Below are 57,671 nucleotides of genomic sequence, written 5' to 3'. Positions count from 1 at the left end.
GGTGAAGAGAAACCGAGTGAATTTCAGCTGAAACGATTAAAAAATGGTCATTACTCTGCTGAAAACCTCTTGTTAAATGAAAAAGGTACTTGGAAAATTGAAATCCATGCGTTAACTGGTTCTTTTGAAAATATCGATACCACATTTATTAGAAGAAACTAAAAGGAGTTCATACCATATGAAAAAATACGTTAAAGCTTTATTACCAATGCTTCTCGCTTCATTTTTATTGGCGATTCCTGTGAGTGCTCACGTCACAGTCAAACCTGATACGTCTGCGACAAATGCGTGGGAAACCTATACGTTAAAAGTTCCTTCTGAGAGTGACAGTCCAACGACTAAGGTTGTCGTGACAATACCTAAAGGCGTAGAATTCCAACAATACGAGCCTGTCCCTGGATGGAAAACATCAACTGAAGAAAAAGATGGCAAGGTGACAAGAGTGACTTGGGAAGCAACCGGTAAAGGCGTGCTTGCCGGACAGTTCCAGCAATTCGTTTTTGTAGCGAAAAACCCTGAAAAAGCAGGGGAAGCTGCATGGGATGCGTATCAATATTATAAGGATGGAACGGTCGTTGAATGGACTGGCGATAAAGATGCTGATAAGCCGCATTCGATCACAAACATTGTGGCATCTAATACGGTAACGGATTCCCATGGTCAAGAAAAACCAAAGGAAGAAAAGGCATCTGAAACAGCCTCCAATTCTCCTTCACCACTTGTGCTAGGGTTGTCCATTGCTGCTCTAGTCGTAGCACTGATTGCGCTTGTGCTTGTTTTTAGAAAGAAATAATTGATTCGTAAGCGATCGTTTTCACGGGAACGATCGCTTTCATTTCTTTCCACCTTATTTGAACACGAGATGCAAGGCTTTGCCTGCAAGCTAGGAAGATCACCCCCCATTTTCCCAACCTATTATTACCAATATAGGATTGAATAGGATGATGACGCATGCCATAATGAGACACATGACCACCTAGGAGGCTATAAGATGAACCATCTAATTATATTTGCTCATCCCCAGCAAAGCTTAAACCAAACCTTATTAGATCTTGTTGTCAGCACTCTTTTGAACAATGGTCATAAAGTGACTGTTCGTGATGTTTATGCTCTTGGTTTTTCGCCAGAACTAAGCATCTTGGAAAAGGCTGCGATCAAACGGGGTGATCTCCCAATTGCCATTCAAACTGAGCAGAAGCTGATTCAGCAAGCAGATGTCCTAACGTTTATTTTCCCCATTTGGTGGACAGGCTTACCCGCTATGCTAAAGGGCTATGTAGAACGCGTTTTTTCTGAGGGCTTCGCTTATCAAATCAATGAGTATGGGGCTATTGAAAACCTGCTTCGGCACAAAAAAGGTGTCATTATCAACACGCACGATGCTCCAAGGACCTTTCTTGACTCTAACCGGATCGTTTCCGCTTCCCACCGAATGACAGCAGATACAGAAGTCTTCAATTTTATTGGGGTTGAGCCTGTTGAACGGCTTTTGTTCAGCAGCATGGAGCAGGCATCAGCAGATTACATCCACGAAATTCTGAAAGAAACAAAAGAAACGGTGGAGCAGCTTTTCCCGCCGGCTGTTTAACATAAAAAAGACTGCCGAGATTCCTTATTCGGACAGTCTTTTTCACGTTTATTCGTCTAAACCAATGGATACATATTTGGTTTCTAAATAGGGTTCGATCCCTTCGATGCCGCCTTCACGGCCAATTCCGCTCTCTTTCATTCCTCCAAATGGTGCTTGAACAGCCGATGGTCCGCCATCATTCCAGCCAATAATTCCGTAATCAAGATTCTCTGAGATGTAGAGGCCGTTTCGATAATTCTCTGTAAAGAAATAAGCTGCAAGACCAAAAGGTGTATCGTTGGCTAATTCAATCGCTTCATCTAGCGTTTTAAATGTCGTAATCGGTGCCACTGGTCCAAAGGTTTCTTCATGCATGATGTTCATGGAAGGGTCCACATGTGTGAGAACCGTTGGCTGGACAAAATAATACGACTTTTCATCATCGAAATGCGTATCGCCGCCGACAAGAATTTTCGCCCCTTTATCGACTGCATCTTGAATTTGGCTGACAATTTTATCAAAGCCGCGCTTGTTGATAATTGGGCCGATGGATGTGCCTTCTTCAAAGCCATTTCCCACTTTCAGCTTTTCTACCTCTTTGCTAAAGCCATGAGCAAATGCTTCATGAATGTCTTCATGCACAATTAAGCGGTTGGCACAGACACAGGTTTGTCCTGCATTACGGAACTTAGATGCCAATGCTTGTTTGACAGCTAGTTCAAGATTGGCATCTTTGTCTACGATGAGCGGGGCATGACCGCCAAGCTCCATGGATACGTGCTTGACTGTGCTGGCACTGTTTTTGATCAGATGCTTTCCGACTGGCGTTGAGCCTGTAAACGTGATTTTGCGAATCAATGGACTATCTGTGAAAATTTCACCGACTTCTTTTCCATCTCCAACCACCCATTGCAGGGCATCCTCAGGTATTCCGGCTTCGTGGCCTAATTTTACAAGTTCAATAGCCGTCAGCGGCGTGTCTTCAGCAGGCTTCACAATAAAGGTACAGCCCGCCGCAAGTGCTGGTGCTGCCTTTCTCGTGATCATGGCTGCTGGGAAATTCCACGGTGTAATGGCCGCAACAGGACCAACTGGCTGCTTTGTGACGAAAAGGCGTTTGTTCGTCGTATGTGACGGAATGGTTCTGCCGTAGATTCGTTTAGCTTCCTCTGCGTACCATTCAATATATCCAGCCGCATAAACGATTTCGCCTAATGCTTCTTGATACGGCTTCCCGTTTTCTTCCGTGATGATTTTTGCGAGCCTTTCTTTCTGTTCAATCATGAGATCAAACCACTTGCGAATGATATTGGCACGTTCATGCGCTGACGTTTTTGCCCATACTTTGAATGCTTTATGTGAGCGCGAAATGGCGTCTTCGATCTGTTCTTTTGTATGCTGAGCAACTGAAGCAATTGCTTCTCCTGTTGCAGGATTATACACTTTGAGTTCGTTTGTCATGCTCTACCGTCTCCTTCGTTCTTGGATTCATTACATATAGTATATACCCAATGAGTGCCCAACCTAAAAGCAATATCCATTCAGCTGGCCATGATAAGGAAGCCGGCATCCCTGGAAAATAAAATGAAAGAAAAAGGAGACTTAGCCCGATGGCTAAAACGCCTGTCGTCCGCCAATATTTAATGCGGTATGGACGCTCAAGCTCTGGTTCCACTTTGCGAAGTCTCATAAAGGCAATGGACACAATTAAGTACCCGACGATGATCCCGACACCACCTGCATTGACAATCCATACGAGGGCAGGGCGCCCTAATAATGGAGCGAAAAAAGCCAAAGCACCAAGAAATAAAATGGCATTTGTCGGCGTTTTATACTTTGGATGAATATACGCAAACCATTTGGAAATCATGCCTCTTTCCGCCATCGCGTATAGAATACGGCTGGCACCGATAATAAAAGCATTCCAGCTCGTCACAATCCCTGCTACACCGCCAATGACAAGCACTGTCCCAAATGCTTGATGACCGAGAAGCTGCACCATGGCATCTGCTGTCGCCAATGAAGAGGTTTCAAGCTGTCCTTTTGATAGCCCCGCAGCTACCCCAAAGACAATAAGCAGATAAAATACGACCGCACTCACGATGGAAATAATTAAAATTCTCCCAATGATTTTCTTTGGCGCATTAATCTCTGCTGCTACTTGCGGAATCACATCAAACCCAACGAATAAAAAAGGAATCATGACTAATACGGCCATAAGACCGCCAACCCCGCCTTGAAACATTGGCTCAAGGTTTGCAAAATCCCCATTAAATGTCGCGCCGCCTAAAAGGAGAAAACCTGTCAGAATAATCGCTACTGTGAACACAGACTGAAAAATGGCCGCAGGCTTTGCCCCAATGTAATTCAGTGCTGTTAAAAACAATGCACCGCCCGATCCAATCAATACCCATGTGAAATAAACGTCCCATCCCCCTATATTCCATAGGAAGCCAACATGCTGTGTTGGAATCACATAATCAATAACTGTTGGCAAGGCAACAGCCTCAAACGTAATGACGGACACATAACCAAACAATACGCCCCATGCTGAGATGAACGCTGATTTCATCCCAAATGCCCGCTGGACAAAGACGAGCCCTCCGCCTGTCTCTGGAATCGCAGACGAAAGCTCAGCATACGTCAGTCCAATAAAGATGACGAGAATACCTCCTATAACGAAGGCAATCACGCTGCCTAAAAATCCAGCTGTTAAAATCCAATCTCCCGAAAGTACAACCCAGCCCCATCCAAGCATTGCACCAATGGATAAAAACAGTACGTCAGACTGCGACATGGTTTTTGCCATTTGTTGTTTTTGCATACAACCATCCCCCTTTGTTGTTTAGCGTGCTTTGAAGGCGTCCTCGATGATCCCTAGTCCTTCGTGAAGCAGCTCATCTGTGATGACAAGTGGTGTTAAGAAGCGAATAATATTCCCATTAATCCCCGCCGTTAATAAGAGCAGCCCATGCTCATTTGCATATGCTGCAATCGCTGCGGCTGTTTTCTTATCTGGTGTACGCGTAGTTTGATCTTCCACAATTTCAATTGCCGCCATTGCCCCTAACCGGCGGACTTCCCCAATGAATGGATACGTAGTTCTCCAATCATTTGCTTTCTCCTCAATGACTTGTCCGATGTGCTCAGATCGTTGATTCAGTTGTTCTGTTTCAATAATATCAAGAACCGCTAGTGCTGCCACACAGCCTAATGGACTTCCTGCATACGTTCCCCCTAATTCCCCTGGATCTGCCGCATCAAGCAGTTCTTTTCTGCCGACGACACCGCTTAGCGGCAACCCAGCAGCAAGAGATTTTGACACCGTGATTAAGTCAGGCACCACATCAAAGTGCTCAATCGCAAAATATTTTCCTGTTCTTGCAAAACCTGTTTGGATTTCATCTGCTACAAAGACAATCCCGTGCTGCTGACAGAATGAAGCGACATGCTGAACAAAACGTTTCGATGGTACAATGAACCCGCCCTCCCCTTGGACTGGCTCCATGACCACACACGCAACGGTTTCTGGTGCAACGGTAGCGACGAAGAATTGGTTGAATTGATCAATGATGTACTCATCGTAGGCTGCATCGCTTAATCCTTCTGGCTTCTGATAGTAATACGGGTATGGCGCTTGATACACCTCTGACGCAAATGGTCCGAACCCAAATTTATATGGCTTGACCTTGCTCGTCATGCTCATCGTCATATTCGTTCTGCCGTGGAAGCCTCTTGTAAACGAGACAACGGCCTGTCTTTTCGTATATTTACGTGCAATTTTCACCGCATTTTCAACAGCTTCTGCACCTGAATTAAGGAAAATGGCTTTCTTGTCATGGTCGCCTGGTGTGAGGCGGCATAGCTTCTCTGCCAATTCGATATACGATTCGTACATCATCACGTTGAATCCTGGGTGGATCAGACTGTCTGCCTGTGCTTTGACGGCTTCCACAACCTTTGGATGTGAATGCCCTACATTTAACGTACCAATTGCGCCAGCAAAATCGATAAAACGTTTCCCATCGATATCGAACAGCTCGGCCCCCTTCCCCTTTGCTGCAATATGACGGTTGCCATTACTCACGCCTCTTGCGACGTATTGATCTCTTTTCCCCTGCCATTCCTCTGTTGAAAAACGGTTTGTTGTCGTTTGACTCATTGTCATCCATCCCCTTTATGTCTTTTTTATTATTCTGAATATTTTTTGGTATGATAGAAAGTACCAATATCATTTTTTTCATGGTACCAGAGAGGAAGGAATGACGAGATGCTGACAATTCAACTAGATCAAACAGGGGCAAACGGATATATTTATCATCAAATTTATACGAAAATTAAAGGTGAAATTTTAAATCGAAACCTTCAGCCGCACGATCAATTACCATCCAAACGAGAATTAGCCGATGCATTAAACGTCAGCGTGAATTCAGTGAATGGCGCGTATCAGCAGCTGTTTGCCGAGGGATATTTATATTCGGTTGAACGGAAAGGATTTTTTGTGGAGTCACTAGAAACGTTTCATGAATCAGGTCAGCTGAAACCCTCTTCCCTTCCAGCAGATTTAAAGGAAGAGCCGATTGCACGAGACGATTGGTATTCCTTTTCACATATCTCAGTCGATACCACTCATTTTCCCTTTAAAAGCTGGTTGAAAAGTGAACAAAAGGCGATCAGCCTCCACCAAGAAGCGTTTGGCGAGCTTCCGCATCCACAAGGTGTGTACGAGCTTCGGGAAACGATTGCCCGGTTAATCGGGCTGGCAAGAGGCGTCAAATGCTATCCAGAACAGCTCATTTTAAGTGCAGGCACGCAGTCACTTATCCATTCGTTATCAAGCATTCTTCCAGCCGATCAAGTATACGGGTTAGAAAACCCTGGCTATCGCCGGCTCTATCAAATGCTAAAAAACAATCATCACCGAATTGAAACGATTGGCATTGATCAAAAAGGAGTGCGGATGAGTGACATTCAGAAGAAAGAGCCGAATGTGTTGATCATTACCCCTTCACATCAATTCCCAACAGGGGTGATTATGCCAATTTCCCGGCGAATTCAGCTCTTAAACTGGGCAGCCGATGAGCATGACCGTTATATCATTGAGGATGATTATGACAGTGAATTCAAGTATGGGACTGACAGCATTCCAGCGCTGCAAAGTTTGGATCGATATGACAAAGTCATTTATATGGGGACCTTTTCAAAATCATTGCTGCCAGGCTTAAGGCTAAGCTACATGGTGCTCCCGCAGCATTTATTGAGACGCTATAAGGAAGAACAGCACTTCTTCATTCAAACGGCCAACCTTTTTACACAATACACCCTTCTTCATTTTATAAAGGATGGGGCGTATCAGCGGCATATTAAAAGAATGAATGGTTTATATGAGGAAAAGCGGAAGCAGCTCATTGAAGAGCTCGACACGGTTTTTGCTGACAATGTACGGATTATTGGGGAAAATGCTGGACTTCATTTTATCGCAGAGTTCCGCTCAAACCGCACGCAGCATGAGATTTTACAGCGTGCCAAAGAAAAAAAGCTGAAAATGTATGGGATGGACCGTTTTACCCTTGATGAGCAATTACCGGGGCATCAGGAAGGCTTTGTTCCGCTCGTCCTCGGCTTCTCTCATATGCGGCCAGAGGATATTGAGCCGACGGTAAAACGACTGTATGAGTCGATTTATGGAAAATAAAACAGCCAGCTGCTTTACTAGACAGCTGGCTTACCACCGCTCTTTATCTACGGCTAAAATGGATGACACGAGTCCAGGAAAAGCGGTTTCGATGTCTTCTGTTCTTAAAGAATAGTAGCGGTGTTTTCCGTCAATTCTCACTTTCACGATGCCTGCCTCCCTCAGCACTTTGAAGTGATGAGAAAGCGTGGATTTGGCAATATTCATTTCATACGTGCCACATGTCCTCTCGCCTGCTTCTGCTAAGCAGCGGACAATTTCTAACCGGATTGGATCGGCCAATGCGTGCATCACAGAAATCAGTCTCATGTCTTCTTGGGTTGGATGGATTGGATTATTCATACGATAAATGTATCGTATTTTGTGCCAACATACAATCTCCTTACTCGCCTCAAAAAGTAACGATACATCCTTCGGAAACGACTATGACCATATAATAGCTTTCTTGAAGGGAAGGACCTCATTTGACACGAAAGATCTGGACTTACTTATGTATGATGTTACTCGCCATTTGCTTATGTGGATGCCAATCCGTTCGGTATGCCGATTCTAAACCACCTAGTGCAGAAGAGTTATTAGCTCTCGATGAACAGGCAGATTTATTTCAATGGGAAGAAACTGTCTATGAAGCAAATGTAGATTGGACCTATCAACTAACCGTCACTAAAGATCAGCAATTAGGTGTGATTCAGAAAACAGCTGCCGAACATTTTAATCACGGCACAGCTTCCCAGCTGAAAAAAGGGACAGCGATTTACTCTGTAAAGGAGCGAAAAGACCTTTTGATCGCCGAACTTAACGGTCAAATCATCATATATGCCGCACATGCGGAAGGATAAAACACCTGTCATAAGATAGGTGTTTTTTAAGTTTCTTTTCTTGTCATAGGTCATTGGTTTTGTTATCATTGCAAAAGTGACCACTCGGTTTCCATTGTGACCATATGGTTTTGCCGAATCGGAAAGGACTTATGAAGATGAACGAAAAGCAAGAAGAGATTTTGCGAGTTTCAAAGAAATTATTCTCTCAAAAAGGCTATATGAGTGTCTCCATGCAGTCAATTGCCGATGCCTGTAAAATATCAAAAGCGTCTATTTATAAACTGTTTGATTCAAAGGAAGCTCTTCTATTAGAACTGATTAAATACAATCAGTGCAAAATGAGAGAGATTTCTCAAATCATTCATTCAGAAACAACGCTGTCCAAAAAGGAAAAATTCACAAAGAAGATCAAGCTTGAGCTTGAAGAGTTTAAAGAGAATCATAAATTTTTGAATATGCTGTCCTTTGAAGCTTTTTCACAGCATTCACCCATTGTGATTAAGCATTTACGTGAGACACGCTCCATTATCATGCAGCGGCACAGAGACATTATTTTAAGCACATATGGTGAATCTGTTGCGCCTTACGTCTGGGATCTTGTGATTGTTCTCAACGGATTAATGAGAGAATTCATCTTAATGCTGGCCATCGAGCGCAAGAACATCCAATTAGAAAATGCCGCAGAAATGATTATCGGCGTGATGGACCGTGTGTCGAAAAAGCCTTGCTCTATTGAGCCTGTGCTAACAGATCAGCTGATGGACTCTTATTTGCTTTCCACACAGGACGAATATGATGAAGAAAAGCTTGTCATCTCGTACTTAACAAAGATCAAACAAGAGCTTCACACACTGTCAAACGGGGAAGAAAAGGACGATCTCCTCTCTGCGTTTGAACTGCTAAGTGAAGAATTATCAAAGGACCAACCGAGAACCTTTTTAATCAGTTCACTACTCGATTATTTAGGCAAAAGCAGCGTTTTATCACAAAACGTGTCACAGCTGAAAAGCATCATCTTATAGATAAAGAAGGGATAACATGAACCAATCTACAACATCGTATAATCGATCTGTGATTGTGGGGATTTTCCTCGTTGGGGCATTCGTCGCGATTTTAAACCAAACGCTACTCATTCCAGCGATCCCACATATCATGGAGGAATTCAATATTGATGTCAGCAAAGGACAGTGGCTCACAACTGCCTTTATGCTGACAAACGGGATTCTCATCCCGATCACGGCTTTCTTAATTGAGAAATTTTCAAGCCGTTCTTTAGTTTTAACAGCGCTTAGTATCTTTACAGCCGGTACCATTCTTGCTTCATTCGCAACGAATTTCCCTGTATTACTTGCAGCGCGTATTGTGCAGGCAGCTGGCGCAGGGATTTTAATGCCGCTGATGCAAACGATCTTTTTAACCATTTTCCCGAAAGAAAAACGGGGTCAGGCAATGGGCATGGTCGGACTTGTCATATCTTTCGCACCAGCTCTTGGACCGACACTTGGCGGCTGGATTGTTGATTCCTTCAGCTGGAAGTTCTTGTTCTATATTGTTCTGCCAATCGGTATCATTGATCTTATTCTTGCTTTCTTCTTAATGAAAAATGTAACGCAACAAAGAGAGGCACGTATTGATGTTTTATCTGTCATCTTGTCGTCCTTCGGTTTCGGCGGGCTGCTTTACGGATTTTCTAGTGTTGGCACATATGGCTGGACGAGTGCCACCGTCCTCATATCACTGATTGTCGGCGCTGTGAGCTTGTTCTTCTTTATTCTACGCCAGTCGAATTTGACAAGACCGATGCTTGAATTTGGTGTCTTTAAGTTTGCGATCTTTAGCTTAACGACCTTCCTTGGGATGCTTGTCTTTGCTTTATTGATTGGGACAGAGACGATTCTGCCGCTCTATACGCAGAATGTTAGAGGATTGTCTGCTCTTGATACAGGGCTTATCTTACTGCCAGGTGCTCTCTTTATGGGACTCCTCTCACCAATTATTGGACGGATTTTTGATAAAGTCGGCGGAAAAGGGCTGGCATTAGGCGGGTTTACGATACTTACCGTGACAACCTTGCCATTTATGCTGCTCACCCTTGATTCATCCATCGCCCTCATTACGGTCGCTTACACACTGCGCTTAATTGGGGTTGGGATGATCATGATGCCGCTGACAACAGCAGGTATTAACTCTTTACCGCCTCATTTGATCCCGCATGGGACAGCGATGAATAACACGATGAGACAAGTGGGTGGTTCCATTGGGACGGCAGTGCTTGTCTCCATCATGAGCAGCTCTGCTGCAAATGCAGATTTGGCCAGTCCATTAAAATCAGCCGTTCACGGCATGAACACATCATTTATCGTGTCTGGTTTGATTGCGGTCCTTGGGCTTGTCCTCTCCTTTTTCTTAAAGGAAAAACGCGAGAATAAAGTGATGAAACAGGAGCTATCTTCCTCCTCATCTTCTTCATAAGAATAAGAGTCGGCATATGGCCGGCTCTTTTTTCATATACTCGCGCTATATCGTCCTCCCCTAAAATACATTTGTATTTCTAGTGAAGAAAAACCTTGATAATTTGAAGAAAAGAGTTGATAATAGGAACTATTCAATTTGTGAGAAAATTTTCACTATAGGAGATGTATGCTTTGAAGGTCGTTAAATTTGGTGGCAGTTCACTTGCATCTGGCAAGCAGCTGCAAAAGGTATTTGACATTGTAACAGCAGATCCAGCTCGAAAAGCAGTCGTTGTTTCCGCACCAGGAAAACGGCATTCAACGGATACGAAGGTCACCGATCTATTAATTAGCTGTGGTGAGCAATATTTACGTTTAGGCGAAGCACACGATTTACAGGAAGCCGTCATTGAACGGTATGCCTCTATTGCGGATGAACTTGGATTAAGTCATGACGTGATTGACACCATCCGGCAAGATCTAGATGCCCTCTTACAGGCTGATACGTCTCATCCTGAGCGATATCTTGATGCCATCAAGGCAAGCGGTGAAGACAATAACGCAAAGCTCATTGCCGCCTATTTCCGCTATCAAGGTGTCGAAGCCCACTATGTAAACCCAAAAGAAGCCGGTTTATTTGTGAGCGATGAGCCTGGTCAAGCGCAAGTCCTTCCGGAGTCATACGATCATTTGTATAAATTAAGAGAGCGCTCTGGCATCATCATCTTCCCTGGCTTTTTTGGCTTTAATCTATCGGGAGATATCGTCACCTTTTCTCGCAGCGGCTCCGATATTACCGGCTCGATTTTGGCAAATGGTTTGAAGGCAGATGTGTATGAAAACTTTACAGATGTGGATGCTGTCTATGCTGTCAATCCAACGATCGTTCATGAGCCGAAGGAGATTACAGAGCTAACGTACCGGGAAATGCGCGAGCTATCCTATGCTGGTTTTTCCGTGTTCCATGATGAAGCACTCATTCCGGCCTTCCGTGCAGGCATTCCAGTACAGATTAAGAACACCAATAATCCCTCGGCAAAAGGCACAAAAATTGTGAACCAGCGGGATCATACAAATGGACCCGTTGTCGGAATCGCTTCAGATAGCGGATTTTGCAGCATTTATATTAGCAAATATTTGATGAACCGAGAAGTCGGTTTTGGGCGTAAGGTGCTGCAAACGCTAGAGGAATATGGGCTTACGTATGAGCACGTCCCTTCTGGCATTGATGATATGAACATTATTTTAAGGCAGGATCAACTGGAGGAGCAGCATATTGAACAAGAGCTACTCGATCGCTTAAAGCTTGTGCTTGATGCAGATGAGGTCGTATTAGAGCCGAATCTCTCCCTCATTATGGTTGTAGGAGAAGCGATGCGTCACAATGTTGGCACCACAGCAAGAGCAGCAAAGGCGCTGTCAAAAGCGAAGGTCAATATTGAAATGATCAATCAAGGTTCTTCCGAGGTCAGCATGATGTTTGGCGTCAAAGCGGCTCAAGAAAAAGAAGCCGTTCAAGCGTTGTATGAGGAATTTTTCTCTATGTCTACTGTCCCTGTCTCTCTTTAATCAGCAGGCTGCCAGATCTCAGGATCGGCAGTCTTTTTTGTTCTCACCCGATTCACATATTAAAGTATATCTATTTCTCGTTTGATTTTGTATGATAGAGACAAACCAACTATTGTTCCGGCCTATGATCGGAGCTACAAGGAGTCCTAAAACAATGCCTCGTCAACAACTATTAAAACAGTTTCGCAATTTTCATGATGCTTCTACGAGTATTTTAAATATGATGAGTCAATTCACTGATGTAAATACACTGTTTATTGCTAAAAACGATCAAACCACCAATCAGATTGTCAAGGTGCTAAATCATAATGAGCAGCTTCTTGAAGAAGGAGAAGAAATTCCTTACGAGAAGACATTTTGCAAACTGGCGGTCGATCATCAGGATACGCTTGTGATTCCTGATATATCATTGGATGATCGTTCTAAATACTTAGAAGTCACGAAACGTCTTCAAGGCGGATCATTCATCGGAGTGCCGATTAATTTTACAGATGGCACAAACTACGGAACGATTTGCGGGCTTGATCTAAGACCACAGCAATTCACAGAAGAGCATGTGCATATGTTTGAAACGATGGCTTCTCTATTAAGCTACGTCCTGGAACTAGACCGTGCCAACCGGCAGATTCAGCAATTATCTGTACCGATCGTCCCAGTTGTTGACGGTGTTGCCGTGCTTCCTCTCCTAGGTGATATCGAAGAGACACGTGCTCAGCATATATTAGAAACCATTTTACAGGAAAGCTATAGGCTGTCGCTCTCTCATTTGGTCATTGATGTATCGGGAACAAAACGCCTGAATGAACAGAGCATTCAATATTTGGTCAGCTATGCACAAACGCTGAGACTTTTAGGGATTTCAGCTGTTCTAACAGGGATTAAGCAAGACCTTGCTTTAAGTGCGATTCAATCGAATATTTCATTTAAAGACATCACCATTCGGAAGGACTTGCCGCAGGCACTTGCTCATATTGGCTTGACGTTTACCAAAATGGAATAAGAAATGATACTCAAAAAGGGCTAAATAAATTTTAGCCCTTTTTCTTCTTTTTAAATCATGCCAACTGCTGCAAATAAGAAGAATCGTTTCCGTCTTCAATAACTTGTGAAACCTTCTGTGCATGTGATGCGTCTGTGACACTGTTTAATTTTTGCATGATGTCTTCTTTCGATAGTGCATGGCCTGGTGCTCCGCGCGGAATATCGACTCGTTTGCTGATGATGGTGCCATCAGATAAGGTAAGCTTCACAATCGTAAAGCGACCTTTCGGGACAGCGTCTGGATGGGGTTCTATCGTTTGATCATATTCTCTAATCACCCGCTTCATCCATGTGCGCATGTGTGATGGAATGGTTTTTTTCGTAAAGTGATCCAGCGTTAGCGTCTGTCCATACACGGCAAGTGCGATCACATATTCAACACTGAATCGTCCTTCTTCTCCAGTCGAAGGTGCCCGCTCAATAAGCGCTGCATCTCCGCCAGGCGGGAATAGGACATCTACTTGTTTCACCTGCTCCGGTAAGAAAGTACGCTCTTTCATTAATGCTAGGATCGCATCGGCTGCATGATGCGCAGCTGAACAGAACGGGTATACTTTGAACCATAGCCCTGGCGAGACAATACGCCACGTTGTACCATACCCCTCTAGTAAACGACTTTCCGCACGCTCCTGATCTCCATAGAGAGAAAAGAAACCGAGCGCACCATCAAGAACCGATTCATTCCCGCCAAAACCTGAACAAGCTAAGTCCATAGACCAGACGGCTGTTCTAGCCGCTAAGCCGGCTTGTAATGGTTTCATATCAGAGCCGAATTGCTTTCGCATTCCAGCAGATTGCGCTCCAGCAAAGCCGATTGCCTTCATCAGCTCTTCCTGCGAAACCTTTTTTAAATACCCAATGGCACATACTGCCGCAATGGCTCCGAGGGTTCCGGTATTATGCCAGCCCCGTTCATAATGCGCCTTGCCGATGGATTCGCCAAGCCTTGCCATCACTTCAACGCCTGTGATGTAGGCTGCTAAAAATCGATCGCCATACCCTTGACCGTCTGTCAGCTGTGAAAGCAATGCTGGGATGATCACCGCACTCGGATGCCCTCTCACATCTGAATGCACATCATCATAATCAAGGGCGTGGATCAGGTAGCCGTTCAGCATGGCTGCGGATTGACGGCTGACCTTCTTCCCTTGTCCAATGACAGGAATTTGAGCTGCTCCGCCTTCTTGTTCCACCAGTGCCATGAGCTTTTGAATTCCTTCATCCTCTTTCGCAGCAAGCGCTGCTGCCGCAGCATCTAACAGACCATTTCTAGCCATTTCTACCGCCCGCTGATCTTGAAGTGGATGAGCAGACAGTACAGCCTCTGCCAGTTGTTTTGTTAGTTCCATGATCGTGACTCCAATGCCCGAACAGCAAGCTCGGCAAAGAAGGCAGCGGCAACAGGGAGTGCGCCTTCATTTAACGTAAAGGCAGGGTGATGCCATTCCTCCGTACCGCTTGTCCCCATCCATACGAAAAAGCCTGGAATGTGTTCTTGATAAAGGGCAAAATCTTCTCCGCCCGGTGACTGCTCTGCCTGAACTACTGTGAGATCCAGCGCACCTGCCGCTTCTTCGACCACCTTTGTCAAACGATCGTCATTTAACACAGAAGGCAAATACGGATGCCATCTCACATCACCTTTCGCCCCAAATCCCTCGGCAATCCCACTCACGATTTGTTTCATGAGATCGGGAATCATCGCTCTCACTTCAGGCTCAAACGTCCGAACGGTTCCTTCCATCTCAACACGATCAGGAATCACATTCCATGATGTACCGCCTTGAATGCGTGTGATACTGACGACTGCATGATGCAATGAGCTGATGCGGCGGCTGACAATTTGCTGAAGAGCACTTGTGATCTGCCCGCTGATGGCAATCGGGTCCACCGTATGATTCGGAATACCTGCATGACCACCCGTTCCTTTAATATTGATTTCAAACCGGTCTACACTTGCCATCAACGCTTTTTCTCTAATGCCTATAGTGCCAACTGGCAGGTCAGGTTTGTTGTGCATACCAAAAATCGCATCCACTCCATCTAAAACGCCTGCCTCTATGACATGTTTCGCTCCTTGCGCGACTTCCTCAGCCGGCTGGAACAAAATGCGGACCGTTCCTTTGATCTCGTGTTTCCGTTCTTTTAATAAAAGAGCCGCTCCAAAGATAGAAGCTGTATGAAAATCATGACCGCAAGCATGCATTTTCCCCGGTACCTTTGAGGAAAATGGTTCGCCAGATGCTTCTTCAATCGGAAGTGCATCAATATCAGCCCTCAGGGCAATCGTTGGCCCCTCTTGTTCTCCTTTGATTTCACAGACAACACCTGTTTGAAGAGCTGGAAAATCGAGTACGGTAATTCCTTCTTCTTCTAACCAGCCGCGCAGTTTTTTAGTCGTTTCATGTTCTTCAAATGCCAGCTCTGGATGCTCATGAAGCGCTCGGCGAATGTTAATTAAACGTTTGTTTAAAGCATCATTTCCTAATGATTTCACTGATACTCACCCCTCTAAAGAGTAAAAAGCAGCTTATGCTTCTTCAGCCGCTGCTTCTTTTTGAATAAATCGTTTTGTCCGTTCATTCTTCGTTTCATCAAATAGCTCAGTTGGTGTGCCCTGTTCAATAATATGACCATCCGCCATGAAAATCACATGGTCTGCCACTTCTCTAGCAAACGTCATTTCGTGTGTGACGATGATCATCGTTGTTTCTTGAATCGCAATGGACTTAATGACTTGAAGCACACCTGAGACAAGCTCTGGATCAAGCGCTGACGTTGGTTCATCGAGTAAAATCGCATGTGGATCAACCGCTAATGCGCGGGCAATCCCGATTCGCTGCTGCTGTCCGCCAGATAACGTGACTGGATAGCTGTCAGCCTTTTGCTCTAATCCTACCTGCTTCAGCAGCTTCATTCCTATCTCATTTGCCTGCTGCTTCGTCATTTTTTTCGTCACAAGCAGTGATTCTGTGATATTTTGCAGTGCTGTCTTGTTTTTAAATAAATTATAGTTTTGAAACACCATGGCCGTTTGTTGACGCAGGTGATGGGCTTCTTTTCGTGTATATTTAGACGCATCGAGCTTCGCATCGCCAATTTCAATCGTGCCTTCATCTGGTATTTCTAATAAATTTAAGCAGCGCAGCAAGGTGGATTTACCGGAGCCAGAAGGTCCGATAATGGCCACAACCTGCCCTTTTTGCACATCGAGATTGATTCCGTCTAAGACGACAAGGTCGCCGAATGATTTCTTCAAATTGGTGAGCTTGATCATGTCCACACCTCCTTAATTCCGGTAAGGTTTGCTAATTTTTCGTTCAAATAGGTCTTGAAGGAAGCTATAAATGATGGTCATCACCCAATACACAATCCCTACAGCTAAATAGGTTTCAAAGTATTTATAGTTCGCCGACGCAATCATCTTCCCTTGTGCAAACATTTCTGCCACACCAATCGTAAAGGCAAGAGATGTTTCTTTTAAAAGACCGATAAAGGTATTTCCCGTTGCTGGAATGGCATTTCTAATTGCCTGCGGGAAAATAATTCTCACGTAAGACTGCCATCTTGTCATGCCGACAGATAGACAAGCTTCCAGTTGCCCTTCATCTACAGAATTAAGGGCCGCTCTGAAAATTTCTGCTAAGTATGCTGAGTTTTTAATACTTAATCCGATAATGACCGCTGTTAGGGCATCCATTGAGGTCATCGCAGGGAATAGCTGCGGAAGACCAAAATAAATGAGAAAGAGCTGAACCAAGGTTGGAACCGCTCTGAAAAAAGAAATATACAGCTTGGCAAATTGGTATAAAACAGGTATCCGGTTTTTCGTAATGAGAGCGAATACCACACCAATGATAATGGCAAATACCATGGAGACAATCGCCATGAAGATCGTTATCGGCAAGTATTGGATCAATGTCGGAAAAACCGTCACCATATACTGCCAATCAATTTTGTTCATGTCTGCTCTTCACCGCCGCTGTCGTTATTTTTTAATTGGCACTGTGACATCGTCTTTGAAATACTTCTCAGACAATTTCTTAAGTGTCCCGTCTTCTCTTAATTCTTTGATCGCTTTGTTAAATTCTTCTCTTAGCTTGTCATGCTTTTTATCTTTGGCAAATGGGTAGCCTACTTCTTCATACACAATTGGGTTGCCAACGATTTTGAGAGGCAGACCTGTTTTTTCAATTTGAGCAAGTAATACACTGCGTCCGTTGACATAAGCATCTACACGGCCATTTGCCACTTCATTTAAGACACCGTCTTGCGTTTCATATGTTTTAATATTGATTTTTTTGTCCGGATCTTTGCTCTCTAAGTTTTTGGCGTGGTTAGAGCCAAGAACCGCGGCCACTGTTTTTCCTTTTAAATCATCAAGACCTTTGATGTCGTTGTTGTCCTTTTTCACGATGATTTGTGTTCCTGCGTAAGCGTACGTATCAGTAAAGTTAAACGTTTGTTTACGCTCATCTGTGACTGCGACTTGGTTTGACACTGTATCCAGCTTACCAGATGTCAGCTGCCCCATGAGTCCGCTGAATTCACTCAGCTGCCAGTCTAGTTTGTAGCCTAGTTTTTTTGCGATGGCTTCAGTTACTTCGACATCGAAGCCAACAAGCTTGCCATTGTCTTTATAAGCAAACGGATAGCTTTGCCCTGTGGCACCTACTTTCAACACTTTTTCGTCTTTGCCTTCACTCTGATTGTTACCGCCGCAAGCTGCTAAAACTGCCAACATTGCTGCAAATAGAACGACTAGCCACTTTTTGTTTTTCATGATCGTATACCCTTCTTTCCTCTTATGGTTGTGTGATATCTGACCTTAGTTGTTTTTTAAAATAAACCGTGATGTGACCCTTGCCTAAATCCTTTTCTCCTGCTCTGACGTAGCCTTTGCGCTCATACATGTCTATGAGCCACGGATGCTTATCAGCTGTACCAAGAGATACGTATGGCACCTTCAAGGTATCTCTTAACACTTCGGTTTCCACCCATTCCAGCAAGACAGAGCCTGTCCCTTTTTTGGCGGATGGTTCTGAGGCAAACCACCAAATATGAGGGACGCCGAACGGGCCTGGCTGTTCTCCCCAAGGCATACGGAGCGTCAAGGTAGATAGAAGCTCTCCGTTTTCTTCCATCACATAGCAAAGATTCTTTTGTACATTTTTTTGAACGAGAGCGAAATCAGCATGTGCTGCTTGGAACTGGATGCCGAGCTCACGAATTGGCTCATAGGCTCTTGTTGTCAGTTCAAGCAGCGCCTCTATATCTGCCTCTGTTGCCAGACGAAACGTGTATCCCAACGTTAGTCACCTCACCCTTATGTCGTGTAGCGATTTTTTGGCTGTGTTAATCCTAGATTTTCTCGTAAGGTTTGTCCTGTGTATTCTGTTTTGAATAAGCCTCTTTCCTGAAGGATTGGGACGACGCGGTCTACGAACATGTCCAGCCCTTCTGGCAATAGCGGCGGCATGACGTTAAAGCCGTCTGCTGCTTCTTCATTGATCCATGTTTCCATCACATCTGCGAGCTGCTGAGGTGTACCAATGAAAATATTATGACCACGAGAGCCGGCAACCGATTGATAGAGCTGGCGAATGGTCAGGTGATCCTTTCTCGCCATATTCATCACGAGATCAAAACGGCTTTTCACCGCATTTGACGTGCTTGGATCAATCTCTGGAAGCGGTCCGTCTAAAGGATACTGAGACAGATCAATCCCACCTAAGTAGTTTTGCAGAATGCTCAGCCCAATCTCAGGAACAATCAGCTCCTGTAATTCTTCATATTTCGCTTTGGCTTCTTCCTCTGTATCAGCAATAATCGGGAAGATCCCCGGCATGATGCTGACGTCCTCTCTAGCACGACCAGCAGCCTCTACTTTCTCCTTTAAGCTTTGATAAAATTCCTTCGCTTTTTCGAGATCGTTTTGTGCAGTGAAAATGAGTTCAGCTGTTTTCGCTGCAAGCTTTTGACCATCTTCGGATGATCCTGCTTGAATGATCACTGGCTGCCCTTGAGGTGTGCGTGATACGTTGAGAGGACCCCTTACTGAGAAAAACTCCCCTTTATGCTGGAGCTCATGAAGCTTACTAGATTCAAAGAATTCTCCCGTTTCCTTGTTTCTGACAAGGGCGTCTTCCTCCCAAGAATCCCAAAGACCTTTGACGACTTCAACGAACTCTTCTGCTCGCTCGTATCGTTTATGGTGTGCTAAATGCTCTTCGCCGCTAAAGTTTTTCGCTGTTTCTTCAATAGAAGATGTGACCACATTCCATGCCGCTCTTCCGCCTGATAAATGATCAAGGGAGGCAAACTGTCTTGCAATATGGAAAGGTTCACTGTATGTAGTGGATGCTGTTGCTGCTAAACCAATTGATGAAGTAGACTCAGCAATGGATGAAAGCAGGGTGAGCGGTTCAAATCTCGTGAGTACATTCGGATGAGAGGTTTGGTTAATGGATAAGCTGTCAGCTAAAAAGAGTAAATCCAGCTTTCCTTCCTCTGCTTTTTTCGCTAATTGTTTAAAATAATCAAGGTTCATGGCTGCATCTGATACGGCGTTCGGATGTCTCCAAGAGGCAACATGATGTCCAGTTCCTGCGATGAATACGCCTAGCTTGAGCTTCCTTTTCGGCTGTGACACTTGTTCTTCATCCTTTCTATATCCTGCTGTATCAAACTGAAGTCCTCAGAAGATACATTTTTCTGATTGAATTAATCGGTTTTATCAATAAAAAAAGGGCAAATGTTGCGAAAAATGAAAAATAATTATTACTATATGCCCTTTTTACAGGATTGTCAACCGCCTTCTGAACCTCCAAAATCAGGAATTTAACTCGTTCATCACGGTGTATCGATTTCAATATTTCCGATGAGCCGGTCTGTGGTATGTGTCACCAATTGACTGCGTTCCAGCATGTTATGGGCGATCACGGAATGAGTGGAAGAAATGGTGCGGACGGCAATCGCTTTTTGAGGAGACAAATTAATGATGTTATTCCGCAACACACGGGCTGAGGCGGATTGATCAATAAAGATCGCCGTCGGCTGTCCGAACGAACGATTTAAATAAAAGCGGTTATCTCCGATTTGTGGTGAACCGTTTTTAATATACATCACGACATATAAAGATGATTCTTCAAAGGAATTGTCTTTGATTTCTAATGGCCCCGTCGTGCTGCTGTATACGGCATAGTTTTGGTAGTGTTTAAAGCGATTATGCCAAATGAAAGCCTTTGCATTTCCAGTGACACTGATCGTATACGAAGACGCAAGCTCTGGGTGTCCCTCTTGAATAAAGTGATTGCCGTTGATTCCAGCTTCTCCATCCTGCACCCAGATCCCTCTGCTGAAATCTTTGAATTGATTTTGCTGGATCAGGATATTCGTTCCTCTCACCATCGCCCCATCGATCACCGAATAAATCGTATTGTTTGAAAAGACGACGCTATCCGATTGATAGATACGCAGTGCTGCGCTTCTTTGCCCTGTATTCGTCCCCGATTCAATATGATTTCCTTCTATTAGAATGCGATTCGCCATATAAACGGACAAAGCCGCATCTTCAAATAGACTGATCTTATTCCCTGTAATGTGAACGCTGTCGCCCCTCACATCAATCCCTTTTTCAAACCCTTCAATCATATTGCCAATAATAATCACATTGTTTTCCGATTGATCAAGAGAGACACCTAAGCTCGTAATTCCTGCTTTTGTTACGCCTCCTCCTACTGCACGGATCAAATTGTTGGCAATGATTGTTTCGGTAGCAAAGCCATAGGAGATGCTACTGTCTGTGTGATTGCCTTCAATGATGACACCATAGCCGTTGAAGTTATAAATGGAGCTGGCGGCACCACCTCTTACAATGTTGTTTCGAATTTGAATATTCAGCGGTTCCTCCATATTAACTGCATTTTCCCCGTAGCCTTCAATATCAATGCCCATTCTTGGCTCGACTCCGTTTACTCCTGCTCTCTCCAGCAAACAGTCCTCCACAATGACCCCATCACAGCCTGTAATCGAGATATTGTTTCGTCTTGAATCTGTGATGTGGCAGCCGGAAATATGAATAGATGAAGCAGGCGAGTACGATTCAGCTTGTGATAATAAGCCGTGGGGACTGACAATCATGCCGTCTCCCGTACAATTCTTGATTTGCACACGATTCACTTCCACATTAGAGGCCCCTTCAATACATATCCCAAAGCCCCACTCATGGGTTTTTCGTTCAGGAGGAAGCGACTTGTATACATGCTCATGACGATCCCCTTCGATACGCCCGCCCCGGATGGTCACATGCTGAACCTTTCCTATATAAAAGGCCGCATACCCCCATGAATCATTTGGTTTTACCTTAATCACGGCATCCGGCGCCATCTCAATGGTCATATGACTTGGCACACGTATACCCGCACCCCGGAAAGGAAAAAATCGATCTCCTCTGTACACTGCATCGATGACATACGTGCCGCTCGGCAGCCAGACGTGAGAATACCCCTGTGCTTTCGTCCATTGTAAGCATTCATTGAGCTTCGCTGTACAGTCCGTTTTCCCATCCGCCACCACACCAAAATCTTGTACATTGACAACAGGCTTTTTTAGATCAGATTCATTCAATTCCCCCAACCTAAACCCCTCCTTTTCACACATGTCCTCTTGTCATCCTATGCATGTGTAAAAGGTTTGCTTGTACAATCCTTCAAATTTTAAATAAATTCTTTCGGTATAACTTTCTGACCATTCTTACTTGAAAGAATTTTTCGTTTTTGAGTCTTCACGCCTATTGAACTAACATTTTCCTGTTTTAGAATAGTTTTATATTGACACAAGAACTATACAAGAATATCATTTTTCTCATATCTCTTTTTTTAAGAAAGGATCTATGCCATGTCTACAATTGACCACGATAAAATTGTTAAAAGTGTTCCTCAAAAAGGGTTTTTTGGACATCCTAAAGGACTTTACACACTGTTTTTCACTGAATTTTGGGAGCGTTTCTCTTATTACGGCATGCGTGCACTGCTTATTTACTATATGTACACAGAGGTGACAAAGGGCGGTCTTGGCTTTGATCAGACGACAGCCAATTCGATCATGTCTGTCTACGGTGCGCTTGTCTATATGTCAGGCATTATTGGCGGATGGCTCGCCGACCGGGTATTCGGTTCGTCCAGTACGGTCTTTTATGGCGGGGTGTTCATTATGCTTGGACATGTCATTTTGGCTTTGCCAAGCGGAGCAACAGCGCTCTTTATTAGTATGGGATTGATTATTATTGGGACAGGTCTTCTAAAGCCGAACGTTTCAAACATTGTTGGCGACCTGTATTCCAAAACAGACCCACGTAGGGATTCTGGCTTTAGTATTTTCTACATGGGGATCAACATGGGCGGTTTTATTGCCCCATTAATTGTCGGAACACTCGGTCAAAAAGTGAACTTCCACCTCGGATTCTCACTTGCTGCCGTTGGGATGCTTGTTGGTCTGATTACATTTGTGATCACGAAAAAACCGAATCTTGGTCTTGCCGGTACTTATGTGACAAATCCGTTATCAGCTACTGAACGCAAGAACTTCAAAATTTTCGGAACATTAATTGCCATTGTGCTCGCTGTTTTTGTCGTCATTGGCATTCAAACAGGCGCTCTTACGATTAATCTATTCACTTGGTTTGTCAGTGTTCTTGGGGTGCTTATTCCGATTGTGTATTTCATCGTCATGTATTTCAGTAAAAAGACGAGCCCAGTGGAGCAATCCAGGGTTCTCGCTTATATTCCATTGTTCCTTGCTGCGGTGATGTTCTGGGCGATTCAAGAACAAGGCTCAAACATTTTAGCCACATATGCAGATCAACGAACAAACTTGAATTTCCTTGGGATGACACTTGCCTCTTCATGGTTCCAATCATTGAACCCAATTTTCATTGTGCTCTTGTCTCCTGTGTTTGCTTGGTTGTGGATTAGACTAGGGAAAAAACAGCCGTCTACCCCGATTAAGTTCTCACTTGGCCTTCTGTTTGCAGGATTATCCTTTATCATCATGATCATTCCTGCCTACATGTCTGGCCCTAATACACTTGTGAGCCCATTATGGCTCGTTCTGAGCTTCTTCCTTGTCGTGATCGGAGAGCTCTGCTTATCACCAGTTGGGCTGTCAGCGACAACAAAGCTTGCACCTGCTGCCTTCTCAGCGCAAACGATGAGCCTTTGGTTCCTTTCAAATGCGATGGCACAGGCGATCAATGCGCAAGTGGTCAAACTGTTTGATAAAGTGCCAGAAACCGTCTATTTCGGTATCATCGGATTGCTTGCCATCGTTTTATGCGGTGTGATGCTATTACTTACACCAGTGATTAAGAAAGCGATGAAAGGCGTTCATTAATAAAAAACTGGACATGAGTACATCATGTCCAGTTTTTTACTTTATTTATGATCAGTCTTCATTTAACCTAAAAAAATGTATTGCGTTTCTAAGTCATTGAATAATATCAATGACTATTTAACAAAAGAACTTAAATCAATCTGTTAATAAAAGTAATATCTTACTGTATTATTAATTCGTTTTCATTGGTACTGTCTCTCATTTATTTCAATGTTAAAATAATTCACGGCATTGTTATAACAAATATCTTTGACTATTTTTCCTATAAATTCGTAATCCCTTGGAAGCTCACCATTTTCTATCCAAGTCCCAAATAAATTACATAAAATTCTTCTGAAATATTCATGGCGAGGGAACGATAAAAAGCTTCTTGAGTCTGTAAGCATACCTACGAAAGTGCTAAGCAAACCTATATTAGATAATGTTTTCATTTGATCTAGCATGCCGTCTTTTTGATCATTAAACCACCACCCGGATCCAAATTGAATTTTTGCTCTGGTATCAGAAGACTGAAAATTCCCTATAGTAGAGGCCACAATAGCATTATGAACGGGATTTAAATTATAGATAATGGTTTTAGGTAAAAGGTTATCTTTGTCTAAGTCATTCAAAAAACCATTTAAATGTCTTGCTAGGTGGAAGTCAGACATAGAGTCGTACCCACTATCTTTTCCCGTTAACTTGAACATTCGTGTGTTATTATTCCTTAAAGCACCTATGTGTAATTGCATGGTCCAATGAAGAGAATGATATTTTTTACTCAGGTGAATAAGAGTGTTTGTTTTAAATTTATTTATATCCTCTTGGGATAGTGTTTTTCCTTGCAGCGCACGTACAAATATAGAAGACACTTCTTGTTCAGTAGCTGGTGAAAATGGAAATATTTCAAAACCATGATCAGAAATTCTGCATCCATTCGCGTGAAAATAATCAATTCGTGAATGTAATGAAGCGATAAAGTTTTCATATGTTAAAACAACGCCGTTGATTGACTCACCTAATTTTTCTATATAATTCACAAAATTTGATTGTTCAATATTTAAAGCATGATCCGGTCTAAATGTAGGTAGGACCCTAGTTGTAATTCCTACATCTTTACGTATGATTTGATGAATTTCTAAAGTATCGATTGGATTATCAGTAGTACATACAACTTTCACATTAAATTTTTCTAAAATTCCATTTGTGGACATGTTACTTTCATTTAATCTCTCATTACAGATATCCCAAACTTTATGTGCATTTTTTTCTGAGAACAACTCATTTATATTGAAATAACGACTTAATTCTAAATGTGACCAATGATAAAGAGGGTTTCCTATTGTATATGGAACAGTTTGGGCCCAAGCTAAGAATTTTTCCTTGTCACTTGCATTCCCCGTGATAAATCTTTCTTCTACGCCTAACCATCGCATAGCCCTCCATTTATAGTGATCTCCATTAAGCCAAATATCAGTCATATTTTCATATTTTTTGTTAATAGCAATGTCATCAGCCATTAAATGCGTATGAAAATCATAGATTGGCATATTTTTCGCGTAATCATGATAAAGAACTTTTGAACTTTCGTGATTAAGCATCATATCTTCGCTTAGGAATGTAGACAATATAGTCACCTCTATACTTATGTTTAGAAAATCTCAATTAAATGAAATAAGGTGTTATTAACAAAAATAACACCTCACTTTTTTAGATCTTACTTAATTCAAACTCCGTATTTACGTAGATTGCGTCTCGTTGTGCAATTAAGCATAGTTCTGCGGCTTTAAAAGTATGTTCTTGAGTCATAGCATTTTCAGTATCGTTTAAACAATCTAAAATAAGTTCACTAAAGTAAGGGAATCCTACTTCTCCATTTAGAGAAAAATGTTGCTCTGTATGTTGATTTACTAAGTATAAATGGTCTCCTATTTTATCCCTTGCTATGTCTACGTATTTGCGAATTTCAATATACCCATCTGTTCCAAGAATGAATGTGCGCCCATCCCCCCAAGTGCTAAGGCCATCAGGAGTCAGCCAGTCTACTCTAAAGTAGTTTGTAGCCCCATTATCAGCAATCAAAGTAGCATCGCCGAAGTCTTCCAATTCTGGATATTGATGATGTTTGTAATTGCCCACTTTACTATGTACAACTTTTGCATCTTTTGCGCCAGAATAGTAAAGGAATTGTTCAATTTGGTGACTACCAATATCACATAGAATACCTCCGTAATACTCCTTTTCAAAAAACCAGCTTGGTCTGCTTTCTACATTACTACGATGTGGGCCAGTTCCAAGAACTTGTACCACTTTTCCAATTGCTCCTTGTTCAATCAATTGACCAGCAAATACGGCACTCTCCACGTGCAAACGTTCACTATAATAAACAGCCCATTTAAGCCCCGTTTCAGCTGTTTTTTTGCGAGCAAGCTCCAATTGTTCTAACGTTGTAAATGGTGATTTATCCGTAAAGTAATGCTTACCACGATCTAAAACACGCAGTCCTAAATCACAGCGTTTAGATGTAATGGCTGCGCCTGCCACGAGCCTTACATCTGGATCTTCGAGAATTTCTTTCTCACTTTTGGCTACCTGTACCTCCGGATATGCTTTACAAAATTCTTGTACTTTTTTCTGATCATTATCATAAACCCATTTTAATGTAGCCCCAGCCTCGGTTAATCCATTGCACATTGCATAGATGTGTCCATGATCAAGACCTATAGCTGCTATTACGAATTGTCCTTCTGTAACGACAGGGGCACTTTTTCCCTTAGGAGCATAATTCATTCCATCACTTTTCTGCATGATTGTTCCTCCTCTAGCTAGCTTCCAGTTTATTTTTAATAATTTAATAACGTTAGACTCATAGTTTCTCGTAATTTCCTCCAACGGTTATCGTATCGTCTGAAAAATTTTCTACACTGCTTTGTTTTTCATAAAAATGCTTAACGTTCGCGAGCATGCCTTCACGTGTGTAAAAAGGATCGTCTGCTAAAAGTGGAAGCTTCACATTAACACCTAGGTTTTCAGATTTATAGATGGCTGTAATAAGTTCTAGTGTATTTCTTCCTTCTGTTCCATCAATCAGAAGCTTCTGGTTACCCTTGATAGCCATTAAAAAATTATTTATTTGTCCTTTATGCCCTTCAAATAGTAATTCCGGATATTGATTAAAAGCTTCCTGAATACGATTTTCTAAATCCTCATCATTTTTCTCTTGAGGAAACCCATTTTCTTTAGCTATTTGAGCATTTACTTTCCACGGGACAGATACTCTAGCTTTTTCACCTTGAAAAATCAGTTGTTGTTCTTCTCCATGATGGACAACAGAACTGGTTACTTGTGCTAAGCTACCATTTCCATAGCGAAGTACAGCAATAGAAAGGTCTTCAACCTCTGCATTATCATGCAGGGTATTACTAGTTGCTGCAAAAATGTCAGTCGGCAATCCTAACATCCATTGCAACATATCAATATGATGGACAGCATGATTAAGTGTACAACCTCCACCTTCTTTTTCCCATGTACCGCGCCACCATAAATCATAATAACTATGACCACGCCACCAAAAAGAATCCACTTGAGTATGAGCGATTTTTCCAATTAGGTTTTGATCAAGGACATGTTTTAATCTCATAATGGGAGTCATAAACCTGTTTTGAGCAACAACGGATAAAAGCTTCTGGCTTTCAATAGATGCTTTTATCATTTCGTCACATTCTTTTAGAGAAGAAGCCATAGGTTTTTCTACTAAGACATGTTTGCCTGCTTTAAGAAAATCGATAGCAATGGTTGCGTGCATATAAGGAGGTGTACAAATGGAAACGGCATCAATAGTAGGATCATTCAATAACTCTTGGTAGTTAGCGACAACTCGTGCTTCTAGGTTATATTTTGTTGCTGCAGACATTGCTTTTTCAGGATAAATATCAGCTAAAGCTACAATTTTACTGACTTCATGCATTGCAAGATAAGCCTCAATATGGGCAGTTGCAATAGATCCAGTTCCTATAATTGCGATGTTGGACATATCAATCTTTCCCTTCTGCAAGAAGATAAATTTTCACTTCTAATAATGAGATAGCGCTTTCAAAAAACTTAATGATTCACCTAACTGATAGATCAGAGTACCGTTCGTTTTATTAATATTCTAGTTATACTAGTATGGTAGATCAAAAACATTATAACTCAATCTTTTTGAATTTTGTATAGTTTTTTGAATTTTCTTTTTAATCTCCCACACTTTTATTATTGATCATGGCTTACATAGTTGGAATCATCAAGAGTTATAAATACTCACAGGACAAATAATCAGAAAAATTAAATTAGTGTCTACCATTCTAATGCACTTGTATGGTAGTATGTTAGAGAAAGGAGATTAGAATAATGAATATCGATTTTAAAAACCAAAACCTCTCTACGAGGGAACAAGTTTACAATATGCTAAAAGATCAAATATTAAGCCTGAAGCTTCCACCTGGGACAAATATTTCTGAAAAAGAAATATCCGTTCAATTTAATGTTAGTCGAACTCCTGTAAGAGAAAGCTTTTTAAAATTATCTCAAGAAGGATTATTAAGTATCTATCCTCAACGAGGTACATTTGTTTCTTTAATTGATTTGAACCTTGTGGAGGAAGCACGGTTTATGCGAGAACATCTCGAGAAGGCAGTAATTAGACTAGCCTGCCAGGAACCTTCTGAAGAGTTGATTATTGATTTAGATATGAATTTAAGTATGCAAAAAATTTGCGTTAAGAAAAAAGACTATAAAAAAATGTTTGAATTAGATGAGGAGTTTCATAGAACTATTTTCAAACGGTGTAAAAAAGAAAAAACATGGTTAGTTATTCAACAGATGAATGTACACTTTAATAGGAGTCGCATGTTAAGACTAGTAACAGATTATAATTGGGATAATATTTTTTCTCAACATGTAAATATCTTCAAAGCTATACAAGATCAAGATGCTGATAAAGCTGAAAAAATCATGGAAGAGCATTTGAAAATTGCACTTGTTGATAAAGAATTATTGAAGAAAGAATATCCAAATTATTTTAAATAAAAATAGGTTGTTACTTATATTTTTAGGGGTGATGGTAGATGAGGATGACATTTAGATGGTTTGGAGAAGGAAACGACACTATAACACTGGAACAAATAAACCAGATTCCAGGAGTGGAAGGAATTGTTTGGGCACTGCATGATGTGCCCGCAGGAGAAGAGTGGCCAATAGAAAGAATTGTAGAAATGAAAAAATTAGCTGATAAACATAACCTTCATATTGAAGTGGTTGAAAGCGTGAATGTTCATGAAGACATTAAGCTCGGACTTCCAACTAGAGATCGATACATAGAAAATTATAAGAAAACAATTCAGAAGCTAGCAAAGGTGGGTGTTAAAGTCATATGTTATAACTTTATGCCTGTATTTGATTGGATCCGTACAGACTTAAATAAAACACTTCCTGATGGCTCTACAGCTCTATTTTATGAACATAGTCGAATTAAAGATATTGATCCGAAAGACTTAGTAAATAAAATTAGTGAGAACTCCAGTTTAACCATGCCAGGTTGGGAACCAGAGCGGTTAAATCACCTCCACCAACTTTTTGAAGCCTACAAAAATATAACAGAAGATGATTTATGGGCCAACTTGAAATATTTTTTAGATCAGGTTATTCCAATTGCAGAACTTCATGATATTAAAATGGCTATTCATCCTGACGATCCACCTTGGCCTGTCTTTGGTCTACCGCGAATAGTAACTAACCAAAAAAACATCAGAAAAATTTTACAACTAAATAGTAGCCAATATCATTGTATAACGCTCTGTACAGGATCTTTAGGAGCAAACTTAGAAAATGATTTAGTTTCTATGATTCACGAATTTATTGATAGGATACCATTTACTCATATAAGAAATGTACGTGTATATGATAACGGGGACTTTGTTGAAACATCGCATCGATCAAAAGATGGATCAGTAGATGTTTCAGCCATTATACATGCTTATTATGAAAGCGGATTCAAAGGTTATTGTAGACCCGATCATGGAAGACACATTTGGGGTGAACAATGTAGGCCTGGATATGGTCTTTATGATAGAGCACTTGGAATTATGTATTTGTGGGGAGCTTGGGATGCATTAAAAAATAAACATTCTGTACTAAAAGAAGCAAAGGAGGAAGCTACATGGTAAACATACAAGAAAATAAAAATTTAGCTGGTAAAGTAGCTGCCATAACAGGAGGAAGTGGAGTACTTTGCAGCGCCATGGCAAAGGAACTTGCTAGACATGGCGTGTCTGTGGCTATTTTAAATAGAACAGTCGAAAAGGGTGAAAAGGTAGCCGAAGAAATTAACCTTATGGGCGGGAAAGCGATTGCGATTAAATGTGATGTTCTGAATAAAGATAGTGTTGAACAAGCCGAGAAGATTGTAACAGAGGAATTAGGCATGTGTACAATATTGATAAATGGAGCTGGTGGTAACCACTCCAGTGCAAATACAACCAACGAAATATTTCAAACAGAAGACCTTACTAATCCTAAGATAAATACTTTTTTTCATTTAAGTACAGATAGTGTGCAAAATGTATTTGATTTAAATTTTATGGGGACTTTCATTCCTACACAAATTTTCACTAAAAATATGGTTCATCAAAAGGGAGCAGTTGTCATCAACATGTCATCTATGAGTGCCCCTTCTCCAATGACCAAAGTGCCTGCTTATAGCGCGGCAAAAGCAGCAATTGAAAATTTCACCAAATGGTTAGCTGTTCATATGGCTGAGGCAGGAATTAGAGTAAATGCTATTGCACCGGGCTTCTTTTTAACCTCACAAAATAAAAACCTTCTCTTAAATGAAGAAGGAGATTATACAGAGAGGTCTCATAAGATTATTTCGAACACACCAATGAGAAGGTTTGGTACGCCAGAAGATCTTCTTGGTACCCTATTATGGCTTGTTGATGATCATATGTCAGCATTTGTTACCGGAGTGACAATTCCTGTTGATGGAGGTTTTATGGCGTATTCAGGTGTTTAATATTTTTATTTTTTTCCTTGTCATACATCTTTATTTTATATATTTTTTTAAATTTATAAGTAGGCTTGGAAAGGAGAAATAAGAATGCAGACTGAGAACAGGAAACTAACACTCAAAAATTATATTGGTTATGGAACAATGGATTTATTTGGAGGGGGAGCATTCGCTATAATAGGCGCATGGATGTTATATTTTTTCATTACATACTGTGGTCTTACCCCTGTTGAAGCAGGATCTATTATTGCAATTGCTCGTATTATTGATGCTATAGCAAGCCCAATTATGGGCCATATCACTGACAATTTTGGTCGTACAAAACTTGGGAAAAAATTTGGAAGACGCAGGTTCTTTTTACTAGTTGGAAGCCCTTTGATGGTTATTTATTCTCTTCTTTGGATTTCTGATATGAATTACTGGTACTATTTAACGGTTTATATTTTGTTAGAATTCCTTGCAGCAATGGTATTAATTCCATTTGAAACACTTGGAGCTGAAATGACTAATGATTTTAATGCACGGACCAAGCTCTCAACAATAAGATTAATCTATTCAGGACTAGGAACATTTTTAGCTACCTTTATTCCAGGCAGATTATTCGAAATATTCGGAAAAGATTCACCTCAAGTTTTTCTTTACAATGGGATTATCTTCACCTTTATTTTTATGGCTGCATTATTAATTACACATAGAACAACATGGGAACGTAAAATAGAAGAAGACATTATAGAACCTTATGGTGTAGAAAAAGTACCTGCTATAGAATCCATAAAAAAATTCATCATTGACTTAACATCTACTTTTAGAATTAGAAGTTTCCGTCAGCACATCACTATGTATATTTGTTCGTTTACTGCCATGGATATTTTAAACGCTGTCTTTGTCTACTTTATTGTGTTTTCTTTAAATAAAGATGCAGTGTTGGCATCAGATTTGTTATCTATTGGTTAATTACTTCAAATGTTATGTACATTATTGTTTGGTTGGCTCGTGATTAAAATAGGTCCTGCGCCATCTTTGAAAATATCTTATATTGCTATTATTACATGTATAAGCGGTTATATATTTTTATACTTCACACAACCAACTTTTATGATTATAGCGCTATATGCTTTCTCTGTTATCTTAGGCATCGGAAAGAGTGGATTATATTATATACCATGGAATATTTACACTTTCATTCCTGATGTAGATGAAATGGTAACTCGTAAAAGAAGAGAAGGAATATTTGCAGGTATCATGACTTTTACACGCAAGAGTACTACAGCTTTAGCCACATTCTTGGTAGGAGTTATTTTACAGGAAAGTGGATTCGTTGCAAGCGCGACGACACAGTCTACTACAGCAATAAATGGGATTGTAGGTATTCTGTTTTTCGGAACTGTAGGGCTAGTCGGTATTAGTTTAGTTATTTCATTTAAATTTAAATTATCTAAGAAAACTCATTCCATTATGATTAATGAAATTAATAGGTTAAAGAATAATGGTTCAATGGAACAGGCTGATGATGAAACAAGAAGTGTTTTGAAAGCGCTAACAGGATGGGATTACGAGAACCTTTGGGGTAATAATAACGTAGGATATCAGAATAAGCTCCAAAATTTTGAACAACAAGATTTTAAACAGCAGGATATGAACTAACTTTTGTTGTTAGTTGAGAACTGCAGCTCAGTTAAATAGTACTTCTATTGATATGAGCAGTTCCAGAATCACTTCAAGAAAAAAACACCTTCAGATTTATATCAGAGGTGTTTTTAAATATCTTAAATTTAGTGTTTTTTGATCTTAAAACCGGATCTCATCATCTCCATGAATTTGCAGCTTAAGCGGTTCACTTTTCGCTTGATGCTTTTTCACATAGCGGTGATAGACGACATACCCAATGATCATGAGAGGGACGCCGACATATAATCCGATGCGCTGCTCCTGATCAAAGGCAAGGCTGATCAACACAACGGTGTTGAGAGTAATCGCAATAATCGGCAGCACCGGATAGAGAGGGGTTTTAAATTTTAAGTTTTCCAACTTTCCGCCTGCTTTAAGATATCTTCTGCGGAAAAGCATCTGTGATAATGTAATGGTGATCCAGCCAGTCTGGGCACTCATGCCGGCAATGGACACGATCCAGGCAAAAACTGTTTTCTCTGCAAAGAAACCGGATAATAGCGAAATCCCTGTAAACAGGAATGTGAGCAGTAAGGCATTCATCGGAATACCGCGCTGATTCACGCGTCTAAATGCTTTTCCTGCCATTCCTTCTTTCGATAAGGAATAGAGCATTCTCGTCGATGCATACAAGCCAGAGTTGGCAACAGATAATAAAGCGATGATAATGACAAAGTTCATGATATCTGCCGCAAAAGGAATGCCCGTTCTCTCAAATACAGTAACAAACGGACTTTGCAGCACACTCGCTTCCTTCCAAGGCACCATACCTGCTAAGACAAAGATAGATAATACGAAAAAGACGAGTGTACGCCAAACAGTTTGATGAATGGAGCGAGGAACGGTTTTCTCAGGGTTTTCACTTTCTCCTGCCGCAATCCCGATCAGCTCTGTTCCTTGGAATGAAAAGTTCACGGTAATCATCGTGACCACAACGGCGAGCAATCCATTTGGAAACAGCCCATCACTCACAAAATGACTGAAGTAAGGAGCAGGTTCACCGCTCGTTGTTTCAATAAAACCAAACATCGCCGCTCCGCCTACACCTATAAAGAGTAAAATCGCAATGATCTTAATGGTTGAAAAGAAAAACTCCGACTCCCCGAACGCTTTCGCCGACCGGGCATTTAATAAGAAAAGACACAGTCCAAATATGAGACACCAAATCCACACATCCACTTGCGGGAGCCAGCGCCTCATCAGCTGTCCTGCTGATAAAAATTCAAGGGCGACCGTTGCTGCCCAGCCAAGCCAATAAATCCAGCCGACCGCAAAACCCGATGCAGGGCTGACAAATTTCGTCGCATACGTATGAAACGACCCGGACACAGGAAGTGCAACCGACAGCTCTCCAAGACACAGCATGGTTAAATACATAATCAATCCGCCCACAATATAAGAAAGAACGGCTCCAACTGGCCCTGCTTGTCCAATCGTATAGCCCGTTCCCAAGAAAAAGCCTGTCCCAATGACACCGCCAAGTGAAATCATAAATAAATGACGGGAGGTCATCGCCCTTTTCAATTGCTCGGGCTGATTTTGTCCAACATCCACAATGATGCCCTCCTTCTTCTAAGATGATAACTTATCAAAACATGTCTCCATGTGATTCATTCCATTTTCAAAACAACCTACTAATTATACATCTTTTATAATAAATATGCTTCCTTCTATAGTCACTGTCTCAAAGTCTTTATTTTAATAATGTTCGCACAAATAAAAGATGAAAGGCTTTGTAGACGTGAGAGGTTTGAAAGAAACGGGTTGCGGGCATAAAGTTGGTGAGATTCGCTCAAGCTAGTTTCAAATGCTTTACTTTTAGGTTGCTTCTCTGTAAGATCATATGTTGTAAATACCAACAAGAAAAGTGGGGAATAAAATGAAAAAAATGTTCTTTGCCATTATGTTAGGCGCTTGTGTTGCATTGATCACGGCATGTGGATCTGGTGCAAGCGACAACGCGAATAAACAATCTGGGTCTAAGGAATCAGGTGACCTTTGGAAATCCATTCAGGATAAAGGTGTTCTGACGATCGGAACAGAGGGTACTTATGCTCCTTTCACATTCCATGACAAAAAGACAGATAAATTAACTGGCTACGATGTCGAAGTCATCACAGAAGTAGCAAAACGTCTTGACTTAAAACCCGAATTCAAAGAAACACAATGGGACAGCATGTTTGCTGGACTGAATTCAAAACGTTTTGACGTGGTAGCGAACCAAGTTGGTAAAACTGGACGTGAAAATCAATACGAGTTCTCTGATAAATACACAACGTCTCAAGCCATTGTTGTGACAAAATCAGATAACAACGACATCAAGAAACTATCTGATGTAAAAGGCAAAAAAGCAGCACAATCATTAACAAGTAACTACAATAAACTAGCTACAGATGCTGGCGCTAAAATTGAAGGCGTTGAAGGTCTTGCACAATCGATTCAATTGATTCAGCAAGGACGTGCTGATCTGACGTTCAATGACAAGCTGGCTGTATTGAATTACTTGAAAACAAGCGGGAACAAAAACCTAAAAGTTGCATTTGAAACAGGAGATCCTCAAGAAACTTACTTTGCATTCAGAAAAGGCAGCGGCGAAGTCGTTGACAAAGTGAATGGCGCATTAAAAGAAATGAAAAAAGACGGTACACTTGCTAAGATTTCTAAGAAATGGTTTAAATGGTTTGGTGAAGATGTTACAAAGTAGTACCCTAGGAGTCGTCATTCCTTGGGATCTTCTTCAGCAATCTTTTTGGCCAATGGTGATGCAGGGGATTTATTATACAATCCCCCTCGCCATCATTGCCTTTATTATTGGTATTTTTATCGCGCTTGTGACAGCTCTTGCTAGAATGTCTAAAATCAAAGCCCTCAGATGGATTTTTTCCATCTATGTGTCGGCCGTTCGTGGAACGCCGCTTTTTGTGCAATTGTTTATTATTTTCTATTTCTTTCCGACATTTAATATCACACTGGATCCATATCCAAGTGCCATTATCGCTTTTTCATTAAACGTAGGTGCGTATGCGTCTGAAATTATCCGTGCATCCGTCCTATCTGTTCCTAAAGGACAATGGGAAGCTGGTTATTCAATTGGGATGACGCATCGTAAAACGCTTGTCCGCGTGATTTTACCGCAGGCAGTACGTGTTTCGATTCCGCCGCTATCTAATTCATTCATTAGTTTGGTGAAGGATACATCTCTTGCCTCCCAAATCCTCGTAGCAGAGCTTTTCCGTAAGTCTCAGGAAATTGCTGCGGCGAACTTAGATCAGATCTTGTTCATTTATATGGAAGCAGCCCTAATCTATTGGGTATTCTGCTTCATTCTATCGCTCGTTCAGCACCAAATTGAAAAACGACTTGATCGATATGTCGCAAGGTAAGGAGGAAACGACATGCTAACAGTCAAAGGCTTAAAGAAATCCTTCGGTGAAAATGAGATTTTAAAGTCAATAGATTTTACGATCAACAAAGGGCAGGTTATCGCCATCCTTGGCCCATCAGGTTCAGGAAAAACAACGATGCTTCGCTGTTTAAATGCACTTGAAACACCAAATGGCGGCTCCTTAACCTTCGATGATTTCTCGATTGATTTTTCGAAAAAGAATAAATCAGCTGATCTGCTAAAGCTACGCCGGAAATCGGGAATGGTGTTTCAAGATTATCACCTGTTTCCACACCGCACTGTGCTTGAAAATGTGATGGAAGGTCCTGTCCAAGTGCAGCGCCGTCCAAAGGAAACAGTTCGAAAAGAAGCCATCCAGCTCTTGCAAAAGGTCGGTCTGGAAGATAAAAAGGATCTGTATCCATTCCAGCTTTCAGGCGGCCAAAAGCAGCGTGTCGGGATTGCCCGTGCACTTGCCATTCAGCCAGAGCTCATGCTTTTTGATGAGCCCACCTCTGCACTTGACCCTGAGCTTGTCGGGGAAGTCTTAAAGGTCATGAAGGATTTAGCGAAAGAAGGCTGGACGATGGCAGTTGTCACACATGAAATCAAGTTTGCCCAAGAAGTGGCGGACGAAGTGATTTTTATTGATGGCGGCGTCATCGTCGAACAAGGTCCTCCCGAAGAAATCTTCAAACGACCGAAGGAAGAACGAACAAAACAATTCTTAAACCGGATTTTGAATCCAGTATGATGAAAAAAGGCTGTTCTCACGTGATGAGAACAGCCTTTTTTCATATTTCTTTTTGCAGACGAAGCGCCAGTAAATCTTGCAAGAGCAATCTCGCTCCCTCTGGACTGATAACGACTCCACCCGATAGCACTTTGTTGGAGCCTGTTACTTCCCCTGTGACGACACAAGGTTTGTCCTGCCAATACGGCTTCATGACAATTTGGTCTTCTTCTCGATAAATCTCCATAAAATCGCGAGGATGAATTTTCAACCGTTTTCTTATATCTGTCGGAAGAACAATTCTTCCAAAGTTATCTATATATCTTACATAGTCTTGATTTAACAAATTGACCCCCTCCTGCATCTCTATAGATATAGGCGATTCCCTTTTTATCAAGGAATGAAGCGCTCTAATCGGTTAGTGAAAGGATAAGTTGCAGGCTGATCCAGTGGCTAAACACGCTTCCCATATATGATATATCTGTTTGGTGCAGGACCAATGAAAGAAAAAGGATAACATGTGGTGAGGATAAGTTCTTCCTTTTCCTTTTGCAATGTAATAATACTTTGATCATCTTTTTTTACAATCTTTGTTTTCTCAATTTCATAGGTAAAGCGTCCATATGAAACTTCAATGACGAGTTGATCCCCTTTCACCAGTTCTCCTGTTCGTCTAAACACAGTATCACGATGCCCAGATAAAACGATTTGTCCTTGTTCATTAGGTAAATAGCTTTCGTGATAATGACCAACGCCCTTTGCTAAATCCTCCGCTTCTGTTCCTTCTACAATTGGTAACTCAGCATTTAACTTTGGAATGTGCAAGAGCCCAATGGTTTCACCAGCCTTCGGGACAAAAGGGGAATCTGTTTGCCCCTTTTGCTGGATGGCTGCTTGTGCAGACTGGAAAGATTGATCTACTTGCCTTTGCCCATCAACAATCCTCATATATCCTATAATCACAAGACAAATACCTGCTGAAATCAATAGCGTTGAGATGATTTTTTGAAACATGAACAATTATTCGTTTCTTTTTCTTCTTTTCCATACAATAAGGGATGCACCTATTAGCACAAGTGCAAATCCTGCTAGTAAAAGGTTGTACATCGCTGTTGCTGTATTCGGCAGGTGATGTCCGGGTGTGTCCGGGTTTGACCCAGAAGGCTGCTCTGGATGTTCAGGCACCTCTGGCACATGCGGCGGTTCTACCGTTGTGGAGTTTTCAGGTTTGTCTGGTTCGTCAACATTCTCACCCTTCACAACTGCGATATTTTGAATGGTTTTACCTTCATATCCTTTAGCGACCTTCGCTTCAAAAGTAATCGTATGCCAGTCCGTATCTTTGATATCGCCAAATTGACCGGTTACTGTGCCTTTTGTGTAGTCTCCGTTGTCGTCATCTTTTGCATCTGTGACGGCTTGGTCATCTACTTTTAATGATCCTTCGACATATTCAAGACCTTCTGGCAGTTGATCTGCGATCACTAAATCTTTGATGATACTGTCTTCTACACTATTTTTTGTTTTGATGGTGTAAAGGAGAGTGTCACCTACCTGAACTTGTTTTTCATTTGTATTACCTTTTGCTTTTTGAGAGATCTCAGATGTTTTTTCTGATTCAAGCTTTGGATCTCTTGGATCAATTTTTGTTTCGGTTGTCGGCTCATCTGGCGGTGTGTTTTCGCCTGTTACTTTCGCTGTGTTTTGAATACTTTTACCTGATTGGCCTTTAGCGATCTTCGCTTCAAAAGTAATCGTATGCCAGTCCGTGTCTTTGATATCGCCAAATTGACCGGTCACTGTGCCTTTTGTGTAGTCTCCGTTGTCGTCATCTTTTGCATCTGTGACACCTTGTCCATCTATTTTTAATGATCCTTCGACATATTCAAGACCTTCTGGCAGTTGATCTGCGATCACTAAATCTTTAATAACACTGTCTTCTACACTATTTTTTGTTTTGATGGTGTAAAGAAGGGTGTCGCCTACCTGAACTTGTTTTTCATCTTTATTTCCTTCTGCTTTTTGAGAGATCTCAGATGTTTTTTCCGATTCAAGCTTTGGATCTCTTGGATCAATTTTTGTTTCGGTTGTCGGCTCATCTGGTGGTGTGTTTTCGCCTGTTACTTTCGCTGTGTTTTGAATGCTTTTATCCGCTTGGCCTTTAGCGACCTTCGCTTCAAAAGTAACCGTATGCCAGTCCGTGTCTTTGATATCACCAAATTGACCGGTTACTGTGCCTTTTGTGTAGTCTCCGTTGTCATCATCTTTTGCATCTGTGACACCTTGTCCATCTACTTTTAATGATCCTTCGACATATTCAAGACCTTCTGGCAGTTGATCTGCAATGACTAAATCTTTGACGATGCTGTCTTCTTCAAGATTCTTTGTTTTGATCGTATAAAGAAGGGTATCTCCTACCTGTGGTGTCTTTTCATCTGTGTTTCCTTCTGCTTTTTTCTGAATGCTCGCTGCCTTTTCTGATGATAGTTTTGGTTCACGTGGGTAAATTTCTGTTTTCGTAGTTGGATCATCTGGCGGCGTGTTTTCACCTGTTACTTCGGCTGTGTTTTGAATGTCTTGACCAGACTGTCCCTTTTCAACTGTGACTTCAAACGTTACGGTATGCCAGTCCGTGTCCTTCACATCACCAAAATAACCCGTGACCTTTCCATCTGTGTAGTCACCGCTATCGTCGTCTTTCACATCTGTGACGGATTCTCCATCAATTTCAAGAGACCCAGCAACATACTCCAGCCCTTTTGGCAATTGATCTGAGATGACTAGATTTTCAATAAGGCTGTCTTCTATCGTGTTTTTTGTTTTAATCGTATAAAGCAGGGTATCGCCTACTTCTGGATGCTTCTCATCTTTGTTACCTTCTGCTTTTTTCTGCAAGACGGCTGATTTTTCTGATTCAAGCTTTGGATCACGCGGATAGATTTCTGTTTTTGTTGTTGGATCGTCTGGTGGTGTATTTTCACCTGTGACACTCGCTGTATTTTGAATGTCTTTACCAGACTGTCCTTTTTCAACCGTCACTTCAAACGTCACGGTATGCCAATCTGTATCCTGAATGTCACCGAATTGTCCTGATACGGTTCTGTTTGTGACATCCCCATTGTCTTGATCTTGCTCATCTGTCACCGCTTGTCCGTCTACCTCAAGTGAATTCGGCACATATGCTAATCCTTCTGGCAGTTCATCTGAGATCACTAAGTTTTTAACGAGACTGTCTTCTATCGTATTCTTTGTTTTAATCGTATAAAGAAGTGTATCACCGACCTCTGGATGCTTCTCATCTGTATTACCATCTGCTTTTTTCTGCAAGACGGCTGATTTTTCAGAAGTCAGCTTCGGGTCACGAGGATAGATTTCTACATTCGTTGTCGGCTCGTCTGGCGGTGTGTTGCCGCTTGTGACATTGGCTGTATTTTGAATGTCTTTGCCTGCCTGACCTTTTTCAACTGTGACTTCAAATGTCACGGTATGCCATTTCGCATCTTTCACGTCACCGAACGTTCCAGTGACAGTTCCGTCTGTCATATCACCGTTATCATCATCTTTTGCATCTGTGACTGGATTTCCATCTACCTGAAGTGAATTTGGTACATATGATAACCCTTGAGGTAACTTGTCAGAAATCACAAGATCTTCAATGAAGCTGTCTTCAACAGTGTTACGGGCTTGAATGGTATACAGCAATGTGTCGCCTACTTCTGGGTGCTTCTCATCTGTATTACCATCTGCTTTTTTCTGTAAGACCGCTGATTTTTCTGATTCAAGCTTTGGATCACGAGGATAAATTTCTATGTTTGTTGTTGGTTTGTCTGGCGGTGTGTTTTCCCCTTTGACATTTGCTGTATTTTGAATATCTTTGCCAGCTTGACCTTTTGCTACTTTCGCTTCAAATGTCACAGTGTGCCAATCGGTATCTTTCACATCACCTATTTGACCTGTAACAGTGCCGTTTGTATAATCACCTTTGTCTTGATCCTTTGCATCTGTTACGCCTGCGCCATCCACCTTAAGTGAGCCTGGAATATAGGCTAAGCTGCTCGGAAGGTTATCTGATATGATCAGATTTTTAAGAATGCCGAATTGCACCGTATTTTTGGCTCTAATTGTATAAAGCAACGTGTCTCCTACTTCTGGATGCTTCTCATCAGTGTTTCCTTCTGCTTTTTTCTGTAAAGTAACAGACTTTTCTGATTCAAGGTTAGGTGGGAATGGATCAAATTCTGGCTTTACCCGTGATGCTAAGTCGTAAGATAATGAATTACCTGCAATGCCAATATATTTTGTACTTAATGATTTTGCATCAAGTGTAAAAAGAGTAGAATGGCCTATAGATGCATCTTTACCTGATTGTAATAGCATTTGTCCATTTGGCAAAAAGCTAATTCCTCGTACGCCTCCCTCAATAGGTTTACCATCTGCATTTGTGATTGGAATCACTCGAATTACTTCAGCTGTATCAGGATTCATTTGTGCAATGGCGCCACTTCCATTTGATGCGAACCAAAGATAGCCATCCTTATCGACTACAAGGTCTCCGCCAACGCCAGAGCCGATGTCATAGCCGACAATTTTTTTAGACGTTTTTTGACCGGTCGTTAAATCGTATGATCCAAGGAAGTATTCACCACCCGAAGCATAAGAATGTAAATATTTACCTTTGTAGATGACAGCATTCGACGCAGCATACGAACCTCCAGCTAATACGCCTACACTCTGAGCTTGTCCTGTCGTCGGATCTATTTTATAAAGAACAGGTTCTCCAGTTGCTGTCGTCGTTGCATACACAAAATTTTGCTGATCATTAACTGCAACACCGTTGACTAAAGTGCTCGGAATCCCCTTCACCGGCACACTAGCCTTTACGCTGGTTGGATTATTCCCATCAAGCTGATAAAGGGTCATTGGAAGACCTTGGCCACTTTGGCCAATCATGTAGGAATCTGTATTATTGACAACCACCGTTCCAGCGGCTTTCGTAACAGCTGGTGAGACTGTTAATAAATTTCCAGCAATCAGCACCAATATAAGAAATAATTGACTCGTTCTTTTTAATATGTTCATTTTTTGACATCCCCTTTCCATGCTTCAGATCATAATGGTATGTACCAGTTCACCTCCCACACTTTGGTAAAGAATATCAATAATATTTCAAAAGCCTCAACATGACTAAATGACTATTTTCGACAAAAATAGACATTTAGAACTATATACCTCTCAACGATTGATTCGCTTATGTCTTTCCAATAAATTAACCTTTTTCCATCTCAAATTTCATCATCTATCTATCTTTACAAACAGGTCTTATGATGCGAATCACATACAATCCTTTCTATTTAAAGATAAATATTCTTTTATTGGGTGACGATTAATTTTTTGTTAATATATATTGAATTTTTTTCTTTTTTTATTAAAAAAAGGGAATGATTGGTTCGCTTTGTTAAAAAAAACAAGCCGAAAGTCTTGCTGCTTGTTTTGATGTTTTGACTTTTACGATGCGAAAAAATTCTTTTTATAAGTAAGCGATTACAATTGAGCAAAGCCATTTAAAGGGGCGTGGGAGTATGTTACGATTGAATTCGAGTGTTTAAGAAAGAAGGGAAAGCTTTTGAAGCGGGAACATCTTTTACGTTGGTTTTTTTATTTTGTTGGATTAATCGTATTAGCTTTTGGACTATCGCTGACAGTGAAAGGAAAGATTCTTGGGATTGGTCCTTGGGACGCTTTCCACTACGGACTGTTTCAGCATTTTGGACTTACGATTGGACAATGGTCCATCATTATTGGTGCACTGATTGTGACACTAACATCTGTTTTTACGAAATCATTTCCAAAGATCGGCGCATTACTGAACATGGTGCTGATTGGCATGTTTATAGATTTCTTTAATGCGGTATTGCCTGCACCACATGGGTATTTACCCGCTTTATATGTGTTTATTACGGGCGTTGTGGTTTCAGGTTATGGTGTAGGCATTTATGTCTCAGCAAATCTTGGCGCTGGGCCAAGGGATTCACTAATGCTGCTCATCTCAGCGAAAACAGGGTTGAACGTGCAGTGGGTGCGAAATGGCATTGAGTTAACAGTGCTTTTATTTGCATGGATGCTCGGCGGGCCGATTGGCGTTGGCACGATTCTGACGGCTATTTTCACAGGTCTCGTCCTTCGATTCTCCTTGCCGCAATCGACACGGCTCTTGCAGCTGCTTATTACAAAAACAGCAGAGAAACCTGTTCAGACGCTTATCCGATAAGAACAAGCCATTCTACGAAAAGAATGGCTTTTCTTGTGTTGAAAATAATAAACGGAATATTCTATTATTGGAGATGAGACCTCATGCAGCTTTTCCACTATCATTACTGGACACCATTTGTTGAAGAGACCGAGCAGACGTATCGCTTGTTAGGCTTTGAAGTAAAGGCGCGTTTCACAAAGGATGGCTCCTTTCATCCGCCGCTCATATGGGATGATGTTAGAGAAGAGCAGCCGACCTTTCGAATCGTCGAAATGAGAAAGGGACAAATGAATATCACATTCGGTTAAAGTAAAAAAGTCCTTTCTGATCATACAGGCTTAGAATGCAGCGTGGCTTGCTGTCACTTTGTGCTTTGATTGTATAGGATTTCCCTTTTGTACGGCGCTCTCCAATGGTACAATCAATGTAAAAAATTAGAGGTTCATTATGAAGATTTTCGCTATCCAATTACAACATTTAGATGACATCCATGCACGAGAACAAATCGAGCAATTGAAACCCTTTGTTTCAGCTGAAAAGCGTGCTGCGGCTGAGCGTTTTCGCTTTTTGGTCGATGCAAGAAGGACTTTGTTAGGTGAGGTGCTGGTTCGTCAAATGATCCATAGTATGTACGATCTGCCTATTGATCAGATCGTTTTTCAAACAGAGGGCAATGGCAAGCCTGTCGTCCGGCACATTCCTTCTTTTCATTTTAATCTTTCTCACTCTGGTGATTGGGTCGTATGCGCAATAGATGATGCACCCGTTGGTATTGATATTGAGGAGATCAAACCGATTGATCTAGCGATTGCTAAACGATTTTTTTCAGCAGATGAGTATGAAGATTTACTTTCACAACCGGCAGAACGGCAGGAAGCCTACTTCTTTCATTTATGGTCAATGAAGGAGGCCTTTATCAAGCTGACTGGAAAGGGATTATCTTATGGTCTTTCGTCCTTTACAGCCCGCCTGTCAGAGGATGGACAGGCGACGCTTGCATTACCTGATCATGAAGCACCCTGCTTTGTTCAAACATACTCACTCGATCCTGCCTACCAAATGGCGGTGTGTACACGAAAGCCTTCTGCGGCTGAACGTGTAGAGATACTCTCTTGCCGTGATGTGCTGTCTCGTCTTTAATATCGCCCAATTTGCTGAAATGCTGTCTTTAACAAATCGACTCCACGTGTGATTTGTTCTTCTTTCACATGCCAAATGTTCAACTGAAGAATAGAGTCTTTTTGAAAGGTCGACAGATAATGGCGGTCGATTGACTGAATGGAAACAGATGCCTTTTTCAGCTGCTGAATGAGCTGGTTCGTCGGAATTGACCGATCGAGACGTACATGTGTATGAGTAGCTGGCTCCTCTTCTCCTAGTTGATAAGCGATTTGATCGCTTTTCAGGCATGTCACTAGTTGTTTGGATCGGTTGCGATAGGTTGTCTGCATTCTGTCTCGATGCCGTTCAAACATCCCGCTTTTTAAATATATTTCTAAGGCTGCCTGTGACAGCATGGAGCTGTCGATGTCAATGAGCCGTTTGTGTTCGCTAAAAGGTCTAATCAGTTCCTCAGGTAAGACGACCGCTCCTGTTCGAAGTCCTGGAAAGATGATCTTGGAGAAGCTTTTTAAATAAATGACCTTACCCGCCTGATCGTACGAATAGATCGGGTCTCTTTTTGCATCGAATTCTAAATCGGCTATATAATCATCTTCAACGATATAGACATCATATTTCTCGGCAAGAGCTGCAATCGCTCTTTTCTCCAGTTTTGACAAGCTCGTTCCAAGCGGGTTTTGAAATCTTGGCATCGTATAGAAAAAACGAATCTCCTCTTCTCGAAAGATGCGCTCCAATTCCTGAAGGTCAATTCCCTTTTCCGTCCGCTGAATCCCCATCACAGGCAGTTGATTTTTTTCTAAATATTGAAGGTATAGGTGATAGCCTGGCTGTTCGACTAGTATGGTCTGTTTGCCATTCGGAAAAGGGATGGTGCTTAAAATAGATAACGCCAGTTGAATACCAGAAGTCATAACGATCTGTTCTGGATTTGCAAACACTTGATAATCCATTAATCGCTGAGAAATGACTGGTAGCAGCGAGGGTAATCCGTTGGCTGTGCCGTATATAAACAAGTCATTTTGATACAAATCGATCGCTTGGTTAATGCAGTGCTGGAAATCAACATATGGAAACACGACGGGATCAGGTGCAGATGAAGCAAAATCAATCCATGTGCTATCCTGTTTCCCCGCTGACTGCTTCGTTTTCACGACATAATAGCCGCTTCTTTCTACAGAATAAAGCAGATGTTCATGTTCCAATGTGTCTAGTGCTTTGATGACAGTGCTTTTACTCACTGCATATTGAGCCGCCAAACGGCGAATGGAAGGGATCTTCATGCCAGCATTGTATTCACCAGACGTCATCTTCTCTTTTAAGCTGAGAACAAGCTGATCATATTTCCTCACACCACTTCCTCCTTGTACCGGTACAGATATCATGTTCTCTTATTGTACACCTTAGATGATCCGATTACGATAGAAGAACAGAACCGGTCAATTCATCCGAAGCATGCATGCTCGTATAAGGAGTCAAATTGTGGACATTTCAAAACAGAAAGCGTATGCTGCCGCGATAGGCTACGCCACGATCATTGGTTTTTCATTTTTGTTTGTCAAAATTGCATTAGAATCAGCAAACCCGATCGATTTATTGGCACACCGCTTTACAGTTTCTTTTGCAGCCGCACTATTGCTGTATCCATTTTTACGAAAGAAAATCCGCCTCTCCATTCAATGGCGAGATCTTCTCTACATCGTACCGTTTTCCTTGCTTTATCCTGTGTTGTTTTTTGCTTTTCAAGTATGGGGGCTGATGTATACCTCTTCGTCAGAGGCTGGTATTATTCAGGCAACGATTCCTATTCTGACAATGGTGCTTGCCGCGTGGTTTTTAAAGGAACGCGCGACATGGATACAAGTGCTGTTTACCATTCTTTCTGTGTGCGGGGTGATGCTTCTCTTTGTCATGAAGGGAATTGATGTGAAGCATTCACACATGATCGGCTATGGACTGATATTGCTTTCTGCCTTATCATCCAGTGCATACAGTGTATTTGCCCGGGTGATTACACGGCGCTTCCATGTGATTGAACTCACCTTCGTGATGACATTCTTTGGATTTGTCTTCTTCAATGCCACTGCGCTCATCCGGCATTCAGTAAACGGGACAATGCCGCAATTTTTCAGCCCATTTACACAACCATCCTTTGTATGGTCAATGCTCTTTTTAGGCATTCTTTCTTCACTTCTCACGGCATATTTATCAAACTATGCCCTCTCTCAGCTTGAAGCGGCAAAGGTCAGCATCTTTAACAATTTATCTGCGTTTATTACAGTCGCCGCTGGGGTCCTCATTTTACATGAAACAATCGATTGGTATCATCTCATCGGAGGTGTACTGGTCATTGGCGGAGTGATTGGCGGGAATGTGGTGAAAAAGCGGAATTCATAAGAAAAAGCGGTCCCTTTAAGGAGGACCGCTTTCTTTTAAAGTTTCATTAATTGTTGTTTAGCTGCAAGGTCGATCACATGTCTCATCTGTTCTGCGAAGGGCTCGAGGTGTGTGTTGATATACATGTGCCCTCCTTCGAAATTGGTGCGTTCGATGGTTTTTGCCCATGGCAGCCAGCCGTTTGCATCTTGCATGCATTTTTCATCTTGTGTTCCATTGAATAAATAAACAGGTGTTTCGATGATGGATTGATCTTTGTGTTGGAAGGTTTCCAGCGCCTGATAGTCTGCACGTAAGGACGGCGTAAAGTAATCCATCATTGGTTTGTTCTCTAATAATTCCTTTGGAATCCCGCCCATTTCGGCAATATGCTGAACAAATGCTTCATTCGATAAATGGGTCAGGATCTGTCGTTTTGTTTGCGGCGGCTGAATGGCTGAGATCACGACTGCTGCAGGATCAATTCCTTCCTTTTCTAACAGCTGCGTCAGTCTATACACAACGAGTCCTCCCATAGAATGTCCGAACAGGATAAACGGGCGGTTCAAGTTGCCCGAGAGCCCTTCTTTGTATAGCTCAGCCAATCGGTCAATGCTCGTTTCGAGCGGCATGAGATTGGTTCCATGCCCTGGGGGCTCTGCTGCTGTTACTTCGGCAGTGCCTTTTAGCTGTTCAAAAAGCGGGCGGTACGAGGCGGAATAACCGCCTGCAAAAGGAAAACAAATAAGTTGAATAAGATCTGATTTTTTTTCAAAGGTTTTAAATAAATGATTCATACGTTCTTACCCCTTTATCATCGTTTGAAGAATTCGTGCCAGTTCATCCGCCTGCGGCCTTTTCATCATGGTGACATGGTCTCCTTTGATGTGATAATACGAGCACGGTCCTTTCGTATAAGCCTCCCAGTCTGAGAACTTCTTCTGGAAATCAATGGCGTGATCACTGCTTTTTACAATATAAAACGGCACACCGAATGGTTCTTTTTCTAATTCAATGGCTTGTGACATGATTGTATTGTGCGTTTGCATTTGCAAATATTTATCTAAATACTGATCATTCATAAATTGATGAACCACTTCATCCTTTTCTGCCTCTTTGAGTATTTTTTGCTTCACTTCTTGGAAGCTCAGCCCTTGTAATGCTTCTGGCTGAATGCCGACGAGATTCCCCATTCCAAGGACAAGCGCAAGCATTTTCACTTCTTCTTCGTTCATATCCGCATGGAGCGCCTGATCTGCCTCATCTCTTAACACCGGGACCGTATCTAAAATGATGAGTCCTTTCGGCGCTTTTCCTGCATGGCAGAGCCGCTGATTCATTCCGTAGGCAAGGTGCCCGCCCATTGAATGCCCTGCTAGATAGTCAACACCAGGTCGATAGAAGGTCTCAATGGCTTCAACAAATATGGACACAAGCTCTGTGTAATGGAGGAATTGCGGTTCTTCATCCTCATATAAGCCAGGAGACTGCAAGGCGTACACAGCGCCTTGATGTGTCATCAGCTTAGCCACATCGATATAGCCCATTACCGTTCCACCGGCAGGCGGTGCAAAGAAAATCCTCGGCTCGGCTGGATCGCCTTTTTTCAGCTCAATCACGTAGTCCTTTGGAGACCTTTCGACGTGCTCCCCGGCCTCTGGCATTGCATCCACATGTGCGGCTAGCTGAGCCGGTGCTGGATGCATGAAAATCCATTTCGGATCCACACGAATCCCCTGTTCTTTTAATTTGGCAACGGCTTGGATACTCATAATTGAATCACCGCCTAAATCAAAAAATGAGTCATGTATGCCTACTTGTTTGACACCAAGCACGTCCTTGAAAGCTGTGACAATCAACTGCTGTGTTTCGGTGACTGGTTTGTCATCTCCTTGAGAAAGAGAGATCGTTTCTGCCGGGTCTGGCAGTGCTTTTTGATCAACCTTTCCGTTTGTTGTAACTGGCATTTCGTCCAGAACGATAAAGTAACTTGGAATCATGTAGCCTGGCAGGCTTTCCTGTAAAAATGCTTTCCAGCCTGGAACAGGATTCGCTCCGTCTGTGACAAGGTAGGCCGCCAGCCGTTTTGAGCTGCCATACGTTTTGGCGATGACTGTACATTCTTTTACTTGTGGATGCTTGAGGAGAGCTGTCTCTATTTCTCCACATTCAATCCGGTAGCCTCTAATTTTCACGAGGTTGTCTTTTCGGCCGAGATATTCAATGGTGCCATCTGAACGCCATGTACCAAGATCACCTGAACGATATAGCCTGTCTCCCCCTAGTTCAGGGAATGGATTGTCTATAAACCGTTCATGCGTCCGCTCTGGATCATGAAGGTAGCCTTTTGCGAGCCCTGTGCCGCCGATATAAATTTCTCCTTTGACGCCTGCTGGCACTGGGTTAAGCGCATCATCTAGTATGACGACAGTTGAATTCGATACTGGGACACCAATCGGAACTGACCTTGCTCCCTCTGGCATGTGCGTGACTTGATGTGTTGTGGCTAAGGTCGTGTTTTCTGTTGGGCCGTAAGCATTGATGAGTACACCCTCCATATGCGGCAATGCCTTTCGTGCATGCTCACTGGACATCGCTTCTCCGCCAACGAGTAATGTGCGGTAGCCTGCTACACTTTTTGGATCGTGCTCCACCAGCCGATTGAATAAAGCGGTTGGCAGACAGTTGGCTGTCACTTGATGCACTTTGATCAGCCGTGATAATTCATCCATATTCAGTGCGGCATATTTCGGAATCAGAATGAGCTGACCGCCATTCAGCAGCATTCCCCACAACTCAAATGTAAAGGCATCAAAAGCATAGTTTGAGAGCTGAAGCATCTTATCATCTGGACCTAGTTTCATATAGTTTGTTTCTCGAACCAGACGGACGACTCCTGCATGGGGGAGCATGACGCCTTTTGGTGTACCTGTTGAGCCTGATGTATAGTTGACATAGGCTAACTGTTCTTCTCCAATGATTGATTGTTCTCTTTGATACACTGCATCTGTTACTGGTAATGGCTTGTCCATCTCAATCTTTGTACCTGTAAAGTCTACTAGACGCTCTATTAAATGAGACTGAGTGATGATCACATCACTTTGCGTATCGCGAACAATGAGGCGGATTCGCGCATCTGGATATTCTGGTGACATTGGAACATATGCAGCACCAGATTTGATGACGCCAAGCACTGAGACAATCATGTCAAAGGAACGATCAAAAAGCATCGGTACAAGTGAACCTAGTCCAACTCCTTTTGACTGCAAGTAAGCAGCAAGCTGTGTTGCCTTCTCATCCAACTCTTGATACGTCATGTGCTCTTCCAAATAAGACAAGGCAATGCGGTGCGGATCACGCTGTACCTGTTCTTCAAACAGCTCTTGAATGGTCCGTTTTGGATATGGCGTAGCCGTTTGGTTTTTCCCTATGATCATCGCAGCCTGTTCCGCTTTGTCCATTAAGCAATAATTAGAAAATGTACGTTCAGGCTGAGCCGTCATACCATCTAGCAGATGAAGATAATAATTCATATAACGATGAATGGTCTCTTGATCAAATAAATCTGTATTGTATTCCACATGGATCGACAGCTGATCCCCCTGTTCAAATACATGCAGGGTGAGATCAAATTTAGACACTGTATGATGGACCATCACATGTTCACTTGTCAGCCCTTTGAGATTGACATGGAGTGAATCTGTTACATAACCCATCGCCACTTGGAAAATAGGCGATCGACTTAAATCTCTATCTAACGAAAGATCATCGACAAGCTTGTCAAATGGATAACGCTGATGCTCGAAGGCTTTTAACGTCATCTCTTTCACGTTTTCCATGACATCAGCAAACGTATCTGCTGTGGAGATATCCTGTCTCAGCGCGAGTGTATTCACAAACATTCCAACAAGCTTCTCTGATTGCTTGGCACCTCGCCCTGCGATCGGCGAACCAATGATGATATCTGTCTGTCCTGACAGCTTGTGAAGCAGGACGTAGTACGCCGACAGCATCGTCATGAACAGCGTTGTGCCCTGCTGCTTGGACAAAGCCTGCAAACGGCGGATAAGCGTATCTTCCAAGACAATTTGCTCTGTAGCGCCGTTAAATGTTTGAACTGGCGGACGAGGACGGTCAAACGGCAGCTCTAACACCGGAAGATCACCTTGTAAATGATCGAGCCAATAGGCTTGGTCTACTTGATGATGCATTACTTGCTCATTTTCCCAATGAACATAATCTGTCCACTCAATTTCCAGTGCTGGGAGCTGCGGCGCTTCATCTGCAAGCAGCCCGTCATATGCCACTTCTAACTCCTGAATGAGCAGACTGAGCGACCATGCATCTGAAATGATATGGTGCTGCGCGCAAAGAAGATAAAATTCTTCATTGCCCATATCCACAATCGTCCACTGCGCAAGAGGCCCTCTTTCTAAATCATAAATGCGGTTCGCTTCTTGCTGAATAAGCTGATTGAGTCTTCTCGTTCTTGTTTTTTCATTAAATAATGAGAAGTTCGCAACTGTGACGGATGGCGGTAGGTCTTCACGTATCAGTTGAACCGGCTTGCCGCCAAGCGATTGAAAGGTTGCACGCAGTGCTTCATGACGTTTCGTTAAGAGACCAATCGCTTTTGTTAACGCTTGAATGTGCAGTTGTCCTGTCAGCTTCCAAGCACCTAATATATTGTAATGATGGCTCTTTTCTAATGTGGATAAGAACCAAATACGCTTCTGAGCATGTGACAGCTCATAGCTTGTTCGCTTTTCCAGCTTTGGAATATTGGCTTCCTGAACAGCCGGTGCCTCTTTGATGTCATCCACCATTTGCGCCAAATGTGCCAGATGCTTGCTTTCAAATAATATTTTTAAAGGCGCCTTGATTGAAAACTCATGATTGATCCGAGAAATGGTTTGAGTCGCCTTTAATGAATGTCCGCCAAGGTCAAAGAATTGATCCTCTTTGTACACACGATCAACGTCTAAAATGTCCTCCCATATGGCAGCAAGCATTTGCTCTGTTTTCGTTTCAGGCAATTGTTTTTCAAGAGGTTGTCCATTTTTGTGATGATTCAGCTTAAGGGCTTCATGATCAATAGAGCCATCTAGTTTTTTCGGTATTTCCTGTACTTGCTGAATATCCCAATCACCTTTTGTTCCACCTGCAATATCTTCAACATGCACTTCTTTGCCAGACCGAACCGTGTAAAAAAGCTTTTTCTCAAAAGTCGGTATTGGCGCTGGCTGAAGATACGCTGCGATTTCTGGATTGGCTCCATCTAGTCCGATAAATAGATGCGCTTCATTCAGCCGAGCACCTAGACATAATGAATGGAGACCTTGCTTCTTTCCAATCAATTGAAATCCCTTGCGGACGGTAAGGGCTGCGCCGGTATGCCCCTTAGACAAACCGAGATTATCCCACATACTAAAGTTTAAAGAGATCGCCCGTCTTCCTTCTTGAAAGGTGAGCGTGTGCGCAAGCCCATCTAAAAAGCTGTTGGCCGCAGAGTAAGCTCCGAATGTTGTACCGCCAAAAAAGCCATTTACTGATCCAAAAAAGACGAGTGGTACTGCCGGGTCATGCTTGAAGGCTTCCTGCAGGACAAACGCTCCATCTGCTTTCCCTGACAGTTCCTTTGTAAAATCCTCTTCTGACGTATGCGCCAATGAATACTTATCTGTATGCTGAAAATGCTCAGACACATTGCCAGCACCGGCTAAATGCAGCACACCCCGGATGGATTGACCAAAATGTTTTTCTGCTTTGTAAATCGCTCGCTCCACGTCAGCTAAATCGGTCACGTCCGCTTGCACATAGATGACGCCACCAAGGTCTTTTAGCTGTGAGAACGCTTCTTTCTTTTCCAAGCTGTCTTCCAGAGAAGTCCTTCCAATCAATACAAGCTTTAGGCCAAATTGGAGCATCTGCTTAGATAGTTCAAACCCAATACCGCCGAGTCCTCCGGTCAGCAAATAAAGACCTTCATATTCTAAAAACCCTTCTGTTTGAGGTGCTTTCATCATATCGACTTTTTCCAGCTTTGATACGAGCCTGTGCCCTTTTCGGTATGCCACCTCTGCTTTTATATGAATCGCCGACAGCTCATTAGCAATGTGCTTTGCATCCTGTTCCACTTGCTCCGCTTCAATATCAATATGGGACACCTCTGCTCCTTCCCATTCTTGCGGGATGGTTTTTAATAAGCCAACGAGCGACGTTTTCTCCACATGGAGATCGTCTTCAGGTCTTACATATTGACCACCCTTTGTCACTACAACAAGCCGGACTGGCTCTTTGTTTTCTTGCCTCCATGCTTGATACAAGTACAAAATCGATTGATTGGACCTCGCGTGCATTTCTGTGAACTGCGCAGGCTCAACAATGGCTTCTTTGTCTGTCACATTCCACAAATGGAGTATGCACCCTGTCTTTAATTCATCTGCTTCAAGTGCTGCAGCGAGCCTGACATAATCCCCCTTGATTCTCGGGTTCATCTGGTACATCCCTTTGGACAGACGCAAAAATTCATGTCCTTTTTTCACAGAAACATAGGGCTGATTTCTTTGTTCCAATTGGGCGTAAAGTGATTGGTAAAGCCCTTTTTCATCCTCGAAAACGAGTACATGATCAGCAGCAGGCTGAGACAGACCAATATGTTCCTTTGCCCAAGTGCGTTTGAAAAACCAATCTGGTAGTGTTTGTTCATTTTCAGAAGCAAGATCCAGTGCCCTTTCAATGTCACGGAATACCCCTTCTTTTAGCGCCGCGCCTAACTGAGCACGTTGGATCTTTCCACTTTCTGTTTTCGGAAATTGGTCTTTTTTCACTGGAATGATGTGATCGGGCTCTATGCCAATTTTACGAATAATGGCCTCTCTAATCTGCTGAATCATCGTGATTTGTTCTTCTAGCGATTCCTTTTGTGTGACAAAGAAGACGGCAAGCGTGTCGTTGCTTGATTCGGGATTGTAGATGCCGTACGCAGCGGCAAAGGTGACTTCCACCCCGTATACCTCTTCCACAACTGCTTCAATTTCGTAATTCAAATAGTTGGCTCCGTTGATGACGATGATGTCCTTTTCCCGGCCCGTCAGAACAAGACGCCCTTCGTGGATAAATCCTAAATCCCCCGTGTGAAACCAGCCATTTTCCGCAAATACCTCTTGATTGGCTTCCTCATTTTGATGATACCCCATCATAATCGTCGGACTCTTCACCTGTAAGCGGCCGACCTGATCTTCTGGCAGCACATGATGATGCTCGTCTACAATCCGAATCCATACAGACGGAATCGGTGCGCCGACTTCTGTAAACGTCATTTTGTGCGGATGATCTTGCGCCACGTATTGAATGTCACCTGTTAACGAGGTCTGATCAATCGTCAGTTGTCCATCCTGATCACCATGCCGCATGAATTTCTTTGATTGAACAATGGCTGAGGATGTTTCAGACATGCCGTACGCCGGCACCATCGCATGATGGCTTAATCCGTGCTGACCCATCATATGCATGAAGCGCTGCGTCACTTTTGGCACAACCGCTTCGGCTGCATTCATGATATAAGTCAGTGTGGAGAGATCCCAGCTCCCCTTGCGAATGTCGTCCTCATATTCATTCATCATCGCAAAAGCAAAATTCGGTGCCCATGTCCTTGTGACGCCGTATGTTTCAACCCAATCCAGCCACACCATCGGCCGCTCGATAAATTGATCGATGGATGGACTAATCTGCTGGCAGCCAAGGTAGACATCATGCACATGAAACATGACAATGCCTCCTACATGATCAAGCGGCATCCAGTTAAGCGACACATCCTCATGCGTAAAGCCATTTGTCTGCTCAAAGGAGATGATTCGAGATAAAATACTTTGATGGTTGTGACGAATACACTTTGGCACACCCGTACTTCCTGAAGAGAGCAGCTGAAGCACAGGCTCATCTGGCTCTGGCTCATAATGCTGTTCATCCGGTTCACACGCAAGCAATGTTTCTACTGTTAAAATAGGTATTTCTTTTGCCTCAAATGTCTCACGCAGCCCAGCAATGTCCTCAGCACTTGCTTCATTCGTAATAATGAACGGTTCATTTTGCAGCTGAAACACGCCCTTGAGCTTGTTCACTCCTTGATTCATCTCATCATAAACAGGCGGCACAGAGACTGGGGTCGGAATGATGCCACCGAGAATACAGCCCCAAAACACAGTGATGAAATCGTGATGATCTTTCAATTGAAGTAACACTTGATCGCCGTTTGTCAGCCCTGCTTTCCTTAAACCAGACAGAACCCGTTCTGCGTTTGTGAGTAACTCAGGATAGGTTTGGGTCAACGTGCGCCCGCCTTCTTTGATATAGATCACCCCGCGGTCAGGTGACATAAAGGCTGATCGAATCAACACCTCTGTCAGTGTGACAGGTGTGCCTGTTTTTTTGATGACATCCCCGCCATACACAAGTGCAGGCGTCTTTTCATGAGCGGATGCTTGCTTTGTTTCGCCCTCTTCATCCTTCGAGATCGATACGTTCCCTTGCGCACGCTGCCGATTAGGAAACAGATCATCTAGGTGATAAGGCGTTTGTTTTTCTGTCTGACTTTCAATGAGAGCAGCCACTTCCTCTACTCCATCTATAGCTTTCGTACGATCTTCTATCTTTCTCAAACTCTCTTCATCAATGATGTCAATCGAAAGCAGTGCTTCTGTATCGACCGCTCCACTTTCTGCCCTTGGCAAGGAAGGCAATAAGACGAGAGCGGCTGGCACTTCATCAGGGTGAAGCGCGCCTGTCATCAGATCCTCTCTTGTTAGCGAAGGGACCTTCGCCTGTGCAAATAGCACAAGCGAGAGGCTTCCTTCTTCATTTTTCTTCGGGATGAGTGCACATTCCTTTAGCGGAAAATGAAGCATCATGACCTGTTCTAATGCTTTGAGATCGATTCGTTTTCCGTTGATTCTGACGATATGATTTGCTGCATGTCCTTTTTTTCTACTCATTAACATCGTTCTTCTCCTCCTACACCCAATCCAAAATTTGAATCTTGTTTTTTTCAGTCCAAACGCCGACATCACCTGTCGGATAGAGGTATTCGCCTGTTTGATGTTTGAATGGATGCGGAATTTTATGCGTCTCCATCCAATCGGCAAGCTCTCCGCAAAGTGCCTTGATATCCTCTGCACCGATAAAAATATCTCCAGGAAACTCTACCGGCATGAGCTGATGCTCTTCGCTCAGGACATAGATTTCTGTCTCACACGAAGGATCATGCACACCTGAGTAGACCTCTTCTTGATCTGGGTACAGCACGCTGACTTGTGCGTTTTTCGCCCAATCGGTGATCATCCACTCTTTTTCTTTATTTGTCACGATCGTGAAGGAAGAGAGTGGTGTCTCCACTTGTTCTGTCATGGCTTCAAGTGTGTGGACCAGCTGCTGCATCAGCGATTGTATTTGTTTTTCTTTATATTGATTGAAGCGGTATGTGACCCGAAGCTCCAGCGTATCTCCCGGGACAGCCACAAGGGTCAGGTCATAGTTTGTTTCTTCATGACTGGCTATGTCTAAGATCCGTACACCATACGGCTCTACAGATTCAATCGGGTAGTTTTCAAACACGACAATGCTGTTAAACAATGATTCTCCATTCGGAATTTGGGTCATCTGCTGAATATCTGGCAGTACGGTATACTCGAATTCTCGCATGTGAAAAACCGTTTCCTGCGTCTGCGTAAGCAGCTCGGCAATGGTCCTGTCTGGTGTGATCGGCAAACGGAGCGGCAAGGTGTTAATAAAGAGACCTGTCATGCTTTCAACCTCTGGTAAGTCCGCCGGCCGGCCAGATACTGTGACACCGAACACAACATCCTCTGAGCCTGAATGAAGGTGCAAGAGCAGACCCCATGCCGCCTGAATCAGTGTGCTCATCGTGACCTTCTGTGTCCCTGTCATTTTCTCCAGCTTTTCCTGCATTTCAGGCGTCAGTTTGATACTAATTTGATCAATACCTGCTCCTTCATCCGAAGCTTGCTCTCCGTCTCCTGGAAGTGGTGTGACTTCCTCTACTCCTGACATATAATGTTTCCAGAACTCTTGCGCCTTCTCTTGATCCTGCTTTTGCAGCCACTCGATAAAATCTTTATATGGACGTACAGCAGGAAGGTTCATCTCTCGTTCATCCACAAGCGAGCGATATATTGAAAAGGATTCCTCAATCAAGCCGAACAGGCTCCAGCCATCAATTAAAATATGATGAAAGCTAAAAACAAACGTGCAAGTTTTCTCATCACGATGGAATAAAGCAATACGAATGAGCGGTTCAGCCGCATCTTCTAATTCAAAATCCTTTGAACGATCGGTTTGTAAATACTGCTCAATGGTTTTCTTCTGATCCATTTCACTCAGGTGGCGCACATCGTGCTGAGTGAGGTGAATGCTTCCTTCTGATTGAATCAATTGGACAGGCTCCTTTAGCCCCTCCCAAGCAAATCTTGTCCGTAAAATCGAATGACGTTCCACAAGCAGATTCCATGCTTTTTCATAGGCTTCGCCGTCCGTTAAGCCTTCGAGTGTCATATGCACCTGACCAAAATACGCCTGTGATGCTTGATCTAACAGTGCATGAAACAGCATCCCTTGCTGCATCGGAGATAGTGGATACACATCTACCACATTGTCTGGAAGCTCATCTATTTGCTTTTGCGTAAGCTGGATCATTGGAAAGTCAGATGGTGTAAAGCCGCCTTTTGTCTCTACACAATGCGTCAAAATGTCCTCCATTTTTTCTTTAAATCGTTCGGGTAACTGACGCACTTCTTCCTCCTGAAGCAGTTCACGATTGATCATAAAATTCATCTGAAGCTGACCACTGACAACGTATCCGTACACATCGATCAAATGCTGTCTTTCTGCTTTTGGGTCATGTACATGTCCATTTCGCTCATCTGCAATATACAGATTTGCCTCACCATCTATTTGATCTAACTGTCCAAGGTAATTAAAGCTCACCTGCGGCGCTGCCGTTTTAAGTAAACGAGATGCTGTCATGTATTGAAGTAAGCCATAGCCGATCCCCTTTTGCGGCACAGCTCTTAAGGTTTCTTTGACATCTTTAATTTGTCTCTCAACATCGGTTTGAATAAAAGGAATAAAAATAGGATAAGAGCTTGTAAACCAGCCGACTGTCCGTGACAAATCCATCTGTTCAAATAAATCCTCGCGTCCGTGCCCTTCTAACGTAATCAGTATTGGCTTTCCAACAGCTTGCGCAAGTGCTGACAGGAGTAAATCGTTGACCTCTGTTCGGTACGCTTGTGATGCGTGCCTTAGTAAAATGTCTGTTTGATCCTTCGTCAATTGAACAGTCAGGATCTCTGCATGTTCTTCTATATTGAAAAGCGCAGGTGGTTGAAAAGGAGAACCTTCTTCCTCTTGATTCATGATCTTTTCCCAAAAAGGAACCTGCTCTTGTAATTGATCGGTTTGTGCATATTCATAGAGTGCCTCTGCCCACTGCTGATAGGAAGCGGTTTTCTTTGCAAGCGTGATCTCCTGCCCTGCCGCAGCCTGCTTCAACCCA

General features: G+C 42.5%; 43 protein-coding genes and 1 pseudogene (2 of these 44 only partly in view). 21 read left to right on the top strand and 23 right to left on the bottom strand.

Annotated features, from left to right (window positions below; translation table 11 throughout):
• The 3 genes from MHI33_RS02595 to MHI33_RS02585 all read left to right on the top strand — a co-directional run.
• Window positions 1-162, top strand: the end of a protein-coding gene (locus MHI33_RS02595) for a copper resistance CopC/CopD family protein (protein WP_283924155.1). It extends 1,473 nt beyond the left edge of the window; the window shows 162 of its 1,635 coding nt (coding positions 1,474-1,635); its start codon lies beyond the left edge, outside the window; its stop codon occupies window positions 160-162.
• 16 nt (window positions 163-178) lie between these two features.
• Window positions 179-793, top strand: a complete 615-nt coding sequence (locus MHI33_RS02590) for a YcnI family copper-binding membrane protein (RefSeq protein WP_113768569.1) — start codon at window positions 179-181, stop codon at window positions 791-793.
• Between the two features lie 198 nt (window positions 794-991).
• Window positions 992-1,588 (top strand): NAD(P)H-dependent oxidoreductase, encoded by a 597-nt coding sequence (locus tag MHI33_RS02585; RefSeq protein ID WP_113768568.1) that lies wholly within the window; start codon window positions 992-994, stop codon window positions 1,586-1,588.
• A gap of 48 nt (window positions 1,589-1,636) precedes the next feature.
• Here the strand turns inward: MHI33_RS02585 and MHI33_RS02580 are convergent, their stop codons facing one another.
• From MHI33_RS02580 to gabT, 3 genes are read right to left on the bottom strand one after another with little or no spacing between them, the layout of a single operon-like run.
• Entirely contained in the window at window positions 1,637-3,031 is a 1,395-nt protein-coding gene (locus MHI33_RS02580; protein WP_340908877.1) for an NAD-dependent succinate-semialdehyde dehydrogenase, read from the bottom strand.
• Window positions 3,006-4,394, bottom strand: a complete 1,389-nt coding sequence (locus MHI33_RS02575; protein WP_113768565.1) for an APC family permease — start codon at window positions 4,392-4,394, stop codon at window positions 3,006-3,008. The genes MHI33_RS02580 and MHI33_RS02575 overlap by 26 nt, the downstream gene beginning before the upstream one ends.
• A 21-nt stretch (window positions 4,395-4,415) precedes the next feature.
• Window positions 4,416-5,732: a 4-aminobutyrate--2-oxoglutarate transaminase gene (gene gabT / locus MHI33_RS02570; protein WP_185108331.1), complete on the bottom strand. Its 1,317-nt coding sequence runs from the start codon at window positions 5,730-5,732 to the stop codon at window positions 4,416-4,418.
• Window positions 5,733-5,840: 108 nt separating this feature from the next.
• Here gabT and gabR point away from each other — a divergent pair, with 108 nt between their 5' ends.
• Window positions 5,841-7,265 (top strand): MocR-like transcriptional regulator GabR, encoded by a 1,425-nt coding sequence (gene gabR, locus MHI33_RS02565; RefSeq protein ID WP_340908874.1) that lies wholly within the window; start codon window positions 5,841-5,843, stop codon window positions 7,263-7,265.
• A 30-nt stretch (window positions 7,266-7,295) separates the two neighbouring features.
• Here the strand turns inward: gabR and MHI33_RS02560 are convergent, their stop codons facing one another.
• Window positions 7,296-7,607: an ArsR/SmtB family transcription factor gene (locus MHI33_RS02560; protein WP_185108327.1), complete on the bottom strand. Its 312-nt coding sequence runs from the start codon at window positions 7,605-7,607 to the stop codon at window positions 7,296-7,298.
• Between the two features lie 122 nt (window positions 7,608-7,729).
• On the opposite strand from MHI33_RS02560, the gene MHI33_RS02555 reads away from it, so the two are divergent.
• The 5 genes from MHI33_RS02555 (at window position 7,730) to MHI33_RS02535 (ending at window position 13,108) form a co-directional block, all read left to right on the top strand.
• Complete coding sequence (locus tag MHI33_RS02555) at window positions 7,730-8,104, top strand: hypothetical protein (RefSeq protein ID WP_185108325.1); 375 nt, start codon at window positions 7,730-7,732, stop codon at window positions 8,102-8,104.
• 137 nt (window positions 8,105-8,241) lie between these two features.
• On the top strand, window positions 8,242-9,108 hold the full coding sequence (locus MHI33_RS02550; RefSeq protein WP_254110916.1) for a TetR/AcrR family transcriptional regulator: 867 nt from the start codon (window positions 8,242-8,244) through the stop codon (window positions 9,106-9,108).
• A 16-nt stretch (window positions 9,109-9,124) separates the two neighbouring features.
• Window positions 9,125-10,558 carry an MDR family MFS transporter gene (locus tag MHI33_RS02545; protein WP_185108321.1) on the top strand — a complete coding sequence of 478 codons (1,434 nt, stop codon included), beginning with the start codon at window positions 9,125-9,127 and terminating at the stop codon, window positions 10,556-10,558.
• A 173-nt stretch (window positions 10,559-10,731) separates the two neighbouring features.
• Entirely contained in the window at window positions 10,732-12,108 is a 1,377-nt protein-coding gene (locus MHI33_RS02540) for an aspartate kinase (RefSeq protein WP_185108319.1), read from the top strand.
• Window positions 12,109-12,262: 154 nt separating this feature from the next.
• Window positions 12,263-13,108, top strand: coding sequence for a GAF domain-containing protein (locus MHI33_RS02535; protein WP_340908865.1), 846 nt, complete (start codon window positions 12,263-12,265; stop codon window positions 13,106-13,108).
• Window positions 13,109-13,163: 55 nt separating this feature from the next.
• Here MHI33_RS02535 and MHI33_RS02530 read toward each other — a convergent pair whose 3' ends face one another.
• From MHI33_RS02530 to MHI33_RS02495, 8 genes are all read right to left on the bottom strand, one after another.
• Window positions 13,164-14,498, bottom strand: coding sequence for an MmgE/PrpD family protein (locus MHI33_RS02530; protein ID WP_185108317.1), 1,335 nt, complete (start codon window positions 14,496-14,498; stop codon window positions 13,164-13,166).
• Window positions 14,489-15,646 (bottom strand): amidohydrolase, encoded by a 1,158-nt coding sequence (locus MHI33_RS02525; protein ID WP_185108315.1) that lies wholly within the window; start codon window positions 15,644-15,646, stop codon window positions 14,489-14,491. Before MHI33_RS02525 ends, MHI33_RS02530 begins: the two co-directional genes overlap by 10 nt.
• 33 nt (window positions 15,647-15,679) lie before the next feature.
• A complete protein-coding gene (locus MHI33_RS02520; RefSeq protein ID WP_044140499.1) occupies window positions 15,680-16,426 on the bottom strand; it encodes an amino acid ABC transporter ATP-binding protein in 747 nt (248 codons plus the stop codon).
• 12 nt (window positions 16,427-16,438) lie between these two features.
• Window positions 16,439-17,113: an amino acid ABC transporter permease gene (locus MHI33_RS02515; RefSeq protein ID WP_003214174.1), complete on the bottom strand. Its 675-nt coding sequence runs from the start codon at window positions 17,111-17,113 to the stop codon at window positions 16,439-16,441.
• 24 nt (window positions 17,114-17,137) lie between these two features.
• Window positions 17,138-17,932 carry an amino acid ABC transporter substrate-binding protein gene (locus MHI33_RS02510; protein WP_113768556.1) on the bottom strand — a complete coding sequence of 265 codons (795 nt, stop codon included), beginning with the start codon at window positions 17,930-17,932 and terminating at the stop codon, window positions 17,138-17,140.
• Window positions 17,933-17,954: 22 nt separating this feature from the next.
• A complete protein-coding gene (locus MHI33_RS02505) occupies window positions 17,955-18,458 on the bottom strand; it encodes a GNAT family N-acetyltransferase (protein WP_340908855.1) in 504 nt (167 codons plus the stop codon).
• Between the two features lie 17 nt (window positions 18,459-18,475).
• Complete coding sequence (locus MHI33_RS02500) at window positions 18,476-19,801, bottom strand: LLM class flavin-dependent oxidoreductase (protein ID WP_106032984.1); 1,326 nt, start codon at window positions 19,799-19,801, stop codon at window positions 18,476-18,478.
• 200 nt (window positions 19,802-20,001) lie between these two features.
• On the bottom strand, window positions 20,002-21,786 hold the full coding sequence (locus tag MHI33_RS02495; protein WP_340908852.1) for a right-handed parallel beta-helix repeat-containing protein: 1,785 nt from the start codon (window positions 21,784-21,786) through the stop codon (window positions 20,002-20,004).
• 261 nt (window positions 21,787-22,047) lie between these two features.
• Here MHI33_RS02495 and MHI33_RS02490 point away from each other — a divergent pair, with 261 nt between their 5' ends.
• Window positions 22,048-23,541, top strand: coding sequence for a peptide MFS transporter (locus MHI33_RS02490; RefSeq protein WP_106029603.1), 1,494 nt, complete (start codon window positions 22,048-22,050; stop codon window positions 23,539-23,541).
• Window positions 23,542-23,723: 182 nt separating this feature from the next.
• Here the strand turns inward: MHI33_RS02490 and uxaC are convergent, their stop codons facing one another.
• From uxaC to MHI33_RS02475, 3 genes are all read right to left on the bottom strand, one after another.
• Entirely contained in the window at window positions 23,724-25,148 is a 1,425-nt protein-coding gene (uxaC, locus tag MHI33_RS02485) for a glucuronate isomerase (protein ID WP_340908848.1), read from the bottom strand.
• An 82-nt stretch (window positions 25,149-25,230) separates the two neighbouring features.
• Window positions 25,231-26,328 (bottom strand): Gfo/Idh/MocA family protein, encoded by a 1,098-nt coding sequence (locus MHI33_RS02480; protein ID WP_106066484.1) that lies wholly within the window; start codon window positions 26,326-26,328, stop codon window positions 25,231-25,233.
• A 58-nt stretch (window positions 26,329-26,386) separates the two neighbouring features.
• Window positions 26,387-27,553 (bottom strand): Gfo/Idh/MocA family protein, encoded by a 1,167-nt coding sequence (locus MHI33_RS02475; protein ID WP_217012728.1) that lies wholly within the window; start codon window positions 27,551-27,553, stop codon window positions 26,387-26,389.
• A gap of 356 nt (window positions 27,554-27,909) precedes the next feature.
• Here MHI33_RS02475 and MHI33_RS02470 point away from each other — a divergent pair, with 356 nt between their 5' ends.
• The 4 genes and pseudogenes from MHI33_RS02470 to MHI33_RS02455 all read left to right on the top strand — a co-directional run bounded on the left by MHI33_RS02470 (window position 27,910) and on the right by MHI33_RS02455 (window position 32,209).
• Window positions 27,910-28,587, top strand: a complete 678-nt coding sequence (locus MHI33_RS02470; RefSeq protein ID WP_113386708.1) for a GntR family transcriptional regulator — start codon at window positions 27,910-27,912, stop codon at window positions 28,585-28,587.
• 38 nt (window positions 28,588-28,625) lie between these two features.
• The gene (gene uxuA / locus MHI33_RS02465) at window positions 28,626-29,723 is read left to right on the top strand and encodes a mannonate dehydratase (protein WP_106066487.1); all 1,098 of its coding nucleotides are present in this window, start codon (window positions 28,626-28,628) and stop codon (window positions 29,721-29,723) included.
• Window positions 29,717-30,571, top strand: coding sequence for an SDR family oxidoreductase (locus tag MHI33_RS02460; RefSeq protein WP_106066488.1), 855 nt, complete (start codon window positions 29,717-29,719; stop codon window positions 30,569-30,571). Before uxuA ends, MHI33_RS02460 begins: the two co-directional genes overlap by 7 nt.
• A gap of 84 nt (window positions 30,572-30,655) precedes the next feature.
• A pseudogene (locus tag MHI33_RS02455) lies at window positions 30,656-32,209 on the top strand (MFS transporter).
• 144 nt (window positions 32,210-32,353) lie between these two features.
• Here the strand turns inward: MHI33_RS02455 and MHI33_RS02450 are convergent.
• The gene (locus MHI33_RS02450) at window positions 32,354-33,787 is read right to left on the bottom strand and encodes an amino acid permease (protein ID WP_411814166.1); all 1,434 of its coding nucleotides are present in this window, start codon (window positions 33,785-33,787) and stop codon (window positions 32,354-32,356) included.
• Between the two features lie 325 nt (window positions 33,788-34,112).
• Between MHI33_RS02450 and tcyA the strand changes: the two genes are divergently transcribed.
• Genes tcyA through MHI33_RS02435 form a run of 3 tightly spaced genes read left to right on the top strand, consistent with a single transcriptional unit; the run spans window position 34,113 to window position 36,372 of the window.
• Window positions 34,113-34,937 (top strand): cystine ABC transporter substrate-binding lipoprotein TcyA, encoded by an 825-nt coding sequence (gene tcyA, locus MHI33_RS02445; protein ID WP_340908836.1) that lies wholly within the window; start codon window positions 34,113-34,115, stop codon window positions 34,935-34,937.
• Complete coding sequence (locus MHI33_RS02440; protein ID WP_217012765.1) at window positions 34,924-35,616, top strand: amino acid ABC transporter permease; 693 nt, start codon at window positions 34,924-34,926, stop codon at window positions 35,614-35,616. Before tcyA ends, MHI33_RS02440 begins: the two co-directional genes overlap by 14 nt.
• Before the next feature lie 12 nt (window positions 35,617-35,628).
• The gene (locus MHI33_RS02435) at window positions 35,629-36,372 is read left to right on the top strand and encodes an amino acid ABC transporter ATP-binding protein (RefSeq protein ID WP_034325164.1); all 744 of its coding nucleotides are present in this window, start codon (window positions 35,629-35,631) and stop codon (window positions 36,370-36,372) included.
• 40 nt (window positions 36,373-36,412) lie between these two features.
• Here MHI33_RS02435 and MHI33_RS02430 read toward each other — a convergent pair whose 3' ends face one another.
• From MHI33_RS02430 to MHI33_RS02420, 3 genes are all read right to left on the bottom strand, one after another.
• Window positions 36,413-36,697, bottom strand: a complete 285-nt coding sequence (locus tag MHI33_RS02430; RefSeq protein ID WP_052465526.1) for an AbrB/MazE/SpoVT family DNA-binding domain-containing protein — start codon at window positions 36,695-36,697, stop codon at window positions 36,413-36,415.
• 107 nt (window positions 36,698-36,804) lie between these two features.
• Entirely contained in the window at window positions 36,805-37,365 is a 561-nt protein-coding gene (locus MHI33_RS02425) for a class D sortase (protein WP_340913760.1), read from the bottom strand.
• Between the two features lie 6 nt (window positions 37,366-37,371).
• Entirely contained in the window at window positions 37,372-41,430 is a 4,059-nt protein-coding gene (locus MHI33_RS02420) for an isopeptide-forming domain-containing fimbrial protein (RefSeq protein ID WP_340908829.1), read from the bottom strand.
• 544 nt (window positions 41,431-41,974) lie between these two features.
• Between MHI33_RS02420 and MHI33_RS02415 the strand changes: the two genes are divergently transcribed.
• From MHI33_RS02415 to MHI33_RS02405, 3 genes are all read left to right on the top strand, one after another.
• The gene (locus tag MHI33_RS02415) at window positions 41,975-42,619 is read left to right on the top strand and encodes a YczE/YyaS/YitT family protein (protein WP_044140485.1); all 645 of its coding nucleotides are present in this window, start codon (window positions 41,975-41,977) and stop codon (window positions 42,617-42,619) included.
• An 83-nt stretch (window positions 42,620-42,702) separates the two neighbouring features.
• Window positions 42,703-42,909 (top strand): hypothetical protein, encoded by a 207-nt coding sequence (locus MHI33_RS02410; RefSeq protein ID WP_268507463.1) that lies wholly within the window; start codon window positions 42,703-42,705, stop codon window positions 42,907-42,909.
• A gap of 139 nt (window positions 42,910-43,048) precedes the next feature.
• Complete coding sequence (locus MHI33_RS02405) at window positions 43,049-43,741, top strand: 4'-phosphopantetheinyl transferase family protein (protein WP_268507461.1); 693 nt, start codon at window positions 43,049-43,051, stop codon at window positions 43,739-43,741.
• Here MHI33_RS02405 and MHI33_RS02400 read toward each other — a convergent pair.
• Window positions 43,738-45,075 (bottom strand): aminotransferase-like domain-containing protein, encoded by a 1,338-nt coding sequence (locus MHI33_RS02400; protein ID WP_268453420.1) that lies wholly within the window; start codon window positions 45,073-45,075, stop codon window positions 43,738-43,740. The genes MHI33_RS02405 and MHI33_RS02400 overlap by 4 nt on opposite strands.
• 127 nt (window positions 45,076-45,202) lie before the next feature.
• On the opposite strand from MHI33_RS02400, the gene MHI33_RS02395 reads away from it, so the two are divergent.
• Complete coding sequence (locus MHI33_RS02395; RefSeq protein WP_372706119.1) at window positions 45,203-46,120, top strand: DMT family transporter; 918 nt, start codon at window positions 45,203-45,205, stop codon at window positions 46,118-46,120.
• A 35-nt stretch (window positions 46,121-46,155) separates the two neighbouring features.
• Here the strand turns inward: MHI33_RS02395 and MHI33_RS02390 are convergent, their stop codons facing one another.
• The 3 genes in view from MHI33_RS02390 to MHI33_RS02380 are tightly spaced (at most 13 nt apart) and all read right to left on the bottom strand, a layout consistent with a single transcriptional unit that may run on beyond the window.
• On the bottom strand, window positions 46,156-46,896 hold the full coding sequence (locus tag MHI33_RS02390; RefSeq protein WP_065098784.1) for a thioesterase II family protein: 741 nt from the start codon (window positions 46,894-46,896) through the stop codon (window positions 46,156-46,158).
• Between the two features lie 6 nt (window positions 46,897-46,902).
• A complete protein-coding gene (locus MHI33_RS02385) occupies window positions 46,903-55,098 on the bottom strand; it encodes an amino acid adenylation domain-containing protein (RefSeq protein WP_340908810.1) in 8,196 nt (2,731 codons plus the stop codon).
• 13 nt (window positions 55,099-55,111) lie between these two features.
• On the bottom strand, window positions 55,112-57,671 hold the 3' portion of the coding sequence (locus tag MHI33_RS02380; protein WP_340908807.1) for a non-ribosomal peptide synthetase. The gene runs 7,571 nt beyond the window's last position; 2,560 of the gene's 10,131 nt are visible here — the last part of the coding sequence; its start codon lies beyond the right edge, outside the window — the gene reads right to left on this strand; its stop codon occupies window positions 55,112-55,114.

The organism is Bacillus sp. FSL K6-2971 (assembly GCF_038006405.1).
Taxonomy (GTDB): Bacteria; Bacillota; Bacilli; order Bacillales; family Bacillaceae; genus Bacillus; species Bacillus pumilus.
The sequence above is the reverse complement of the archived record's forward strand: the minus strand, read 5'-3'. Positions and strand labels throughout refer to the sequence as shown.

What these genes read in the sequence shown, in the direction of transcription:
- MHI33_RS02590 (WP_113768569.1), top strand. Translation starts at nt 179, where the DNA reads ATGAAAAAATACGTTAAAGCTTTATTACCAATGCTTCTCGCTTCATTT.
- MHI33_RS02585 (WP_113768568.1), top strand. Translation starts at nt 992, where the DNA reads ATGAACCATCTAATTATATTTGCTCATCCCCAGCAAAGCTTAAACCAA.
- MHI33_RS02580 (WP_340908877.1), bottom strand. Translation starts at nt 3,031, where the DNA reads ATGACAAACGAACTCAAAGTGTATAATCCTGCAACAGGAGAAGCAATT.
- MHI33_RS02575 (WP_113768565.1), bottom strand. Translation starts at nt 4,394, where the DNA reads ATGCAAAAACAACAAATGGCAAAAACCATGTCGCAGTCTGACGTACTG.
- gabT (WP_185108331.1), bottom strand. Translation starts at nt 5,732, where the DNA reads ATGAGTCAAACGACAACAAACCGTTTTTCAACAGAGGAATGGCAGGGG.
- gabR (WP_340908874.1), top strand. Translation starts at nt 5,841, where the DNA reads ATGCTGACAATTCAACTAGATCAAACAGGGGCAAACGGATATATTTAT.
- MHI33_RS02560 (WP_185108327.1), bottom strand. Translation starts at nt 7,607, where the DNA reads ATGAATAATCCAATCCATCCAACCCAAGAAGACATGAGACTGATTTCT.
- MHI33_RS02550 (WP_254110916.1), top strand. Translation starts at nt 8,242, where the DNA reads ATGAACGAAAAGCAAGAAGAGATTTTGCGAGTTTCAAAGAAATTATTC.
- MHI33_RS02545 (WP_185108321.1), top strand. Translation starts at nt 9,125, where the DNA reads ATGAACCAATCTACAACATCGTATAATCGATCTGTGATTGTGGGGATT.
- MHI33_RS02535 (WP_340908865.1), top strand. Translation starts at nt 12,263, where the DNA reads ATGCCTCGTCAACAACTATTAAAACAGTTTCGCAATTTTCATGATGCT.
- MHI33_RS02530 (WP_185108317.1), bottom strand. Translation starts at nt 14,498, where the DNA reads ATGGAACTAACAAAACAACTGGCAGAGGCTGTACTGTCTGCTCATCCA.
- MHI33_RS02520 (WP_044140499.1), bottom strand. Translation starts at nt 16,426, where the DNA reads ATGATCAAGCTCACCAATTTGAAGAAATCATTCGGCGACCTTGTCGTC.
- MHI33_RS02515 (WP_003214174.1), bottom strand. Translation starts at nt 17,113, where the DNA reads ATGAACAAAATTGATTGGCAGTATATGGTGACGGTTTTTCCGACATTG.
- MHI33_RS02510 (WP_113768556.1), bottom strand. Translation starts at nt 17,932, where the DNA reads ATGAAAAACAAAAAGTGGCTAGTCGTTCTATTTGCAGCAATGTTGGCA.
- MHI33_RS02490 (WP_106029603.1), top strand. Translation starts at nt 22,048, where the DNA reads ATGTCTACAATTGACCACGATAAAATTGTTAAAAGTGTTCCTCAAAAA.
- MHI33_RS02480 (WP_106066484.1), bottom strand. Translation starts at nt 26,328, where the DNA reads ATGCAGAAAAGTGATGGAATGAATTATGCTCCTAAGGGAAAAAGTGCC.
- MHI33_RS02475 (WP_217012728.1), bottom strand. Translation starts at nt 27,553, where the DNA reads ATGTCCAACATCGCAATTATAGGAACTGGATCTATTGCAACTGCCCAT.
- MHI33_RS02470 (WP_113386708.1), top strand. Translation starts at nt 27,910, where the DNA reads ATGAATATCGATTTTAAAAACCAAAACCTCTCTACGAGGGAACAAGTT.
- uxuA (WP_106066487.1), top strand. Translation starts at nt 28,626, where the DNA reads ATGAGGATGACATTTAGATGGTTTGGAGAAGGAAACGACACTATAACA.
- MHI33_RS02460 (WP_106066488.1), top strand. Translation starts at nt 29,717, where the DNA reads ATGGTAAACATACAAGAAAATAAAAATTTAGCTGGTAAAGTAGCTGCC.
- tcyA (WP_340908836.1), top strand. Translation starts at nt 34,113, where the DNA reads ATGAAAAAAATGTTCTTTGCCATTATGTTAGGCGCTTGTGTTGCATTG.
- MHI33_RS02440 (WP_217012765.1), top strand. Translation starts at nt 34,924, where the DNA reads ATGTTACAAAGTAGTACCCTAGGAGTCGTCATTCCTTGGGATCTTCTT.
- MHI33_RS02435 (WP_034325164.1), top strand. Translation starts at nt 35,629, where the DNA reads ATGCTAACAGTCAAAGGCTTAAAGAAATCCTTCGGTGAAAATGAGATT.
- MHI33_RS02425 (WP_340913760.1), bottom strand. Translation starts at nt 37,365, where the DNA reads ATGTTTCAAAAAATCATCTCAACGCTATTGATTTCAGCAGGTATTTGT.
- MHI33_RS02420 (WP_340908829.1), bottom strand. Translation starts at nt 41,430, where the DNA reads ATGAACATATTAAAAAGAACGAGTCAATTATTTCTTATATTGGTGCTG.
- MHI33_RS02410 (WP_268507463.1), top strand. Translation starts at nt 42,703, where the DNA reads ATGCAGCTTTTCCACTATCATTACTGGACACCATTTGTTGAAGAGACC.
- MHI33_RS02405 (WP_268507461.1), top strand. Translation starts at nt 43,049, where the DNA reads ATGAAGATTTTCGCTATCCAATTACAACATTTAGATGACATCCATGCA.
- MHI33_RS02390 (WP_065098784.1), bottom strand. Translation starts at nt 46,896, where the DNA reads ATGAATCATTTATTTAAAACCTTTGAAAAAAAATCAGATCTTATTCAA.
- MHI33_RS02385 (WP_340908810.1), bottom strand. Translation starts at nt 55,098, where the DNA reads ATGTTAATGAGTAGAAAAAAAGGACATGCAGCAAATCATATCGTCAGA.